54 protein-coding genes and 6 pseudogenes are annotated in these 57,671 nt (G+C 39.5%); 3 read left to right on the forward strand and 57 right to left on the reverse strand.

What is annotated here, in order from left to right; translation table 11 throughout:
- From JCM15074_RS24205 to rfaH, 13 genes are all read right to left on the reverse strand, one after another.
- The coding region (locus JCM15074_RS24205) for an acyltransferase family protein (protein ID WP_148300794.1) at positions 1-609 on the reverse strand (609 nt) is incomplete at its 3' end.
- Between the two features lie 14 nt (positions 610-623).
- Complete coding sequence (locus tag JCM15074_RS13145) at positions 624-1,811, reverse strand: hypothetical protein (RefSeq protein WP_025821611.1); 1,188 nt, start codon at positions 1,809-1,811, stop codon at positions 624-626.
- On the reverse strand, positions 1,796-2,680 hold the full coding sequence (locus JCM15074_RS22160; protein ID WP_025821612.1) for a glycosyltransferase: 885 nt from the start codon (positions 2,678-2,680) through the stop codon (positions 1,796-1,798). Before JCM15074_RS22160 ends, JCM15074_RS13145 begins: the two co-directional genes overlap by 16 nt.
- Positions 2,661-3,830 (reverse strand): glycosyltransferase, encoded by a 1,170-nt coding sequence (locus JCM15074_RS13155; protein WP_025821613.1) that lies wholly within the window; start codon positions 3,828-3,830, stop codon positions 2,661-2,663. The genes JCM15074_RS22160 and JCM15074_RS13155 overlap by 20 nt, the downstream gene beginning before the upstream one ends.
- On the reverse strand, positions 3,827-4,930 hold the full coding sequence (locus JCM15074_RS13160) for a DegT/DnrJ/EryC1/StrS family aminotransferase (RefSeq protein WP_025821614.1): 1,104 nt from the start codon (positions 4,928-4,930) through the stop codon (positions 3,827-3,829). The genes JCM15074_RS13155 and JCM15074_RS13160 overlap by 4 nt, the downstream gene beginning before the upstream one ends.
- A 3-nt stretch (positions 4,931-4,933) precedes the next feature.
- Positions 4,934-5,368: an acyltransferase gene (locus tag JCM15074_RS13165; RefSeq protein ID WP_234400230.1), complete on the reverse strand. Its 435-nt coding sequence runs from the start codon at positions 5,366-5,368 to the stop codon at positions 4,934-4,936.
- A gap of 20 nt (positions 5,369-5,388) precedes the next feature.
- Positions 5,389-5,793 (reverse strand): sugar 3,4-ketoisomerase, encoded by a 405-nt coding sequence (locus tag JCM15074_RS13170; protein WP_025821616.1) that lies wholly within the window; start codon positions 5,791-5,793, stop codon positions 5,389-5,391.
- A gap of 1 nt (position 5,794) precedes the next feature.
- Complete coding sequence (locus JCM15074_RS13175) at positions 5,795-6,721, reverse strand: glycosyltransferase family 2 protein (protein WP_084267008.1); 927 nt, start codon at positions 6,719-6,721, stop codon at positions 5,795-5,797.
- Positions 6,721-7,929 carry a polysaccharide pyruvyl transferase family protein gene (locus JCM15074_RS13180; protein WP_025821618.1) on the reverse strand — a complete coding sequence of 403 codons (1,209 nt, stop codon included), beginning with the start codon at positions 7,927-7,929 and terminating at the stop codon, positions 6,721-6,723. Before JCM15074_RS13180 ends, JCM15074_RS13175 begins: the two co-directional genes overlap by 1 nt.
- A gap of 14 nt (positions 7,930-7,943) precedes the next feature.
- Positions 7,944-8,906 carry a nitroreductase family protein gene (locus JCM15074_RS23675; RefSeq protein ID WP_148300795.1) on the reverse strand — a complete coding sequence of 321 codons (963 nt, stop codon included), beginning with the start codon at positions 8,904-8,906 and terminating at the stop codon, positions 7,944-7,946.
- Positions 8,903-9,868 (reverse strand): Wzz/FepE/Etk N-terminal domain-containing protein, encoded by a 966-nt coding sequence (locus JCM15074_RS13190; protein ID WP_025821620.1) that lies wholly within the window; start codon positions 9,866-9,868, stop codon positions 8,903-8,905. The genes JCM15074_RS23675 and JCM15074_RS13190 overlap by 4 nt, the downstream gene beginning before the upstream one ends.
- A 153-nt stretch (positions 9,869-10,021) precedes the next feature.
- The gene (locus tag JCM15074_RS13195; protein WP_025821621.1) at positions 10,022-12,847 is read right to left on the reverse strand and encodes an SLBB domain-containing protein; all 2,826 of its coding nucleotides are present in this window, start codon (positions 12,845-12,847) and stop codon (positions 10,022-10,024) included.
- A 680-nt stretch (positions 12,848-13,527) separates the two neighbouring features.
- A complete protein-coding gene (gene rfaH, locus JCM15074_RS13205; RefSeq protein WP_025821623.1) occupies positions 13,528-14,037 on the reverse strand; it encodes a transcription/translation regulatory transformer protein RfaH in 510 nt (169 codons plus the stop codon).
- Between the two features lie 383 nt (positions 14,038-14,420).
- On the opposite strand from rfaH, the gene JCM15074_RS13210 reads away from it, so the two are divergent.
- The gene (locus tag JCM15074_RS13210; RefSeq protein ID WP_025821624.1) at positions 14,421-15,935 is read left to right on the forward strand and encodes a peptide MFS transporter; all 1,515 of its coding nucleotides are present in this window, start codon (positions 14,421-14,423) and stop codon (positions 15,933-15,935) included.
- A 65-nt stretch (positions 15,936-16,000) separates the two neighbouring features.
- Here the strand turns inward: JCM15074_RS13210 and JCM15074_RS13215 are convergent, their stop codons facing one another.
- Both JCM15074_RS13215 and JCM15074_RS13220 read right to left on the reverse strand, forming a co-directional pair.
- A complete protein-coding gene (locus tag JCM15074_RS13215; protein ID WP_025821625.1) occupies positions 16,001-17,098 on the reverse strand; it encodes a response regulator in 1,098 nt (365 codons plus the stop codon).
- Positions 17,099-17,165: 67 nt separating this feature from the next.
- On the reverse strand, positions 17,166-17,939 hold the full coding sequence (locus JCM15074_RS13220) for an MlaA family lipoprotein (protein WP_025821626.1): 774 nt from the start codon (positions 17,937-17,939) through the stop codon (positions 17,166-17,168).
- A gap of 159 nt (positions 17,940-18,098) precedes the next feature.
- On the opposite strand from JCM15074_RS13220, the gene JCM15074_RS13225 reads away from it, so the two are divergent.
- Positions 18,099-19,655, forward strand: coding sequence for a flagellar hook-length control protein FliK (locus tag JCM15074_RS13225; RefSeq protein WP_025821627.1), 1,557 nt, complete (start codon positions 18,099-18,101; stop codon positions 19,653-19,655).
- Between the two features lies 1 nt (position 19,656).
- Positions 19,657-19,950: an EscU/YscU/HrcU family type III secretion system export apparatus switch protein gene (locus tag JCM15074_RS13230; RefSeq protein WP_234400231.1), complete on the forward strand. Its 294-nt coding sequence runs from the start codon at positions 19,657-19,659 to the stop codon at positions 19,948-19,950.
- Between the two features lie 56 nt (positions 19,951-20,006).
- On the opposite strand, the gene JCM15074_RS13235 is transcribed toward JCM15074_RS13230, so the two are convergent.
- From JCM15074_RS13235 to flgF, 42 genes and pseudogenes are all read right to left on the reverse strand, one after another.
- On the reverse strand, positions 20,007-20,426 hold the full coding sequence (locus tag JCM15074_RS13235) for a DUF2802 domain-containing protein (protein ID WP_025821629.1): 420 nt from the start codon (positions 20,424-20,426) through the stop codon (positions 20,007-20,009).
- 36 nt (positions 20,427-20,462) lie between these two features.
- Positions 20,463-20,891 (reverse strand): hypothetical protein, encoded by a 429-nt coding sequence (locus JCM15074_RS13240; RefSeq protein WP_025821630.1) that lies wholly within the window; start codon positions 20,889-20,891, stop codon positions 20,463-20,465.
- A gap of 29 nt (positions 20,892-20,920) precedes the next feature.
- Positions 20,921-21,291: pseudogene (locus JCM15074_RS22170) on the reverse strand (response regulator).
- A 17-nt stretch (positions 21,292-21,308) separates the two neighbouring features.
- Positions 21,309-22,031 (reverse strand): RNA polymerase sigma factor FliA, encoded by a 723-nt coding sequence (locus JCM15074_RS13250; protein ID WP_025821631.1) that lies wholly within the window; start codon positions 22,029-22,031, stop codon positions 21,309-21,311.
- Positions 22,024-22,905 (reverse strand): MinD/ParA family protein, encoded by an 882-nt coding sequence (locus JCM15074_RS13255; RefSeq protein ID WP_025821632.1) that lies wholly within the window; start codon positions 22,903-22,905, stop codon positions 22,024-22,026. The genes JCM15074_RS13250 and JCM15074_RS13255 overlap by 8 nt, the downstream gene beginning before the upstream one ends.
- Before the next feature lie 4 nt (positions 22,906-22,909).
- Positions 22,910-24,298 carry a flagellar biosynthesis GTPase FlhF gene (gene flhF, locus JCM15074_RS13260; protein ID WP_025821633.1) on the reverse strand — a complete coding sequence of 463 codons (1,389 nt, stop codon included), beginning with the start codon at positions 24,296-24,298 and terminating at the stop codon, positions 22,910-22,912.
- Positions 24,299-24,308: 10 nt separating this feature from the next.
- On the reverse strand, positions 24,309-26,408 hold the full coding sequence (gene flhA / locus JCM15074_RS13265; RefSeq protein ID WP_025821634.1) for a flagellar biosynthesis protein FlhA: 2,100 nt from the start codon (positions 26,406-26,408) through the stop codon (positions 24,309-24,311).
- Positions 26,409-26,491: 83 nt separating this feature from the next.
- Positions 26,492-27,625, reverse strand: a complete 1,134-nt coding sequence (gene flhB / locus JCM15074_RS13270) for a flagellar biosynthesis protein FlhB (protein WP_025821635.1) — start codon at positions 27,623-27,625, stop codon at positions 26,492-26,494.
- Positions 27,625-28,422, reverse strand: coding sequence for a flagellar biosynthetic protein FliR (gene fliR, locus JCM15074_RS13275; RefSeq protein WP_025821636.1), 798 nt, complete (start codon positions 28,420-28,422; stop codon positions 27,625-27,627). The genes flhB and fliR overlap by 1 nt, the downstream gene beginning before the upstream one ends.
- Before the next feature lie 4 nt (positions 28,423-28,426).
- The gene (gene fliQ / locus JCM15074_RS13280; protein ID WP_025821637.1) at positions 28,427-28,696 is read right to left on the reverse strand and encodes a flagellar biosynthesis protein FliQ; all 270 of its coding nucleotides are present in this window, start codon (positions 28,694-28,696) and stop codon (positions 28,427-28,429) included.
- A 2-nt stretch (positions 28,697-28,698) separates the two neighbouring features.
- The gene (gene fliP / locus JCM15074_RS13285; protein ID WP_025821638.1) at positions 28,699-29,457 is read right to left on the reverse strand and encodes a flagellar type III secretion system pore protein FliP; all 759 of its coding nucleotides are present in this window, start codon (positions 29,455-29,457) and stop codon (positions 28,699-28,701) included.
- Positions 29,454-29,798 carry a flagellar biosynthetic protein FliO gene (gene fliO / locus JCM15074_RS13290; RefSeq protein ID WP_025821639.1) on the reverse strand — a complete coding sequence of 115 codons (345 nt, stop codon included), beginning with the start codon at positions 29,796-29,798 and terminating at the stop codon, positions 29,454-29,456. The genes fliP and fliO overlap by 4 nt, the downstream gene beginning before the upstream one ends.
- A 23-nt stretch (positions 29,799-29,821) precedes the next feature.
- Positions 29,822-30,178 carry a flagellar motor switch protein FliN gene (fliN, locus tag JCM15074_RS22175; RefSeq protein WP_037469707.1) on the reverse strand — a complete coding sequence of 119 codons (357 nt, stop codon included), beginning with the start codon at positions 30,176-30,178 and terminating at the stop codon, positions 29,822-29,824.
- 9 nt (positions 30,179-30,187) lie between these two features.
- Positions 30,188-31,207 (reverse strand): flagellar motor switch protein FliM, encoded by a 1,020-nt coding sequence (gene fliM / locus JCM15074_RS22180; RefSeq protein WP_051536896.1) that lies wholly within the window; start codon positions 31,205-31,207, stop codon positions 30,188-30,190.
- Positions 31,208-31,242: 35 nt separating this feature from the next.
- Positions 31,243-31,761 carry a flagellar basal body-associated protein FliL gene (gene fliL / locus JCM15074_RS13305; RefSeq protein ID WP_025821640.1) on the reverse strand — a complete coding sequence of 173 codons (519 nt, stop codon included), beginning with the start codon at positions 31,759-31,761 and terminating at the stop codon, positions 31,243-31,245.
- A 40-nt stretch (positions 31,762-31,801) separates the two neighbouring features.
- The gene (locus JCM15074_RS13310) at positions 31,802-33,226 is read right to left on the reverse strand and encodes a flagellar hook-length control protein FliK (RefSeq protein ID WP_159105292.1); all 1,425 of its coding nucleotides are present in this window, start codon (positions 33,224-33,226) and stop codon (positions 31,802-31,804) included.
- Between the two features lie 201 nt (positions 33,227-33,427).
- Positions 33,428-33,871 carry a flagellar export protein FliJ gene (gene fliJ / locus JCM15074_RS13315; protein ID WP_025821642.1) on the reverse strand — a complete coding sequence of 148 codons (444 nt, stop codon included), beginning with the start codon at positions 33,869-33,871 and terminating at the stop codon, positions 33,428-33,430.
- A gap of 5 nt (positions 33,872-33,876) precedes the next feature.
- Positions 33,877-35,217 (reverse strand): flagellar protein export ATPase FliI, encoded by a 1,341-nt coding sequence (gene fliI / locus JCM15074_RS13320; RefSeq protein WP_025821643.1) that lies wholly within the window; start codon positions 35,215-35,217, stop codon positions 33,877-33,879.
- The gene (locus JCM15074_RS23680; protein WP_084267009.1) at positions 35,189-35,920 is read right to left on the reverse strand and encodes a flagellar assembly protein FliH; all 732 of its coding nucleotides are present in this window, start codon (positions 35,918-35,920) and stop codon (positions 35,189-35,191) included. The genes fliI and JCM15074_RS23680 overlap by 29 nt, the downstream gene beginning before the upstream one ends.
- Positions 35,899-36,102, reverse strand: a complete 204-nt coding sequence (locus tag JCM15074_RS23685; RefSeq protein ID WP_148300797.1) for a hypothetical protein — start codon at positions 36,100-36,102, stop codon at positions 35,899-35,901. Before JCM15074_RS23685 ends, JCM15074_RS23680 begins: the two co-directional genes overlap by 22 nt.
- Before the next feature lie 8 nt (positions 36,103-36,110).
- Positions 36,111-37,157: a flagellar motor switch protein FliG gene (gene fliG / locus JCM15074_RS13330; RefSeq protein WP_025821644.1), complete on the reverse strand. Its 1,047-nt coding sequence runs from the start codon at positions 37,155-37,157 to the stop codon at positions 36,111-36,113.
- Positions 37,144-38,813 (reverse strand): annotated as a pseudogene (fliF, locus tag JCM15074_RS22190) (flagellar basal-body MS-ring/collar protein FliF). Before fliF ends, fliG begins: the two are co-directional and overlap by 14 nt.
- A gap of 65 nt (positions 38,814-38,878) precedes the next feature.
- On the reverse strand, positions 38,879-39,196 hold the full coding sequence (gene fliE, locus JCM15074_RS13340; RefSeq protein ID WP_025821645.1) for a flagellar hook-basal body complex protein FliE: 318 nt from the start codon (positions 39,194-39,196) through the stop codon (positions 38,879-38,881).
- 100 nt (positions 39,197-39,296) lie between these two features.
- A pseudogene (locus JCM15074_RS22195) lies at positions 39,297-40,624 on the reverse strand (sigma-54-dependent transcriptional regulator).
- The gene (locus JCM15074_RS13350; RefSeq protein ID WP_051536899.1) at positions 40,617-41,678 is read right to left on the reverse strand and encodes a sensor histidine kinase; all 1,062 of its coding nucleotides are present in this window, start codon (positions 41,676-41,678) and stop codon (positions 40,617-40,619) included. The pseudogene JCM15074_RS22195 and the gene JCM15074_RS13350 overlap by 8 nt, the downstream one beginning before the upstream one ends.
- Before the next feature lie 105 nt (positions 41,679-41,783).
- Positions 41,784-43,217, reverse strand: coding sequence for a sigma-54 dependent transcriptional regulator (locus JCM15074_RS13355; protein ID WP_025821647.1), 1,434 nt, complete (start codon positions 43,215-43,217; stop codon positions 41,784-41,786).
- A gap of 320 nt (positions 43,218-43,537) precedes the next feature.
- A complete protein-coding gene (gene fliS / locus JCM15074_RS13360) occupies positions 43,538-43,942 on the reverse strand; it encodes a flagellar export chaperone FliS (protein WP_025821648.1) in 405 nt (134 codons plus the stop codon).
- Between the two features lie 4 nt (positions 43,943-43,946).
- Complete coding sequence (locus JCM15074_RS13365) at positions 43,947-44,279, reverse strand: hypothetical protein (RefSeq protein WP_025821649.1); 333 nt, start codon at positions 44,277-44,279, stop codon at positions 43,947-43,949.
- Positions 44,280-44,283: 4 nt separating this feature from the next.
- Positions 44,284-45,648 carry a flagellar filament capping protein FliD gene (gene fliD / locus JCM15074_RS13370; RefSeq protein ID WP_025821650.1) on the reverse strand — a complete coding sequence of 455 codons (1,365 nt, stop codon included), beginning with the start codon at positions 45,646-45,648 and terminating at the stop codon, positions 44,284-44,286.
- A gap of 26 nt (positions 45,649-45,674) precedes the next feature.
- Complete coding sequence (locus JCM15074_RS13375; protein WP_025821651.1) at positions 45,675-46,046, reverse strand: flagellar protein FlaG; 372 nt, start codon at positions 46,044-46,046, stop codon at positions 45,675-45,677.
- A gap of 86 nt (positions 46,047-46,132) precedes the next feature.
- Positions 46,133-46,954: a flagellin N-terminal helical domain-containing protein gene (locus JCM15074_RS13380; RefSeq protein WP_025821652.1), complete on the reverse strand. Its 822-nt coding sequence runs from the start codon at positions 46,952-46,954 to the stop codon at positions 46,133-46,135.
- A 172-nt stretch (positions 46,955-47,126) separates the two neighbouring features.
- On the reverse strand, positions 47,127-47,948 hold the full coding sequence (locus tag JCM15074_RS13385; RefSeq protein WP_025821653.1) for a flagellin N-terminal helical domain-containing protein: 822 nt from the start codon (positions 47,946-47,948) through the stop codon (positions 47,127-47,129).
- 163 nt (positions 47,949-48,111) lie between these two features.
- Positions 48,112-48,933 (reverse strand): flagellin N-terminal helical domain-containing protein, encoded by an 822-nt coding sequence (locus JCM15074_RS13395; protein ID WP_025821655.1) that lies wholly within the window; start codon positions 48,931-48,933, stop codon positions 48,112-48,114.
- Between the two features lie 218 nt (positions 48,934-49,151).
- Complete coding sequence (locus tag JCM15074_RS13405; RefSeq protein WP_025821656.1) at positions 49,152-49,973, reverse strand: flagellin N-terminal helical domain-containing protein; 822 nt, start codon at positions 49,971-49,973, stop codon at positions 49,152-49,154.
- A 205-nt stretch (positions 49,974-50,178) separates the two neighbouring features.
- On the reverse strand, positions 50,179-51,369 hold the full coding sequence (gene flgL / locus JCM15074_RS13410; protein WP_025821657.1) for a flagellar hook-associated protein FlgL: 1,191 nt from the start codon (positions 51,367-51,369) through the stop codon (positions 50,179-50,181).
- 11 nt (positions 51,370-51,380) lie between these two features.
- A pseudogene (gene flgK / locus JCM15074_RS22200) lies at positions 51,381-53,290 on the reverse strand (flagellar hook-associated protein FlgK).
- Between the two features lie 38 nt (positions 53,291-53,328).
- Positions 53,329-53,412: pseudogene (locus tag JCM15074_RS25780) on the reverse strand (hypothetical protein); the annotation flags it as partial.
- Positions 53,388-54,293 (reverse strand): flagellar assembly peptidoglycan hydrolase FlgJ, encoded by a 906-nt coding sequence (gene flgJ / locus JCM15074_RS22205; protein WP_506344839.1) that lies wholly within the window; start codon positions 54,291-54,293, stop codon positions 53,388-53,390. The gene flgJ and the pseudogene JCM15074_RS25780, both read right to left, overlap by 25 nt.
- A 12-nt stretch (positions 54,294-54,305) precedes the next feature.
- The gene (locus JCM15074_RS13425; RefSeq protein ID WP_234400234.1) at positions 54,306-55,355 is read right to left on the reverse strand and encodes a flagellar basal body P-ring protein FlgI; all 1,050 of its coding nucleotides are present in this window, start codon (positions 55,353-55,355) and stop codon (positions 54,306-54,308) included.
- A gap of 65 nt (positions 55,356-55,420) precedes the next feature.
- The gene (gene flgH / locus JCM15074_RS13430) at positions 55,421-56,095 is read right to left on the reverse strand and encodes a flagellar basal body L-ring protein FlgH (protein ID WP_025821659.1); all 675 of its coding nucleotides are present in this window, start codon (positions 56,093-56,095) and stop codon (positions 55,421-55,423) included.
- Between the two features lie 9 nt (positions 56,096-56,104).
- A complete protein-coding gene (gene flgG / locus JCM15074_RS13435; protein WP_025821660.1) occupies positions 56,105-56,893 on the reverse strand; it encodes a flagellar basal-body rod protein FlgG in 789 nt (262 codons plus the stop codon).
- An 11-nt stretch (positions 56,894-56,904) separates the two neighbouring features.
- Positions 56,905-57,647: pseudogene (flgF, locus tag JCM15074_RS22210) on the reverse strand (flagellar basal-body rod protein FlgF).
- Positions 57,648-57,671 lie beyond the last annotated feature (24 nt).

Below are 57,671 nucleotides of genomic sequence, written 5' to 3' on the forward strand. Positions count from 1 at the left end.
TATAATCAAACCAATGCAAAATTCTAATAAATAATGGTTAAAATAAGTATAAATAAATGGATTATTACTTATGGTATTATCATCAATAATGAAATAACCAAAAACAGAAATTAATACCATACTAAGAACAAGAGGCTTGAAGTAATTACTTCTAAATAGATAAATAGATATAATGATTAAAAAATAAAAATACATTTCATAATTTAATGTCCAACCCACTCCTAAAATAGGGTAAATACCAAAACTAAAAGAATCATAATAAGGAATGAAAAATAAACTTTTTAACAACTCAATAATTGATTTCTCTTTATCAAATATAAATATATATGATAAAAACATTACTATAGTAAAAAACCAATAAAGTGGAACAATCCTAATAATCCTATCTTTTAAAAACTTCAAAATCATATTGTTCGAAAAACTATCACCTTTGTTTATTATATAAACCATAATAAAACCGCTTAATATAAAAAATATATCAACGCCAAGGTGCAGCAATTCAAAATGACGGATGTTATAGTCTGAATAGAGCTTTGAGATATAGTATATATGATAAAATACAACTAATATCGCCGCAAAACCTCTCATAACCTGTATACTTATTAACATATATAATATTTCGCTTATTTAAAAAATTTGTTAATGGCAATAATTGGCAATGCGTAAAATATGAGAAGAAAGAATGTCAACCCAAGATTTAAGTAGAAACCTTCTCTAATTGATAACCTTAAAAATATTATCATATATGACACAATAATGAGACACGTATAAATATTTGAATTTTTAATATTTTTATACAACACAGCTGATGTTGCAGTTAAAAGAATTAAAGTTAAAACTAAGACTGAATATCCATAATATATCGAATCCATTAGAAAATTAGACCCAAGCCCATATCCCCTCGAAATATCAGTATAAGCATAGCCTCCAGATAAGGTAACTTGTTGTAATAATAGTTCTCTTAATGGCTGTAGTATACCAAAGAAAGAAGCTGAGAGTAATGATAACAATGTACCATCAGAAGTAAACTTATCATCTAAGATATACATAGGCAGAGTAATATAGGTCTCTCTAAACTCACCTATTGCATTTAAATACCAAGGTACATCTGATATTACATTTGAACTTCTAACTATTCCGACAACCAACATTAAAATAAAAATAGTCAGTATAGGGACAAGAAACATCCGACGTTTAACAATGGCTACACAGATGAATATTGGAATTAATGCAATTGCAGCGGTAGTACGACTTCCTTCAGCCATATCTAGAAATGCAATTAATAAATTAGGAGCAAAGTATATAATTTTCTTAGAGTTGCAATAACATATTGTAGAAATTGATATTAACAGATAAGCTAAATTTTTAATTTTATATGTATCAGTTGTACCAGTATAATCCATTACAAATAAATTATTGGTTAATATCTTATAGGCTAAAACAATTAATAGGTAACTGGTTATTATGCCCCAAAAAAATTTAATCCAACCAGAAATTTCAATTGCTTTTGTTGTATCAAACCTCGGAGCTTTAAAATAAAGTAAAATTGAAAATAATAATGCAGTACACGATACCAGAAAATTAGCATAAACAATACTTGTTGTGGAAATATTCCAACTATAGTAAAAATTTATGTCACTAGAAAAGAAAGCTGGCAAGTTAAAATATAGAAAAAACAATACACCAAGCCAAAAAAATGGATTTATATAGCTATAATATCTATCATTATAAAGTGATCTCAAAATCATAAAGACAAGTATAATTGAAGATATATATAAGGCTGTATTACTTAAATCTAGGACTGAAAGCATAAAATAAACCGTGCAGATAATTTACGAAAAGCCCTAACACAAAAAAGAATATAGAACCTTACGTAATTAAACTCTCCTTTTAATAAATATAAGTCTATCTTGTGACTTTTAAGAAATACATTTAAGATACCTTTAAATTTTTCGGCATGATTTATATTAGATATGGCAACTTGGTTTAATACATTTGCGATTGACTTTATAGATTTCCGACTTGTATTGTTCAAATGAATACGATACCCAGCCACCGATTTTTCGATAAAGCCGAGTTTATTGATCGCTAATAATCTTAAATAAAAATCTCTATCTTCAACCAATAATTTCTCATCGTATAAGCCAATTACATCATACAAGCACTTTTTGCACATAAATGTTGGCCCGACAACACTCCAATTTAGCACTTGTTCATACACAATATTGTGAACTAACCGATTATAATTAGCTCTATACAATTTCTGCATTGCACTCGAATCAACAATATTTGAATCAGAGTCAATTAAAAGTGCATCACCAATAACACCTAATAGGTCTTCGTTATTGACAAGGTAATCTAATCTTGCACTGATACTATCGGATACCAAGATATCATCACTAGCACATATAGTTATAAAATCACCTTTTGCGAGTGTTACCCCCCTATTTAGTGTTTTGCAGACTCCTTGATTTGATTGTGTATATAATTTAAAAATATTTAATTGCTTATCGCTAATATATTCATTTATAACTTTAACAGAATCATCATTAGAACCATCATCAATAATTATTACTTCTATATTTTTATACGATTGTTCGAAAATTGAATCTAAACATTCGACAATATATTGTTGATGGTTATAAACAGGAACGATAACACTAACTAGGGGATTTTTCATAATTTGATATACAAGCCAGAAGGTGAGAACGCATAGTTAATTCGTATTGTTCAATTGTAAAATTTTGATATGCATGGTGTTGGGCTTTTACACAATTTAATTCTAATTCTTCAATTGACTGATTATTTAATTTATTAAGTAATTTTATGATTGATGTATATTCTAGATTTTCCAATAAGAAGCCGAAATCGTGTACATCAATACCACATTCTTTAGAAACCAATGGGATCATTTTTCCACGCCCCATAGCAGTTAACACTGCTGTAGCAATACCTTCAGAACTTGATGAAAGTAAAACATAACCGACATTACTGGCTAATTCTTTGAATGTATCTGATTCTATGGATATAAAACCGTGTACAACAACATTAGGGGGTAAATCGAGAGAATTGATAAAATTATGTTCTTCTAATGTTTTCCCACATACGTGAAGTGTCCAATCAGGCATATGTCTAAAGGCTTCTATCGCAGTATCAAGTCCCTTGTGTAACAACCCATAACTACCAAACCATAAGACACTTCTCATAGCTCTATGAGTCTTATTAATTTGACTCATAGAAGCTTCGGCATGAAATGTTGGATTTATTAAATAAATATTATCAACACCATTATCTACAAATGTCTTTTTAGTCACCTCATTACCAATACATATTACTGAATTCGATAAACTTGCAGCTATTCCCCAACGATAATCCTGTAATCGTAAGGACTCTGATGCAAGGTAATTACTTGACTTATAATAATTTACTAATTTACTTAAAGAAGCAGAACTGCATTGCCAAGGATGTGACCCAGTTGCATAGTATATAATGTTTGCATCTAAATTTAGCGTTACAGCTTGGTATAAGGGAAGCCCCTCTCCAAAAACAATATCATAACTATATAAATCAAGGCGACAAACTTTATCATTGTCAACCACATCAACATTGTACCCTAGTTCATCAAATATTTTTGCAATAATATAAGATTCGCTATAATTAGAATGCCCCAAATAATTCTTATTTTTAAAATGATAAGTACTATAACTAAATAGTACTTTTTTATCATGATGAGCAGAAAAAATATTTATTTTTGGTCGATTAAATAATAGTTCATAGAGCGACTTTAAAATTTTATTTTTCTTTACCAAAATCTTGATTTTATTAATCACAGTTTAAAACCATTAATAACATTAATTATCAGACTAACATCGTTTTCACTCATCACAGGAGAAATAGGTAAAGATAAAACTTGCTCGTGAATTTCTTCAGTAATAGGTAAAGACAAATTATGATATTGTGAATAACAATCTTGTTTATGAGCAGGAATTGGATAATGAATTAAAGTCGAAATACCATTATTCGTTAAATACTGACTTAACTCTTCTCTATATTGAGTTTTTATAACAAAAAGGTGCCATACATGTTGTTCTTCATGTTCGATTTTTGGCAACTCTAATAAATTATTATTTATTTCTTTTAAGTATCTTTTTGCAATCGCACGACGATTATGAATTTCACCATCTAAATAATTTAGTTTTACAGCTAACATAGCTGCCTGAATTTCATCTAATCTAGAATTATAACCTACATATAAGTTTTTATATTTCTCGTGAGAACCATAGTTTCTTAAAGCAAGTAATGTTGAATAAAGTTCGCTGCAATCAGTAGTAATAGCTCCCGCGTCACCTAAAGCACCTAGATTCTTACCAGGATAAAAGCTGAAACCAGATGCGTTACCCCAGCTTCCCGCTTTTTTAGCGTTTAAACTTGCTCCGTGTGCTTGAGCTGAATCTTCTAATACTAATAAATCATTTTCTTTCGCAAATTCAGTAATAGAATCCATTGGACAAATTTGTCCATAAAGATGTACTGCAAGTATTACTTTCGTTTTGGATGATAAATAATCTTTTAAATTAAAGACATCAAGATTAAATGAATTCTTATTAGGTTCAACAAAAACTGGAATTAAATTATTTTGAGTTATCGCTAATATAGATGCAATATAAGTATTAGCAGGAACTAAAACTTCATCGCCATCCTTTAGTAATCCCATTAATTTCCATGCATTAAGAGTTAAAATTAATGCGTCTAAACCATTTGCAACACCAACACAATGTTTCACACCACAGTATTCTGCAAATGATTTCTCAAATATCTCTAATTCTTTTCCTGTAATGTACCACCCAGAATCAATAACACGAGCGCAGGCATTTTTTAGTTCTTCTTGATATTGAGCATTAATTTCTTTTAAATCTAAAAATGGAATCATCTCTTAATTCTCTAAATATTTAATTACTTTAGCAGGATTACCAACAACAACAGCGTATGCAGGAACATCATGAATAACTACTGCTCCAGCACCGACCATTGCATACTCACCTATTGTTATGCCTGGTAATATTGTTGCATTCGCACCAATAGACGCATTATTCATAATATTGGTTTTCAAAAAACAATCTGGATATACTTTTGATCGCGGTCTCATATCATTCGTGAATGTCGCATTGGGGCCAATAAAAACATCATTCCCAATATTAATTCCGCTCCAAATATATACACCTGATTTAACTGTAACCCTATTACCAATACACACATCACCTTCAATTAATGTATGCGCACAAATATTACAATCGTTACCAATTTTTGCGCCTGAAAGGATTACTGAAAATTGCCAAATATTAGTGTTTTCACCTATATCATCAGACATACAATCAGCTAATTTATGAATCATAGTGAACCTACGTATTTGATAAAGTCATCATAGTTTCTAATGTAATCATTCTCGTCATAATGTTCACTTGCTAAAACCATTATCACACAATCATCTGAGAAATCATGCATTTCACGCCAAAGAAAAGATTCAATTAATAAACCTTTACTTGGATCGTTTAAAACAATACTTTCTTGAGATAGTCCATCATCGACAATGAACTTACAACTACCTCTAACAACAACAACCAGTTGTTTTAATTCTTTATGAGCATGGAATCCTCTAGAAACGCTTGATTTAGTGTCAAATAAGTAATATACCCTTTTTATTTCAAAAGAAATATTTTTATATGATTCTATTGATACTAATGAACCACGTTCATCACCAAGCACTTGTAAATCAACAGTCTTAATTAAACTCATCTTATTTTGCTCGCATTGAAGAAGTTAAATATCTATAAAACTTGGGAGAAATAAAACAAATCAGAAATCTAATTGCATTTTTTACATTTAACAATAAATAAGTATATTCTCGCAATAATGTTAATGCTTTTCCTCTATTCCCTAATTTTAAATTTGCAATAACAGTTCGTTGCAAACTAAACTCCATAATTTTTTTTATTGATCTATATTCATCAGATTTAATATTTCTATTATCTTGTAAAAAATTACTTAAATAGACAACATAATCATTAATATCTAAATCAACATAACTGTTGGTAATTGAAGTTTGAATTTCATCTCTATAAGTTGCAATAATCTGGCTGTTGTAAATAAAATCAGTAATTTCATTTATCTTAAACCACAGAAGTTGATCTTCACCACTTCTAACATTTTCTTCAAAAAATAAATTATTAGAGAGTAAAAATTCTCTATTAATTATTATTGATGAACTGCAAAAGAAATTTCCTGTGGCCCAACGTTTATAAAAATTATTTACTCGAATTATAGATGATTTGGTTAGCTTAGTATTATTATGTTGCGAGGTTTTGTCATAACTAAAACAGTAAACATCTTCATTTGGTAATGATTTATAACTATCATTAAATATTAATAAAGCATTTGATTTAATTATATCATCCGCATCAAATAAAAAGATATAATCAGCTGATGATTTTAAAATTCCAAAGTTACGTGCTGACGATGGCCCACCATTGTTTTTCTTAAAATAATGAATTTTATCACTCTTAATGCTATTTACAAGTTCAGCACTTTTATCTGTAGAGCCATCATCAATAACGATTATATCTGTTTCAATCCCATCAACAGTATCCATACTCAATAAAGATGTTAAAGTCTGATGTATGTAATCCTCTTTATTGTAAAGAGGAATTATTATACTTATCTTCATTATATTAATGACTTTAATATTTTTGCAGCTGAATAAGATCTTTCCTTAATTTCAGATATTGTTGACGCTAGAATATCTTTTGCCTGTTTATCTGAACTATAAAGCATAGAAATTTTGTTAATTGCATATTCAGCATTCATATCTTGAGGTTCAATACAAAAATCGTTATAAAGTTTACCGAATATATCTTTATTTATACCTTTTGCTTTCATTGAATATGAAAATGAAATTGTTGGTATTTCACTAGATAAAGCTGCAATTGTCGCATGAGTACGAGAACCTGCAAATATTTTCAATTTAGATATGATATATTTTAACTCAGCAGCAGAATAGTTATCACCTAATAATGATAATTTATCAGAATTGATTTCATTATGAATTTTTCTTAAAAACTCATTATCACTTGAATGAGATGAAATTACATGAGGAATGAGTATAACGTCTGCTTTTGTTTTATCTAAAACACCTTTGACGATATTTACACATAATTCCTGCCATTTTTCCATATCCCCATTAGTAATATATTTAGCCATTAACGGACTAAAATTTAATCCTATTGATGATGATTTAACAATACTATCAATATCTTCAACTACTTTTGGTACCATACAAAAAGCAGGATCAGCGACATAATAAACATTATCTTTAACACCTATGGACTTCAGGTATTTTACTGATTCAGATTCACGACAGAATATCCCTGTGATTTTTTTAAGCTTTTCAGCGATCACTTTCTCATAATCTGGATTAGCTGAAAATGGACCAATTGAAGCTCCCCAAATAAATGTTGGTTTACCATGAGATAAAGAATACTCATCAAAATCTGTAAATAATTTTGGTATACCGTAATCTAATGAATAATTATCACCACCAATAGAGAGCACTGCATCAAACGAATCAATATTAGATGAAATTGGTTCATGAAAATATTTAGTTTTAGACAACTTAGATAGTAACTCTTTAAAGTTATAATATGCCCAAGTCAAATCACGAGATTTAAATCTATTTACTTTATAATGCTTTACTAGCTCCAAATCTTTATCTTTCTTCTTTTGTATATTAAAGTCTTCATCAGAGTTGAAATAGCTAATAACTGTATATTCTGGATTATGTAATTCTTTATCTAGGATCTCTTTAGTACCTCTAAAAATTGCCTCACAACCTCTATTTGTATACGAACCATTTCCTACTAGTAAAACTTTTTTCATATTAATCTCTTAAATCAATGAATATTGATAATTTCATTTAAGTCTTTACGGGTTGACAAAGCATAAGACGCATTATCATTTGGATAACCAAAAGCAATAAACATTACTACCGATTCATTTTCTTCAAAGTACGGTAACTTATGAAGTTTTAAGTCAGCGGTTACAGTTGCAGACCAATTAAGTGCACAGGACGCAACTCCTAATGAATGAAGACTATATATAAAAGACATAGAAAACATTCCACCATCAACATATTGCTGATATCTCTCTATTGGTGCATAAAAGCTATTTAAATTTGATGTCACAACGGCTAAATAAGGTACTTTATCACCAAATCCTGTATTTCCGTTTTGTAATGCTAATAACTCTTTAAGCTTATCACCTTCAAAAATATGAATTTTCCAATGTTGCCTATTACAAACAGATGGGGTCTTAATGCTTGTTCTCACAGCTTTTTCTATTAATTTACTAGAAACTTTTTTATCTAGATTATAATCTCTACAGCTAAAACGAGATTCACACATATCGATAAAGTTTACATTTTCATGATCTAACAAAGCAAATGATCTATTATCTACCTTATTTTCTAAATCAATGAAATCATTTTTATCAATAGTTGAAACCAATTCATTATAAAAATCAGGTAGACTTCCCCATTGCTCTAAATGATAAGATTTATAAAGTTCAAGCGCAGATAGTGCAAAATAGTAATATTTATCCTTACCTGCAATATTTTGATGAACATGAATATTTCCAATTAATCTTTCAAGAACAGCTCGACCAAAATTACGTCTTGGATTTGGTAAAGTTAAAGCCTTTTCTATTCGATGACAATCTTGTAACAACCAAGCTGATGATTGATCAGAATTCTTTAATTTACCTAACTTACCATAATGTTTTTTGAATCTAAGATAATCATAAAAGAAATTAATTTCCATTTCAAAATAATAGATTACCTTCCTAATTATATTCTTCACTTTTTAATTTTCCTAACAACATATCGAATAACACAGTATATAGTTGAAAAAACAAGCCCTAACATCGTAAATAAAATAACGACTAAACTTCTTTTAGGTGAAAATTTTTCTTCTGGAATGTATGCTTTATCAATAGTTTTAAATGCGTATTCTTGGCGAACATTAGCAAACATTATTGTTTTTGCTGCTTGTTCCATTAACTGATATAACACAGTTCTAATATCTGCTATGTTAGTTTTAGCTAATTGTTGCTCTAAAAACTGCGTACCTCTTGTAGCCTCAGCAACATCACGCTGTTTCATTGTCTGATTTATATCTTCAACTAACCAGGTTACCCATTGAGCTGCTAAATTAGGTGATATGTTCTCAATAGCAACCGTTACCATCCCATTATTTTTATTAGTACTCACTGTAAAATTCTTCATAAAAACTTTGTAAGCTTCTTGTTGTGAAGGCTCTGCTTTAAATGGGGCTTTAACTTTTCTTACCCATTTTTGTTCCTTAGCATTATACAATTCAGAATCATAACTAATGACATTTGAATCTTGATTCCAATTTTTAGCTGCCATTAATTCTGGGAGAATCTGATGTTTCTCGATAAAAGTCCCAATAAACTCTCGAGACTTCATTACTGCTATCGCTTCTTGAGTTTTATCATTGCTTCCCGCCCCCAAATTGATACCGGCCATTGAAGCTAAACCTCCAAACTGTCCAGCTAATGATGCTAATGCTCCATTTTGCTGCTGTGACTCTGCAGGTGCTAATAACGCATGCGACTTATAAATATTGGGTAGTGAGAGTGAATAAAAAACAGCCCCGACTGCAAATATAAAAGTAATAGCAAGAATTATCCACTTCCCTTGCCAAATTACGCTGAATAACTCACGCAAATCAATCGCATTTTCATGTTTTGGATACTCAAAATTTGAATCTTGATAATGTTGTGGAGTATTTGAATTCATTTAAGATATTTTTCTTTTAGTTAACGTCATATCGATGACAAACAATTCAGCTTACTTATTTCAAATAAAAACTATTCTTCTAACGTTATAAGTAAACACTCATAATTAAGCCCAACATGGGTTGGGCTTAATTTATCTAGACTAAAATCAAATCTATAAGTTATTAATCGTTGCCAATGCAACGGCACTGTTATAAATAATTTGTGTTACCTGAGTCCACCAAGTCATATTATCTTTATACTCAGTATTAAGCGGTACAATGATAGTATCACCAGGTGATAGCTGTTCTGCATTACTAAACCAGAATGAATGAGATGGCATTTCAACTGAGCCGTTAGCTTTAATAATATAAGTTCTATCATCATCAGCACGGATACGTGGACCACCTGACATAGTCAAGTATTGTTCAACCGTTAAACCCGTTTTAAAGCGATGGAATGCAGGATGTTGCACTTCACCCATTACAGCGATTGTTTGCTTGGTTGATGGCACATATAACACATCGTTATCTTCAAGCTGCAAATCAGCTTGTTTAACACCCATTGCCAGTGCGGGTAAATCAACAACTAAACGCCCCACGGCTTTCATATTACCTAAATCATTTAGCATTAACTGTGCATCGGCATAGTTAACCACTTGACCATCTTTTGAAATACCGCGGGTAGCAATATCACGGCGCATTTGGTCTGCTAGATTTTTAATTTCAATCTGTTCTTGTTCTTTAATTGACTCGCGCACAAATACCGCTGCCGGCAAATATGCATACTTTGTATAACCACCAGCGCGGGCAATAATGTCTTTTAACGTTTCACCGCGGCGAATGTTATAGATACCCGGGAACTTCACCTCACCACGAACTTCTACTGTTTTATTCTCTTGCCAATCAGGCGTAGTCATCACAGTTAAAATATCGCGACCATGCAAGCTCATATTATCACTTGCGCTATTCTGCATTGCTTGGGTTAAATCAACGTTGAAGTGTTTTGTATCTGAATTACCCTGTTTAACGATAGTACGGGTTAATTCTGCTCTTGCAGTATAAGCGCCCTCTTTTAATCCACCAGCCGCTTGAACTAAATCGCTAATTTTACCGCCTACAGCTAAAGGATAAATACCAGGGTGACGAACTTTACCTGTAACAGCAACAATACTAACGGCTTTGCCTGCACGGCCTTGGTTATTAAGTTTAACAATAATTGGGTACAGTAACTCATTGCGATTCATCACGCCTGAAACACGAATTAAATCATTATCATTGAATAGATTAACTAGCATTTTATTAACAACACCTTTAATTAAGGTTTGTTTTGCTGTGTTATTATCTTTGCCACCTGCAATTGCAATGCCGGCAAGGCTTGTTAATGGTTTTAATTGCTGCGTTTGTAGCTGACTAAAACCTGCCTCAAATAAGTCACTGCCTACTAGGCTGTCATCATTTGCAGTTTGCTTTGCTGCATTGCCTTGTTGCGTTTGAATTTGCTGACTTGGGTCGGCTAATGAAGCATTAAGCTCTTTATTAAGCTCAGTCACTTTTTCAACGCGATTTTTAACAATTTTGTTTAACTCATAGCGATTTTGTAATTCATCACTAAAGTTAAAAATAATCACCTTATCGTGCGGTTTAAGCACAATATCATTCACAAGATCTTTGTTCTTAATCGCTTTACCAGGTGCAAATTGTAGCACCTCAATATCACCAAACTCGTTAATTTCACGAACTACTAAGCCATAATCAAGGTCTGCAGACTGTGCTAAATCACCCCATAATGACGGCAATAAGTCACTGATCTTCTCACCATTAAACCACTGATATTTACCAGGACGAACAACGGCACCAACTAAGGTAATCGCATTTTCAAACTGATTAGATGATGATTTGATATGAACAAAATCACCAGCATGAGCTAATTGTTGCTTACCATTTTTAGCGGTAAGGTCTAAATTAATTACAGTTTTTAATCCTGAGCGATTAAAACGTTCAATTTGGCTAGACTTAGGATAAGCCCCCGCTTTTAATCCTGCTGCCATCGCGATAACATCAGCCATGTCATCGCCTTTTTTAAGTTCATAAATAGCGGGGCGACGTACTTCACCATCAACACTCACTTGTGCACCGACTGATGGAATGAATACCACATCACCTGACTGCAAGCGAATATCACCTTTAGCGTCACCGTGCATCAATAGGTCATATAAATCTAAACGACCCACTAATTTGCCGTTACGTTTTACTTGAATATTACGTAACGAACCAATGTCATTAATACCGCCAGCCACAAATAATGCTTGAGTGACAGTTGATAGGCTTGAAACGGTATATGATCCCGGCTTATATGCATCACCCGCAACAAAGATACGGATTGAACGTAACTCACCCAACGTGATATTCGATTGAACACCAATCATCTGCTGTGAAATTTGTGTAGACAAACTTTTGCGTAACTCAGCAAAACTTAATCCAGCCACACTAATAGGACCTAAGTTAGGAAATTGAATCGTGCCATCACGATTCACCATTAGGTTATATTCTTGGCTGTCTTTACCGTATAACTGCACTTTAATGTTATCGCCAGGGCCAATAATATATTCACTTGGCACGGGTACATCAGTAACGGGTGCGAAGGTACTTGGCTCACCGGCAAACAAATCATAACCATAGGGTTTTAATGCTTGCTTTGCACTATCTTCAGCAAAGTCCAAGTTCTTTTGTTGTTGAACTTGTAAGTTTTGCTCAAGCGTATTAGCACGAGGATTGACAATTTGAGGATTATTTAACTGTTGAGATTGGTTATTAGATTGCCCTGTAAATTGAGCAGGATCGATACCATATTGCTGTGCTAAACGCATCTGCTCAGACTTAGGTAAGTTTTTGAACTGCTCAATCATTTGCGGCGAAGGCGTAATTGCATACGCTTGAGCACTAATGAGTACCATTACACTCATAGCCGCAATAATTAGTTTTTGGACTTTATGTAACACCAGTTATCTCCACCGTAAATAAACATCTAAATAATATTAATTGAATGATTGCAGTTACCGTTTTTAACGACGCACTGAAATTTTATGTATAAAACTCAAAGTTGTGAGCTTTATTTTTGATTAGGTAAGTAATAAATTTTTTCGCAGAATAGAGCCGTTCAGTCCCAATCCAATATTAGCCTTTTTGGTTCACATGGTTCTGCGTGGCTGGGACCATCTTAATAAACCAAGGCCCTTCGGCTTCGCTAACGAAGTGAAACTTTTCACTCTGCAGCCTTTCAGGCACGCTACCGTCCGCGTGGCGGGGACCATCTTTACAAACCAAGGCCCCTTCGGCTTCGCTAGTGGAGTGAAACTTTTCACTCCACTGCCTTTCAGGCACGCTACCGCCCATGGATTATGGCTTCCAACGTGCCCCACTAACCGACTTTTAATTTGAATTACATTTTAAGAAGGAAATATTTAATCTGCTTTTTAAAATAAAACTCTCTTTAAATACTTGTTTTTAATTAACAGCAGCGCATTATACACCATTGCGTAGCAAATTAAGGCTCAAAAAAAACACAACTAACTCATTCACGATCACAATTTCAAAAAACGAATCAAACTGTATCAATTACTAATTTATCTGGATTAAAATTAGTGATTGAAAAATACGAACCTAACGTACTAAATTCAATTTAATGACTCTTATTAAGCACCGTTATTGGGACTTCTATAGATTGCTCTCTACCCATTAACGATAGTAAAATATGGCAGCGTTTCGTCCCTGATTTTTGTTGGTATATTCCTTCAAGCGCCGCAAACGGTCCCTCTTTAATTGAAACTTTATCACCAGTTGCAAAAGTATGCTGTTCATCTGCAGGCACTACGCTTTCGAGCATAGCTTGGCATGCACGTTGTTCCTGTACTTTAATGGTTTCAATCAATTTGGAAGATAGTGGTCGCATTCGCTCACAGCAACCCACAATAGATGCAACCCCGCGAGTACTGTGAATACTGCGGACACTGACTTGCTCAGGGTGAAAAAAGATAAACAGATAATTGGGGAATAAAGGCGCAGTAGAGTACGAGTCGCCTTTTTTTAACTTAATGCTAGGTAAATAAGTCTCTATTTGCTGCATCTCTAAATTCATTTTAGCCCGAAATTCACTCTTAGGCTTACAATGCACCAAATACCAACCTTTCATCGAACACTCTCTAGCAAACACATATCCATATTAGGACTACTATACCAAACCTAAACGCCCTTTTTAATCCTAATCAGCAAAAAAAGTTAGGTGCATATTTCAGTATAAATATGCACCAACACTGATTTGTTAATGTTATTTTATGCTAAAGATCCCCGCCTTTAGATTGACTTTTGTTTGCTTTCAAGGGTATATAGAATGAGCTTTATTTCTAAGATATCGCCAAATTAAAACAAAAACACAACATAGATAATAATAGCGGCATTTATACAGTAATGAATAAGCATCAACTTAATCACAATTTTGAACATGCTCGCTAACTATAACAATGAAATTTTCAGACCTAGGTCTGTTTGCAATCACAAGCTAAGGTGGACGATTTAATGAGCGCTGTAAAACCTCAAGGAACCTTCCTCGGACATCCGAAAGGGCTGTTCCTACTCTTCACAACTGAACTCTGGGAAAGATTCAGCTATTATGCAATGCGTGCCATTTTGGTACTGTATTTGGTTGACCAAGTACACAATCAAGGTGGCGGCGGTTTAGGTTGGACCCAAGCTGATGCGCTTTCACTTTATGGTACATTCACTGCATTAGTTTATTTAACACCACTTATTGGTGGCTGGTTAGCGGATAATCTTTTAGGCCAACGTAAATCCATTTACATTGGTGGCGCCATGATGGCGATTGGTCAGTTCTTACTTGCAGCACCGCATGAATGGGTACCAGGTTCTGCGACCCAAATGTTCTATTTAGGCTTAGGCGTACTTATTTTAGGTAACGGTCTATTCAAGCCAAACATCTCAACTATGGTGGGTGACTTATATGAAGAAGGTGATCACCGCCGTGATGGTGCATTTACTATTTTCTATATGGGTATCAACCTAGGTGCTGCGTTATCAGGCTTTATTGTAGCGTGGGCATATACTAACTTTGGATATACTGACGTTATTGGTGGCAAAGAAGTCTTTATTAACAACTGGCAAGCAGGCTTCTTCTGTGCTGGTGTTGGTATGGTTATTTCATTAATAATTCAATTCCTATTTGCCCAAAAACTGCTTGGTGATATTGGTACTGTTCCAGCGGCTAAACTTGAAAAACAAAAAGCAGAAGCATCTGGCCAAGTTCGTAAAGAGCCATTAACTAAGATTGAACGTGACCGTATTAAAGTGATTATGGTTATGGGTCTATTTACCATTATTTTCTGGGCAGGCTTCGAACAAGCAGGTGGTTTAATGAACCTGTTTACTAACGAGTTTACCGATCGTTATATTGGTTCATGGGAAGTACCAACAACTTATTTCCAATCACTAAACGCAATTTTCATCGTATTGTTTGCACCAGTTATTGCCTCAATCTGGATCCGTTTAGGTTCTAAAGAGCCAAACTCTCCAGTTAAATTTGCATTAGGTTTAATCCTACTTGGTATTGGTTTCCTATTTATGATTGGTGCCGTAATGCAAATGGGTGGTGATCCTAGTGCTAAATCAAGCATGTGGTGGTTGGTAGGTGCATACTTCTTCCATACCATGGGTGAATTATGTTTATCACCAATTGGTCTTTCAATGGTGACTAAACTTGCTCCGCTACGTATTGCGTCTCTTATGATGGGTGCTTGGTTCCTATTTATTGCAGCTGCAAACAAAGTAGCAGGTGTTGTGGGTTCATTTATCGGCCATGGTGGTGGTAAAGAAGAACAACTTGCAAATGCAATGTCAATCTTCGCCGGTATTGCAATTACAGCAGCGATTTCAGGTGTTATTTTGTACTTTATGGCAGACAAGCTTGTAGATTGGATGCATGGTGCAGAATCTAAAGCACATACTGAAGATGAAGTGTTAATGGAAGAGATTGCAGTAACGGCAGAACACGAAGCAATCAGCAAAAACTCTCACTAATTACTCAACCTAATAATAGAAAAAGCACCGCGAATTTGCGGTGCTTTTTATTATTCGTTAATCAATTAACTATTCAAAGATAACTGTAAATAACCACCATCAGGCAATGCCACTGTTCGCATCACTCCTTTAAAGTGACTATCGAGTAACAAAGTCTTATGCTCAGCTGCTAGAGTAGAGATACACAAACTTTCTAACGGTAGCATATCCCTAAATTGTCGAGTGCCAAATTGCCATTGCTTATGGCCTAAATACTCAGATTGTCCAACAAATAGCGGCAGTAACCCTTGGCTATTTCGTAAATAACAGCGTAAGCCTCGTCCAGCTTGTGCAATACAAGCACGTAATTGTGTTAACTCTACGACCATATAAACCAAGCCAACTTGACACTCCTCTCCTGAATCAACCAACCTTTCATTGACGATACTGAGCATCGCGTAAGGATCAATAATTGACTGGCTCTTGTGTTGTCGTGCACTTTTAAGTTGTTGATCAATTGTACTTTTTAATAGTGCTGATAAATAAGCATATTGATAAGTTTGTTCACCTAGATCTGCCATGTAGCAAATAACATGTTTTTTATCAACCATAGCAAAGTCAACAAAATAACGACTTAAATCCTGCTGCTTAAAAATCGTATAATTAATATAAGCACTACCTTTACTACGGTTATTAGAAGGGAATAAGCCTCCTTGTAACTCAGCTGCAGCACTTTCGTCATAACGTAATTTATCGAGATTTAAATTAAGCTCGTGATAATAATTATTTGCCTGATACTTGCGGCTTGTAGTGGGATCTAATGCTGCTAATATCGCATCGGATATCATATGTAGATTAGATAATGGCTTAATCAAATAATCACTAGCGCCAATGCGCAGCGCCTCAACCACATCAGTCATCACGTAATTTGCCGAGATAACCACAGAAATCAACTCTGGCTTTAAGTTATTCATCTGCTTCAACATGGTTAAACCATTGAGGTGAGGCATCGAGAGATCAGCAATCACAATATCAAAGTCTTTTTCAAGAAATAAGACTAATCCTTGCTGACCATCTTCTGCATCTTCTACCGTTGCACCGAGAGAGCGTAAAAAAGAGGTGATCAGTTGCCTAAAAACGCTATCGTCTTCAACAACTAAAATATGTAAGTTAGAAAGTGCCATTATTACTCCAGATCGGATAACAGCACTACTTAAAAAATAAAACGCAAAACAACAGGCTGACGACCGATTAATCTAACTCTTGCATATATTCATCAATAAGTTCATCGTCATCCTGGTGTAAAGGAACTTGGCCATCATAAACTTTATAGTCCATGTGTTGGAAGTAAGCGTCTTTAACAAAGGTATAAGGATCGAGTGCGTTATCTACTAATCTTTCTTGATCGATTGCTGCAGAACGTGCATTTAGGCTCTTAAAGCCCCATTTTATTGCCGACTGCAGCATAGTAAGTTCAGATAATGGGAAGTATAGACCATCTACCCAATCGCTGGCGATCTCTCTTGTCACATATGGCCCTAAAAAAGGTGCCATAAAATAAGGGCCATCTGGTACGCCGTAATATCCTAATACTTCACTAAAGTCATCTTGCTTACGAGGCATCCCCATCATAGAGGCAACATCAATAATACCCAATAAACCTACGGTCGAATTGATGGTAAAACGGCCACCGGCATTGGCAGCCCATTTCCATTTTCCTTGCAATGTATTATTGACCAAGCTACTTGGTTCATCTAAATTGCGGATAAAATTTTCAATTCCAGTTCGTACACTATTTGGCGTGTAATCGTTATAACCATGAGCGACTGGACGATAAATATACTTATCTAAGTAATTATAATTAAAGTCCCACATGCTACGGTTAAAGCCTTCCCACGGATCTCGTGGGTCATTGTAATGAATAGTGACATCAGCACTTGCTACACTCTCATTGGCTGATTGCGCTACAGCCGCATTAGTCAGCGGCAGTAGAATCAAAGGTAATGTCAGCCATTTCAAGGTTATTTGCCATCTCATCAGAATCACTCAATCCAACATCTAAAGTTTTTAGTTATCACAACCGATATCTATACAGATAGGTTGCAGTTATCAAGTATATATATACTACCTAAAGTAGCTTAAATACAAAGTAAAGGTAACATGCTTAATTGATTTGAGGTTTACATGCCATTGTCATTAATAAATATGCTCGACCATAATATGCCGACAAAAAATCAGTTAACGTCACAACTACGTTTACTCAATTATGTTAATAAAGTCATATTATTAGATATATTACAAACTAACGTTAATACAGACCCAAAGCAAATAACAAGTTTAATGCAACAACTCGCTCAGGCTAAGAATATTGCTCATATCGATAACCAACTAGGCTTACAAAATCAGCTAACCAAGCAAACACTTTATGCAACTGATCGCGCTAAACCACAATTAATTGATCGTCAATCATTACAGTTACTACAAACTATCACCCAACAGCAACTAATAAAGCACACAAAGAATCAAAGCATCAACCTACTGGTCAATATCAGCGATAACCAGCTTAAAATAGCAGGAACTGTGATACCCATTACTGCAAAAGACGGCCAGTATATCCTAACTCTGCCGCTAACGGCTAATAGCATTAAAGCGACGCTTGCAAAAGTGATTAACAACATCTCAATACCCACCTCGCTATCGCCACTTTTAAATCAATCAATCGCTAAATTAAACCAGCCCCAAGCCAATATCTCACAAATAAACAATCAAAGTTCAACAAATAATATAGGAACTTCGCCAGTATCATCAAAAGCTAATAACTTAAGTCAGCAAATCAATCTTTTGTGGCAACAGGTAAAGCTCAATACCTCTCCTGCCACCGCTAATTTAACCAGCAAAATGGTAATAGATACGCCTCTACCACAAGCAATCGTATCTCTACAGCCAATTAGTGAAGCAACGCAAGCCAAGCATGCTAATCAAATGGCACACCTAACGAGCTTAAACACACCTATAGCCCCAATAAACAGCACCGTATCCTCTTCGGCAAATATATTACAGTTGATATTGCCAACATTAATCAGTCTGACTAAAACAGATAATCTAAGCCAACAATTAAAACCAAGTGCAACAACCGCAATGCCACAAATCAATAATCCATCAAACAGTTTTCAGCCATTTAACTTACTATTTCAACTGTTGTTGTTTAAATTGCCGCAGGCACAAAATTTGCCATTATCAGCAACAACCCAACAATATATTGCTGACTTACAGCGCCAGTACCAACAGCTCAATAGATCAATTAACTCAACAACCAATCAATCATTGACGACACTCGTTAAAATCGATGAATTACAACAGAATCAATTGCAGCAACAAGAGCGTGGTCTGCAATGGCAATTTAGCTTGCCGTTTCAATTCGAGTCACAATTACGCCTCTTGATTGGCGAATTTCAAGTTTTTAAACAAGATCCACAACAAAACTTATGGCAGCTTAAACTCGACTTAGATCTGAATGCAGGCCCATTAAAATTAATCGCTAATATGAAAACCAATGGCCTCAGTCTTAACTTTATTGCTCAGTCTGTTTCAATGACAAACAAAGTAAGTCAACACTTACCTCTGCTCAACCAACAGCTCAGCGCTTGGGGATTTAGTCTTTTAAGCTGCCAATGCATAACCGATCCCAAACGCTTTACATGTGAGCATCAAGCCCATACTCAATTTAATTATGAGGTCTAATATGAAACCGACCAAGCATGCTGCTGCATTAACTTATAATGGTACTGGAGCCCCCTATTTGAGTGCTAAAGGGCAAGCTCAGGTAGCAGAGGATATAATTGCGATAGCACAAGCTGCAGGAATACAAATTCATCATGACCCACACCTCAGTCAATTTTTACAATTTCTTGAATTAGGTGAAGAAATTCCCCCAGAGCTTTATAAGTTAATTGCTGAGTTATTGTCATTTATCTACATATTAGAAGGTAAAACGCCTAAGAATTGGCAAAATCCGAATACTGACGTAACGATTTAAAATTTGGGGATATAAAAACCCCGCAATCACGCGGGGAAGAAAATTAAAATAATCTATTAAGCAGGCTTTCGATGTAGCCGTATCAATAACTCGGCTTCAGCTCTTGGAAGTTCACACTCCGCAACAAGCTCTTCAATTCCAGCCCCAAGTTCAACCATCTTCATGGCACGGCTATATAAGCGTGATTGTGGATCTTGCTGGCCCGTGCCCACCTCATCTAAACGAGCATCTTGTGATTGCAGCTTCTTATCAAACTCCATCACTCGACGCCCTACTCCTATAATACCACTACGTAACTCTTGAACTTCACGAGCTAAGGCCTCGCGGTGCTTGTCACCTTCCTTAACTAATACCGTTAATGCCTCAACTTTTCCCCTTAATGTGCCAAACACTCGCATAAGATAAAAAACTAAGCCAATACAACTGCAAGCAATCACACATGCCAATGCCACAATCAAAAACTCAGTGCCAAACATAGTCATCCTTAACTCCTAACAATTCAATCTTGTATTCTATTCATTTACATCACGAGTGGTTATAATGACACCACCGCTTTCAAGTGGAACAACATTCACCGATGGATCCATTGGAATCGCATCATATTTAGGGATCATATCCCGCTGTTGTTGTAACGCATTAATTTGATCAATTTTTTGCTGCTCTGGAGTAATAGCCACATCCACTTCAGCTCCCGGCTCTGCAAAATTTAATAACGACTGCATTGCCGATGGTGTGCTGTCTAACCAGCGTCCTATTAATTGCGCTTGATCATCATCAGCCACCAATATTATTTGTTGTTCCGTTAACGTTATAACCTGCTTTTCTAATTTACTATTCGTCAATCTTAAATCTAAATATAAACAAGCTAGAATAAAAATAATCATACATAACAGAAAAATCCCTACCACTAACCAAATTGGTTTTTCAGCCTTCTGTGTCATTTAATGACTAGCTCCATTTCTATTAACAATTAAAATATTCGTTGTAAGTTTTTCTTTAAAATTGCAGCAGTAAAAGGTTTAACAATATAGCCATTAACACCTGCTTGCTGGGCACTAATAATAGATTGTCGCTCAACTTCAGCCGTAACAATAATAACTGGTAATGATTTTAATTCATTATCACTCCGAATAGATTTTAATAAATCTATTCCAGCAACATTAGGCAAATCCCATTCAGTTATCACTAATTCAAAATCACCTTTATTAAGCATATTAAGTGCCATCGCACCATCTTGTGCTTCATGCTATTATTAAAACCTAAATCAGCTAATAAGTTTTTAGTAATTCGCCGCATCGTTGGCAATTCATCTGCGATTAAAATTTTAAGATTTTTATTCACACGCTACCGCCAATCAATTAGCTAACATGAGTCCAATGCTTAAGTTTAGATTTTAATCTCAACATCGCTTGACTAAGAATTTGGCTCACTCTTGACTCACTGACTTCTAATACTGCCCCAATCTCTTTTAAATTTAAGGCTTCGTCATAATAGAGAGATAATACTAGCGCATCACGTTCCGGCAGTAATTGAATCGCATCCACTAATGCTTGTTGAAATTCTGTTTCAGCAAGCGCATCAAAACTGTCATCGCCAGTATCATGTCCAAAACCAATCACATCGTGAGAGACGCCTAAGTCCTCAATACCCACGATTTTACCCATGCTGACATCATTCAAGATACCATGGTAATCATCAAGCGAAACTTCCATTCGAGTAGCGATTTCAACATTACTGGCATCACGCCCTAACTCTTGCTCAAGCTCATCCATGACCTGAGCTACGCGACGTTGATTACGGTGCACAGACCGAGGTACCCAATCACCGCGACGGATCTCATCTAACATTGAGCCGCGAATGCGGATCCCTGCAAACGTTTCAAATTTTGCCCCTTTACCGCCATCAAATTTAGCAGCGGCCTCCAGTAACCCGATCATACCCGCTTGTAATAAATCATCTAATTGAACCGATGCAGGTAATCGTGCTAATAAATGGTGCGCAATTTTTTTGACTAAAGGTGCATATTGCTCAATAACAGCACTGCGATCATCTTGCTGACAATAGGCGGCGGCTTTATTCACTGGTTTCCTCCTCCGCGTAATGATTATGCTGGATAAGGCGTTCCACAAAGAATTCTAAGTGCCCACCAGGTTGCCTTGGTATAGGCCAAGTCACTATTTTATTAGCAAGCCCATAGTAGGCCATTGACGCTGGTGATTTAGGGAACGCCTCAACCACTAACTTTTGTTTACGAACAGATTTACGTAAATTCTCATCGAATGGAATAGTGGCGACCAATTCAAGTGCAACATCTAAAAAGCGATCTGTCACCTTGCTTAATTTAGCAAATAACTCCATACCTTCGCGTAAGTTACGTACCATATTGGCGACAATTTTAAAACGGAATACCCCATGTTCACGGCTTAAAATTTTAATTAAAGCATAAGCATCGGTAATTGAAGTTGGTTCGTCACATACCACCACGACCACATCTTGAGAAGCACGCGAAAAACTCAGCACCATATCGGAAATACCGGCCGCAGTATCGACAATGAGTACATCAAATTGAGTTCGCATCTCGCTAAAAGCTCGAATCAAGCCCGCATGATGCGCATGTGATAACTCAACCATGCCTTTAGAGCCAGAACTAGCTGGAATAATCCCGATCCCCTTAGGGCCTTTTACAATAATGTCATCGAGTTCTGCATCGCCATATAACACATGTGAAAGATTTCGATTCGAACGAATACCGAGCATCACATCGACATTAGCAAGGCCAAGATCGGCATCGAGTATCAATACTCGCTTACCCTTTTCTGCAAGGGCCACAGCAGTATTGATCGACACACTGGTTTTACCCACGCCGCCCTTGCCACCAGTCACAGCAATCACTTTGACTTTTTCATTACTCGGCTGATTCATCATACGTAATCCGCTTGCTTGATCCAGGGTCATAACTTTACTCAAATGCATAGGCCACTTTAGACCTGTAGGTATCTTGCGATTTTGACTGCTCATCCATGGCCGCCAATGCTTTTCGTGCTAACTCAATCGTGTCGGCTAAACGCATATCTTCAGGTACACGTTGACCATCAGTCACATAATTAAGTGGCAATTTATTATCAATTAGCACACTCAATGCGCCAGCAAGTGAGATTGACTCATCAAGCTTGCTTAATACTGCACCTGTGAGAGGAATTCGTTGGAAGTGACTAATGGCATCTTCTAATACGCGACGTTGTGACGTTGATGACAACACCAAATAACTGCGAATAGGGATCCGATTGTCTGCCGCCAAATTATCTAACTGCTGATATAGCCGTAGATCTCTTTGTCCCATACCCGCAGTATCAATCAAGATCAATTGACGACTACGCAATTGATATAAGACTTGTTCAAGTTCATTTAAATCATGAGCTTGCTTAACAGGACAACCCATAATTTTGCCATAGGTCGCCAACTGCTCATATGCACCTATTCGGTAATGGTCTGTGGTCACTAAAGCAATTTTGTCGACACCATGGCGCGCAGCATATCGTGCTGCCAATTTAGCTAAGGTTGTTGTTTTCCCCACTCCAGTCGGACCGACTAAAGCCACAATTCCACCTTGGCGAACAATATCATCACCATGATTATCTAACATATTGGCTAGATATTGCGGTAATACCCGAGTCAATTCCCCCGGCTGATAACGTTGCGATAACTCAGCTAATTTAGTCGCGACAGGTAATGAGAAATCTGCTTCCAACAACTTGCTTTTAAGCATGGCGCCAACAGGATCGTTACGCTGCTGTTTATCGTTCATTAAGCTGGATAATTGATGCGTCAGTAAGTTACGCATGGTCGCTAACTCTTGACGGACTGCATCAATTTCACTGGCACTCACTTTTGAATTTAATTTAGGTTCAGCCACCGTATTTCTAGCGGGCTGAACAGGTGACACTTTAGGCTCGGCAGCGGCTTGTTTATGTTGTTGTAATGCCCGAGACCATTCCGGCAACTCATTCTCATCGGCTTCTGTTTGTTTTTGTTGTGCCAATTTTCCTTGCTGTCTTTCTAATAGTGCTTGTAAAGAATCTGGCGCGGCTTGATGTTGATTTGTAGGTGTTGCCACTCGACTAAAATCATCTCCTAACGATACCTTGTCATCACCCAAACTTAACATGGCTGTATTGGGCAATTGCGGCATCGCTCTTGGCGATGGATCATCAAAATCGACAGCTGCAACTATCTCGATACCACCAGCAACTTTCTTATTTGACATGATGACAGCATCGTCACCCAAGGTTTCTTTCACTTGAGCCAAGGCAGCGCGCATATCCTTTGCTAAAAAACGTTTAATCTTCACTTACCCACCCCTATTGGCCCACTGCATAGACAATTCGAATCTGTTTTTCATCAGGGATTTCTTGATATGAAATCACCCGTAAATTTGGAATAGTATGTTTAACAAAACGAGACAAGGTTGAACGCAACATACCTGATGTTAATAAAATGGCAGGTTGGCCAATAATCTCTTGTTTCTGAGCAGCTTCTGCTAAAGATTGCTGCATACGTTCTGCAAGCCCAGGTTCAATATTCGGTCCCTCGCCCCCTGTCGCTTGCATTGACTGATGCAACATCTGTTCCAATTCTGGTGCCAAAGTAATGACAGGGATCTCCATCTCAGGCCCTGCAATCTCTTGCACAATCATCCGCTTAAGGGCTATACGAACCGCAGCGGTCAATACTTCTGAATCATTACTCTTAGGTCCATATTCAACCAAAGTTTGTACAATCGTACGTAAGTCTCGTACAGAAACACCTTCATTCAATAGGTTTTGCATCACCTTCACGACATTGCCCATGGTCATAATTTCAGGAATAAAACCATCAACCAATTTAGGTGTTTGCTTAGCCAACATTTCCAGTAACTGTTGCACTTCTTCATAGCCCAACAGTTTGGCAGCATTGTTAGTTAATAATTGGCTTAAGTGAGTGGCTACTACCGTTGCTGAATCAACCACGGTATAACCTAATGTTTGCGCGTGTTCACGTTGCTCTGGGGTAATCCACACCGCATCTAAACCAAATGCAGGATCGATGGTTTTAATGCCATTCAATTCGCCATAAACTTGACCCGGATTAATCGCTAATTCGCAATCGTGACGAATTTCAGCCTCACCACAGGCAACGCCCATTAAAGAAATACGATACGCATTTGGGGGTAAATCAAGATTGTCGCGGATATGTACAGCAGGCACTAAGAAGCCAAGTTCCTGTGATAACTTTTTACGCACACCTTTAATACGTTGCAGTAACTCACCACCTTGGCCTTTATCAACCAGAGGAATTAAACGGTAACCCACTTCAAGGCCAATGGTGTCAACATGATGCACATCTTCCCAGCTCAACTCTTTCGGCTCATGGGATAATGGTTCTAATGTTGATGTTGTCGCTTCAGTCAGTGCATTGACCTTAGCAAGTTGGTTACGGCGGCCAACCCACCAGCCACCAAGACCTGTCAATAACGCAAACGTTAAAAAAGCAAAATGTGGCATGCCCGGCACAATACCCATGATGAATAACACGCCTGCAGCAATATATAATGCTTTAGGACTGTCAAACATCTGACTCATCATCAACTGACCCATATCGCCAGATTCATTTTGACGAGTCACCATTAATGCTGCCGCAATCGACAACAATAGCCCGGGGATCTGAGCCACTAAACCATCACCAATGGTTAATAAGGTATAAATTTCAGCTGCATCACTAAAGCTCAAGCCATGTTGCACCATACCGATAATAAAACCACCACAAATGTTAATCACCAGAATCAAAATACCAGCGATAGCATCACCTTTTACAAACTTTGAAGCACCATCCATCGCGCCGTAAAAATCCGCCTCTTTGGTCACTTCCTCACGACGGCTACGTGCTTGATCTTGATTGATCAACCCCGCATTTAAGTCGGCATCAATCGCCATCTGCTTACCCGGCATAGCATCTAAGGTAAAGCGGGCACTTACTTCAGAAATACGGCCTGCACCTTTAGTCACTACCGCAAAGTTAATAATGATCAAAATAAGGAATACAATTAAACCAACAGCATAGTTACCACCAATTACCACAGATCCGAAAGCTTCAATCACTTTACCTGCAGCATCACCGCCATTGTGGCCTTCAAGCAATACCACTCGAGTGGAAGCAACATTCAAAGCCAATCTTAATAATGTCGCGACTAATAAAACGGTAGGAAATGCCGCAAAATCAAGCGGTCTATCGGTGTAAATAGCAACAAGGAGCACGACCAGTGCCAAAGAAATATTAAATGAGAATAAGATATCAAGCAGTAATGCGGGTATGGGCAAAATGATCATTGCCAATGAGGCCAACACTAATAAAGGTGTACCTATACCTTTAAAATTGGCTGGTTTTATTTGCCTGATTTGTCCTAAGGTCGCCTTCACATCCATTTGATAACAGCCTAAACTTTGACATATTTATTAATATAATCAACAAAAAGCAATTAACATGCCAAAAACAATCTATTTACATATTAATGACGTAGTTCTTCAGGAATAGGTTGTGATAAAGGCAGTGGTTTAGGCTTTTTGCCTTTACCTCGTTGGAATTGACGTAACTGAAACACATAAGCTAACACTTGCGCTACCGCAGTAAATAATCCATCAGGGATCTCTTGCTCAATACGAGTACTGTAAAAAATAGCACGCGCAAGTGGCGGTGCTGAAACAATGGCAACGTCATGCTCACGAGCAATTTCTCTAATTTTAAATGCAACCTCATCAACCCCTTTCGCCACCACATAGGGGGCAGATGCTTTACTGGCATCATACTTCACCGCTACCGCATAATGTTCAGGGTTCACCACAATCACATCAGCATTCGGCACTTCAGCCATCATACGTCGATGCGACATTTCATATTGTAATTGGCGGATACGACTTTTAACTTCAGGTTTTCCTTCCGTATCTTTATATTCGTCTTTGACTTCCTGCTTGGTCATCTTTAACTGTTTATTGTGATTCCAAATCTGGTATGGCACATCAATCAAGGTAATTAATACAATCGAAAAACATATCAAAAAGAAAATCCAACTAATGATCTCTAAACCATGATAAACATTATTGGGTAACTGCTCATTAGAGAGTTGAATAATCCGCCCAAAATATAATTTAAGCAGTAAAAAAGCACTGATTGCAACGACTGAAAACTTAGCAATACTCTTCGCTAATTCAACTGCAGCTTGTACGCCAAACATCCGCTTAAAACCAGACATGGGATTCATTTTACTGCCTTTAGGCATAAAGGCTTTAGTCGAAAAAGAGAGACCGCCTAAAGCTACATTGCCCATAAAGGCTAAAAACACCAGTAATGAAATAAACCCTAATAATGGCCAACCTAATTCCTGACCTATCGGTCCCCATACACGCAACATACTATATTCATCAAAAATATTAGCGCGTGAGGGACTAAACAGCTGCGTCATAATCGTTGCAAGGCTGTCGCCCAACATAGGGCCAATAGTCATAAAACCAATGGCTGACGCGACTAATACCGCAAATGTGCCTAACTCTTTTGACCGTGCAACCTGCCCTTTTTCTCGCGCTTGTTGCAAGCGTTTGGGGGTGGCTTCTTCAGTCCGTTCTTGGCTGCTATCGTTATCTGCCATTAGCCGCCTCCCAATTGTGTACACTGCAGCCGCACCAAGTCACAAATCACTTGCTGGGCACTTAGCCAAATACGGTCAAAATGACTCATTACGGTTTCTAATGTCAGCCATAAAATCACTAACCCCGAAATCATAGTAATAGGGAAACCGATTGCAAAAATATTGAGCTGCGGTGCTGCGCGGGTCATCACCCCGAATGATAAGTTAATCACTAACAAAGCAACGATAGCAGACATAGACATGGTTAATGCAGCGGCAAAAATATAACTGCCCCACAATACCAACTTATGATAAGCCCCAATGGCAATGCCTTCTGTACTAACTGGCAGTGTTTCAAAGCTAACAATCAACATTCTCACCATCAATAGATGACCATCAACCGCTAAAAACACCATGGTGGCTAACAATAGAAAAAAGTTACCCACAACGGGCGTTTGTTGACCAGAACCTGGGTCAACCATAGACGCAAAACCTAAACTGGTTTGCATACCAATAATTTGACCAGCAAGCACAAAACACTGCATCAGCAACAAGCTAACAAAGCCCATAGCAATGCCAATGAGAATTTGCTGTAACGTAATCAGAAAGCTAGTAATCGAAAATAATTCAGTATATGCCACCGGCGGCAGCATAGGCACAACCGCAACGGTCACGGCGACAGAAAGTAATAAACGGATCTGTTTAGGGGTGTTATTAGAACCTATAACCGTCATCACCATAAACATGCTAGAGATGCGAAAAAATGGCCAGATATAATTAGCCAAAGACTGCATGACGGTCTCAAGCAACAACTCCATCGGATTATCCTATGACCATTGGAATACGCTCGACCATACTAAAGAAGAAATCCATTAGCGTGCGTACCAACCAATGCCCACCCACCATTAATGCCATCAGAGTGACAATTAAACGGGGTAAGAAACTTAGAGTTTGTTCGTTAATAGAGGTAGCAGCTTGGAATACAGCAACTACTAAGCCAACAATCAAGCCCGGCACAACGACAGCAGATACAATGATAACTACGATAGATAAAGCATGGCGAAATACATCAACAAAATCTTCTGGAGACATTGTCAGCCTCCAAAACTATTGGCTAAGGTACCCATCACTAAGCTCCAACCATCAACCAACACAAATAGCATAATCTTAAACGGCAGTGACACAATCATGGGGGATAACATCATCATACCCATAGCCATCAAGATACTCGCCACCACAAGGTCAATAACCAAAAATGGGATAAATAACATAAATCCAATTTGGAACGCGGTTTTCAATTCGCTAGTGATAAATGCAGGAATGATAATCTGCATCGGCGCATCATTAACTGAGTTAATATTCTGATAACCCGAGATCTCAATAAATGTATTGAGATCGGTCACACGGGTTTGACTTAGCATAAATTGCTTTAATGGCTGATGCCCAATTTCATAAGCTTGTTCAATATTTATTTTGGCGTCCATATAAGGTTGCACTGCTTGCTCATACACTTGCGTGAACACTGGCGACATAATAAAGAAACTTAAAAATAAGCTAATACCAATTAAAATTTGATTGGATGGGGTTTGTTGTAAACCAATGGCTTGTCTTAAAATAGACAACACCACAATAATTCGAGTAAAAGAGGTCAGCATAATGACCATGGCGGGTAAAAAGCTGAGCGCCGTCATTAAGATAAGAATTTGCATCGTTACCGAATAACGACTTGAGCCATCCTCACCAGTGGTCACGGTTACGGCGGGTAAAATGCCTTCTTGCGCCTGTGCCCAAGGGGCAATAAACAGTAAAATTAACGGTAGCGCAGTTACAATCCTTTGTAATAATAAACTCATACTTGCTCAGTCTTAGCTTGTCTTAATCGCTGTGAAAATGCCGACTCAGGAACAGTGACAGGCACAGCTAACTTATCAATTAAATTAATCTGCTGTGCGGTTACCCCAAGTAAATATTGCTGCCCCTCTAATTCAATTAATACCACCCGCTCTTTTTGGCCAACAACATTAGTGGCTAGAGTTTTAATGACACTATTTTGGGCTGGCATCAAATTGAGTCTTTTCAATAAAAAAACCAGAGCAAATATGACCGCCAATACCACCATTAAGCCCACTAACATACTGGCTAAACTGGTTAAGCTCGACATACTGTCAGCTTGGCTTATTACTTGACCCGACATACTTGCTCCTAGAGGTAGACCAATTACTTTAACTTTTTAATGCGTTCGGTTTGGCTAATCACATCGGTTAAGCGAATACCAAATTTGTCATTTACCACGACCACTTCACCATGAGCAATCAAGGTGCCATTAACCATGACATCTAATGCTTCTCCCGCTGCGCGATCCAACTCGACCACTGAGCCTTGGTTTAATTGCAGCAAATCACGAATACTAATATTGCTGCGGCCGACTTCCATTGAGATAGTGACCGGAATATCTAAAATGGTTTCTAATTTAGTTTCATCATCGTCAATCACTTGCGCAGTTTTATTGCTCAATTCATCTAATGCGACCGCTTCTGCTTCTTGCTCAGTGGCTTCTACTTGTTCTTCGCTCATAGGGCTACCTTATTCACTTCCAATTGAATTAACACTGCCTGGCAATTGCGGCAGGTTAGATTTTACAGTTTGCGGGCGTTGCATTTTTTCGCATACTTGCAACGCCAAGTTATCCTTAACCTTGCCCATTTTGCAGCGGAAAGTGGGCAAATCTTCCACCTTCATTAATACGTGTTCAGGTAAGTCGACCGGGATAACATCACCCGCCTTTAACGCCATCACTTCGCGTAATGACATAGAGTGCTCAATAATGCTGGCATTAAAGCCGACATCCACATCTAATAACTCTTCTACAATCGCTTGAGAAAAACGCTTATCAGCACCTTGATTATCATTTTTCACACCTGAATCAAGCATCTCTCGGATAGGCTCAACCATTGAGTAAGGAATTGTGACGTGGAAATCACCGCCACCACCATCAACTTCAATATGGAATGAGTTAACTAACACCAAATCCGTTGGGCTCACAATATTAGCCATCGCCGGATTGACCTCTGATTCGATAAACTCAAAATCAACGTCCATCACGGGTGCCCATGCTTCTTTGTAATCTTCAAAAATAATCTTTAATAGCAGCTGTACAATACGTCGTTCAGTTGGGGTAAATTCACGCCCCTCAATTTTGGCGTGAAAGCGACCATCTCCACCAAAAAAATTATCCACCAAAATAAAGACCAAACGTGCTTCCATAGTAATCAGCGCAGTGCCTTTTAATGGACTAAAACGCACCATATTCAAACTCGTTGGCACAAATAACGAATGGACATATTCGCCAAATTTCAACATTTGTACGCCGTTAAATGACACTTCACTACCACGGCGCATCATGTTGAACATGCTAACCCGCATATGACGTACAAAACGCTCGTTTATCATCTCTAGCGTAGGCATTCGGCCACTGACAACCCGATCTTGTGACGCAAAGTCAAAAGGCTGCGCTGTAGCACTATCTACGCTATCGCTACCGTCTTCTTCATCAACACCATGTAACAGTGCATCAATTTCGTCTTGGCTAAGTAAATCACTCACGCTATCTACCCTTATTCATCAATATCACGACTCAATTACTGCATAATAAAGCCAGTAAATAGCACTTGCTCAACCACGGAGCGCCCAGCAACTGACTGCAACACTTGCTGTACATTTTCAAGTGCAATCCGACGTTGCTCGTTTTTACCTTCAGGTGTTTTGAGTTGTTCCACATCAGCCGCACTCAGTACCGTCAGTAATTTATCTTCAATTAATGGAATATGCTTACGAACCAACACATCATCAGCAATACCTCGAACCATCAGTTCTACTTTTATCTCGACCATACGTTCGCGGTCTTTACCTTTTAAATTCAATAAAAAAGGCTTACCCATTGGTACATATAACGCTTGTGGTCCTTCAGCTTCACCATCAGCGCCACCTTCACCTTCTGCGGCAACCGTTTGCTCAGTTGCAGGCGCATCATCCCCCCCCATCATAAAAAATGCTGCAGCACCGCCACCACCGAGTAATACCAGCACCACTGCAATTATAATGATCAGCTTGCCTTTGCCTTTTTTGGTTTCTTCAACCTCTAATGCTTCTTCAGCCATTTCATATCCTTATGATTTACCAATTTAATCCGTTAATAAATTAAGCGTAATAATCAATTACACTGTCATCTAGCTGCTCAGTTATTTGACTTGATTGAGTTTGATGATTGGCTTGTTCATCTCGGCCATGATGATTTGCTGCAATCTGCTCATCTTGATTTGTTTGTTCATTTTGCTGCTGGCCATCATTAACGCCGCTATCGGTTAAATTCATGCCCTGCTCGGCCAACATCTCACGTAATCGAGGCATCGCTTGTTCAAGTAAGTCTCGGGTTTGTGGCTGCAATGCACTAAATTGAACTTGGGTTTGATCACCTTGAACTTGCACCCTAATCATCATCTGCCCAAGCTCGGCTGGGTCGAGGCGAATTTCCATCTTATTAATGCCGTTATTCACCATATGCATTGCTTGCTGCTGCATTACCGGTGCAAAACGAGCCATCATTGCCTTCATATTGTTATCACCAACATCGCTACGTAATGTCACAAGCGTATTGACGCTATCAGTACGATTAGCACTGACTTGTTGTAACTGTGTGGCTGATGCGGAAGTGCTGCTTAGTTGACTATCACCTAAACTAGTATTAGTCGGAGTTGAGGTTATTAATTGGCTTAACTGTTGGCTCACCACATCCGATGTTTTAAGTTGATTGACCAGCTTGCCTTCAATACTCAAACTCACTTTCTCTGCCAACTTATCCATATTTTGCAATTCACCATCAGCCGCGACTTTTAAAATGCTGTTAAGTTGCGATTTTTGCTCTGTGGTTAAGGGATTCTCACCCCCTAAAATAGGCATTTGCAATTGTGCGGTATTGTTTGGCATTGTTGCAGCAAGTTGCTGGCTTAATTGCTGTAGTTGTGGTTGCAGTTGTTCAACGACTAGCGACATTTGTGCCGGTGTCATTTGTGATAATTCTTGGCTAGATAATCCACTGACTTGGGCTAATTGCGGCAAGCTCAACCCAGTTTGATTAAGTAATTGTTGTAATTCAGGCGGCAAGTTTTGGCCGCTAGTATTGATATTTGCCGCTGCTAGAGATAATTGACTCACATCAGTTGCAACATTCGAACGACCAAATTGCTGACCAAAATTAATTTGTGATAACACTAAGCTCACCTCATCAGGCAAGCTTGTTACTGTCGTTGTCGAAGTTAAATTTTGTATTGCATTTTTGACATCAATTAAAGAGGCCTGCTGGGCTGCTGAAAACTCAATATCATCAGTAACCCCATCAGTTTCATCAACTGTTGGCTCAGCCATTTGACTTTGATCTGATTGAGATTTTATCTCATTTTTAGGCATTAACGACTCAACTTGTTGCTGTTGAGCTTTAGCAAAGTCATCACCAAACAGCGCGGCATTATCTGGCGATGATTCCGTCTGTGATGAACCTTGCTGACCACGAGATAATGGTGCAGACCCCGCTCCAGAACCCAGTAATAAATTTGATATTTGCTGCACTGAACTCACCATTCCTTTTGCTTGTTCAAAGCTTTGACGCTAAAGCGTCAAAGTTTCTACTTTTCAGTGAAACGTTACTTCCATTCCTACGCTTCACTTAAACAAAAGCAATTTATATGCCAGTTAGAAAGTACTGAATTAGATTAATGCATTTTATTATGGCAGGACAGACGAGTTGAGAGAGATGATGACTTTTAATATTTAACGGGCTTGGCGCAAAAATTGATTAATCGCAAATTCATCAATCATTTTTTGTTCGCGCTTATTTTCTAACATAATCTGACGTTGTTTTTTCTTTTCTAATAGTGACTCAATACCTTTACGTTTTTGCTGTTTCTCAAGCCAATGCTGCTGACGGTGCTCTTTGATAGTATTAGTTTGATTAACATGATTATTTTGTTGTTCAATAGCCCCATCAATCTGTTTAATAAAACGGTAAAACTGCTGATAAAAACTGGCACTTATTTGTTGACCAATTTTATCATCTAACTGTTTCATATAATCTAACCGATACTGATTTAACGCACCTAATTGATCACAGGCTTTTTGCCAGTCCAATTGAGCTGAACGCATCTGCAAACTGGCTTGCTGTTCTGCATCTTGTGCCAAATCTAATACGATCAATAGGGGATCTTTTCTCATCATCAATATTACCCCTTACACTGAGCAGCAATTTGATTAAGCATCACCCGACTATCATCAAAACTAACGGCATCACTCATGGTTTGTCTTAAAAATGCATTCATCGCCGGTTGCAGACGTATCGCATTATCAATCCGAGGATCGCTGCCTTGTGAATAGGCGCCGATTGAGATCAAATCTCGGTTTTGTTGATATAGCGAGTAACACTGCTTCACTTTTCGCATTGATTCCAGATGCTCAGTATCAATCACCATCGGGGCAACACGACTAATTGATGCTTCCACATCAATCGCTGGATAGTGTCCGCTATCAGCTAATTGGCGTGACAACACAATATGACCATCTAAAATTGCTCTTGACGCATCGGCAATCGGATCTTGCTGATCATCACCTTCGGTTAATACCGTATAAAATGCGGTAATAGAACCTTGCGAACCACCACCGTTACCCGCACGTTCAACCAGCTTAGGTAATTTAGCAAATACCGACGGTGGATAACCCTTGGTTGCTGGCGGCTCACCAACGGCAAGCGCAATTTCACGCTGCGCCTGTGCATAGCGAGTTAAACTATCCATTAATAGCAGCACGTTATAGCCTAAATCTCTAAAATACTCAGCTATTCGTGTTGACGTTTCACAAGCCCGTAAACGCATTAGTGGTGAAGTATCAGCTGGAGCAGCCACTACCACAGAACGAGCTCGGCCTTGCTCCCCTAAAATCTCTTCAATAAACTCTTTGACTTCACGACCACGCTCACCCACTAAGCCCACCACAATAATGTCGGCATTAGTGCCACGGGTCATCATGCCTAACAGCACACTTTTACCCACACCTGAACCTGCAAATAATCCCATTCGTTGGCCTATGCCGACAGTTAGCATGGCATTAATCGCACGCACGCCTACATCTAAAGGTTGACTAATCGCACGTCGACTCAGTGGATTAATCGCTTGGCTATAACGACCCGTTTGAGTTTCAGCACGCAATGGTCCTTTATCATCAAGTGGCACCGCATTGCCATCAAGCACTCGCCCTAACAAAGATAAACCAACAGGTAATCCAGTTTGCTCACCTAATGGCGTAACTTTGGCACCGGGTAATACGCCGCGTAATTCTTCAATCGGCATTAAATAAAGTAATTGGTCATCAAAACCAATCACTTCAGCCACCAGCTCACCCGCCATAGTTTCAATGGCGCATAAACTACCAACAGGCGCTCGGCAGCCACTGGCCTCAAGTGTTAACCCCACAACCCTCACTAATTGCCCTTGGGCAACTGGCCGAAAAGGGATAACTTTACTGGTCGTATGACTAAGCTGTTTAATCAATCTCGTTGTTAATGCTTGCATCAGGCTTTATCTCATCAGAATCACTCGCAGTTTGCTTATGAGCTATTGGGCTTATTGAGGCAGAAACAGGTGTACTTGATTGATTTGTATCTTGCTGAACCGCGATCTGTTGCTGCAGGTTTTGCTCTTGCTGTTCAATCGTGGCTAATACCGCTTTTATACGAGTTTCCAATAGCATATCAACCATTGAGCGTTCGCTCTCAATAATACAGTCACCGTCATTTAAGCTAGGATCAACATCGATTTGCCACTGGTGTTGTGCCAGTGCTTTATCGCCATACATCTCGCTAATTAAGTCAGCACTGTGTTTGTTCACTCGTACTGACACGGCTTGTTTCTTTATCGGCAATGCATCAATACCTTGTCGCATTGCCGCTAAAATATGTTCCGGATGAGTATGAATTTCTTGCCCTATCACAGCCCGAGTTAACGCTATGGTGAGTTGCAATATCTGTTGTTCAACTTCGGCATTTAACACGGCTAATGGTTGTTCAAATTGTTGCAGTAACTGCTCAAACTGATCGGTTAGTGGCTTAATTAAATCTCGACCCGCTTGTTCACCGGTCTCTTTTCCCTGAGCATAACCCTCACTTTGTCCTTTGGCGATGCCCTCAATTTTACCTTGCTCAAAGCCCGCGAGATGCCCCTCTTCACGCCCCTGCTCAAAACCCTCTTGCTGTGCTAATGCTCGAATATCTTCAATTTCAGATAGAGTTGGTGGTAAAAACTTATTGTTTTACCACTGCCGTCATCATCATCTCGCTGCACTTTATGGCCGAACATGTCACTGTTCATTTTAGGTAAGTCGGCACTGACATCAGGCAGTTCCCAATGACTAAAGTCATCGAACTGATCTTTACTTAGTGTCGCTGTTGATTTAGGCATATTGTCCATTATACGAACTCATCTCCACCGCCACTACTCAACATAATTTCACCACTTTCACTTAAGCGACGAGTCACAGCAAGGATCTCTTTCTGTGCCACTTCTACTTCACTTAGGCGAATTGGTCCCATTGCTTCTAAGTCATCGTTAAGCAATTCTGCTGCACGTTTTGACATATTGCCCAAGAACTTCTCTTTAAGCAGTTCATCGGCGCCTTTCAGTGCCTTCATTAAGATCTCTTGTTGCACTTCACGCAATAATGCCTGAATGCCTCGGTCATCAAGATCAATAAGGTTATCAAATACAAACATCAAATCTTGGATATGCTGAGCAACCTCTTCGTCAGACTCACGAATGGTATCCATCAATGGGGCTTCAATACTTGAATCAAGTAAGTTCATGATATCTGCTGCGGTCTTTAAGCCACCTAACTTAGCTGGCTGCGAGCTACCTTGCCCCGCAAATTGTTTCTCCATAATCTCATTTAATTCTTTTAATGCGGCTGGCTGCACTTCTTCTAAATTAGCAATTCGCATCATTAAATCTAAACGAGTATTTTCTGGGAATTGAGCAAAAATTTGCGCCGCTTGCTCAGGATCTAGGTATGACAATACAATTGTTTGAATCTGTGGATGCTCATGTTGGATAAGCTGAGCTACCTGTCTTGCATCCATCCATTTTAATGAATCAAGTCCTTTCGCCCCAGAGCCTGCAATAATCTGCTCCAGTAAGTTAGTGGCTTTTTCTTCCCCTAATGCTGCGGTTAATGCTTTACGTACAAACTCTTCACTATTAAAACCAATAGAGGAGTATTTTTGAATGTCATCCAAAAACAGACGATGCACGGCAATCACTTTTTCTTGACCAAAATCTTCAATAGATGCCATTGCCATGCCGACTTGCTGCACCTGCTTAGGTTCTAAATGCTTTAAAATCGCCGCCGCGTCACCTTCACTTAAACTCAGTAATAAAATCGCTGCCTTATCAATACCTGTGATACTGTCGAGATCAAATGCGGGTCCGTTTACTTCGCTTACTGCACTACTTTTTGTCATCGCTCACTAACCAATTTTGCACCACTTGGGTGGATAATTCAGGCTCATTTGCCACTAAAGATCGAATCGATTTCACCATGTCATCGTCTTTGTGCAAATCAGGGATAATAATTGAACCATCTTCAGCGTAACTATACTCAGTGGCAGGGCCATTAAGTAGCATGCCATTTTGGGCATATTGCTCTTCTAGTGAAGCCAAATCACTATTAGTATCAGGTTCACTGCTGGTTAACTTTTTAAGGACTGGCCGTACTACCGCTAAAATCAGCACCAAAATAACAATTGCAGCTATCAGTAACTTCATTGCCCGCCAAAACCATGGCTGATCCCACATTGCAGGCTCTGGCGTTGCTTCAAAGGTTTCATCTAAAAACGGCACACTGACCACTTCAATCACATCACCACGCGCCGCATTAAAGCCAACGGCACCTTCAAGTAAACGACGAATATTATTCAGCTCTTGCTCAGTACGCGTCACTTTAGCAACCGCGCCCCCCTCTGCTGAAGCCTCACCCGGCTTGTAATCAACCGCAACTGAAACGCTTATCCGCTGGATCATGCCAACTTGTTGACGGGTATGGCTAATGGTAGTGTCGAGTTCAAAATTACGAGTTGCTTCTTTATGGCTAGAACCACTTTTTTCAGTTTGCGCAACGCCAACTTGCCCAGCTTCTTCAGGGATATTTGCTGGCATTGGCGGTTGATTGGTTAATGCTCCAGGAATCCCCCCATTGGCACCAGCAACATTGCTATTTTCAATCACCATCTCACTACGTAACGCTGGTAAGTCTGGATTGTAACGCTTAGTCGTTTGCTCTACCGCTGTGAAGTCCATCGCCACATTAACTTGTGAACTAAAATTCTCCGGTCCTAAAATTGGAATTAAGATTGAATCAATCTTATTGCGATATTCAGTTTCTTTTTGTTGAACTAACTCAGCATCACGACGAGCTTGTACAGACGAGCCATCTTGAGTACCGGAGTTTAACAAACGACCATTACTGTCAGTCACGGTCACCCGTGTAGGCTCTAATTTATGCACCGCACTGGCAACGATATCAACAATTGAATCAATCTCTTCTTGGCTTAATCCTGAACGCGTCGTATTGACACAACGGTAGCACTTGGCTTAGATTGATGACGGGCAAATACACTCTCTTTTGGCAGCGCTAAAATCACTTTGGCTCGATTAACACTTTTAAGCTCTTCAATCACACGCGCAAGATTCTGCTCTTGACTGTACTTTAATCGTGCTTGCTCCATCCGCTGGCTCACGCCAAAGCCACTGTCTTTGCTTAGAAAGTCATTGGTTAATTCACCACTATCCAAACCAGCGCGCGCCAATATCATTTTAACTTGTTGGTATTTATCTTCAGGCACACTAAGTTGATCAATATCGATTTGGTAATCTATTTTGTTTTTATCAAGAATATCGAGCACTTGCACCATTTGCTGGGTTTCCATTTTTCCGACAGGCCGGAAATCTGGCGTTTGTGCCCACATCATAATAAATACCGTCAACGCTAAACAAATTGCTAGCGCTAATACCATGGAAATTTGGCGTAATACATTCGGGCCGGAAAAACCGCCTTTACCTGCACCACTTCTATCAGCTGCAGGTGGGACGGCGCTATTAAGCTGGGCCGGGGCTGCCATATTAGGCTTACCGCCAATCGCTAATTCTGTGCTCACATTCGCTTCCTATTAGTCGATACCATTACTTAAACTGGCATTCTCATAATTTGGGTATACGCATCAACAATTTTATTTCGTACTTGTAAGGTAGCTTCAAAAGCAACACTGGCTTTTTCACGCGCGATGACGGTATCGGAAAGAGTGACACTGCTATCACCCATCTCTAATCGAGTCGCTAAGTTAGCCGATTGCCCCTGTAATTGATTAACGTTACCAATGGCATGTGCAAGCAGTTGCCCGAAGTCGGAACTACTTTTATTCATTTGTGGAGTAATAACTGAGGGAGTCACTTCGCCTTTAATTGTTTGCATTTCTTGCAATAAGCTATTTGATCCAATTTCCATATTTAGCTTCCCTTCTAATCCGTCTAAAATTTGACGTTAGCTTAATTAATTTAGACAAATGCAATTTTCTTGCCAAAAGAACCATTTAAACAACATTTTATTAACAGGGTAATTCTATGCCTAATTCGCGCATCTTAGCGATTTTATAGCGCAAGGTTCTATCACTGATCCCCAATGTTGCTGCAACTTGTTTACGATGCCCCTGATGTTGAGCTAAGGCGTCAATAATTAAACTATGCTCTTTCGATTTCAGTTCTTGGCCTAAGCATCTTGATTATTTGTTAACAAATGGCCGTTGTTGCTCACACCATCAATAATCAAATCATCTGCCTCAATCCATTGCCCTTGTTGTAAAATAAGAGCACGCTGCATCACATTATCTAACTCTCGTACATTTCCCGGCCACTCATGAGCGAGTAATTTAGCTTCCGCTGCGGCACTAAATTGCGGTAACGGAACCAATTGCTGACGGGTAACATGACGAACTAACAAATGTTGCGCTAATGGCAAAATGTCATCTTTGCGCTGTTTGAGCGGCAACCATTCAATTGGAAAAACATTAATTCTATAGAAGAGATCTTCTCTAAATAGTCCTTCTTTTACCATTTGGGTTAAATCACGGTTAGAGGTCGCAAGAATACGAACATCTAATTTAATTGGCTTACGCCCCCCTAAACGCTCAACTTCTTGTTCTTGTAACACCCGCAATAACTTGGCCTGCAATCCCAAATCCATCTCCGAGATTTCATCAAGTAACAGCGTACCGCCATTAGCTTGTTCAAATTTACCGGGACAGGCCTGATAAGCACCAGTAAAGGCACCTTTCTCATAACCAAATAGGGTTGCTTCCAACATATTTTCTGGAATCGCAGCACAGTTTATAGCGACAAAATCTTGTTCACTGCGCTGACTATGCTGATGAATATAACGCGCCATCACCTCTTTACCTGAGCCACTAGGCCCCATAATCATCACACTGGCATCACTATGCGCTACTTTGCAGGCCAGATTAAACAAGGCCTTTGTTTGTGCATCTTCGGCAACAGCTTGTTCAAGGTTTATTTTGGGTTTGATATAACGTGCAACTTGATCAAGTAACAGTTGTGATGAAAAGGGTTTACTTAAATAATCGACCGCCCCCAGTTTCATCGCCGCGACGGCTTTATCAATACTGGCAAATGCGGTCATCAGTAATAATGGAATATGTGAATATTCTTGTTGCATATATTGCAATAAGCCCATCCCACCAAGCCCTTGCATTTGCACATCGCTGATCACTAAATCAATATCTTGCTGCTTTAAAATCACAATGGCATCTTCAGCACTTGCCACATCAATAATTTGGTATTTTGCTAATAATAATGTATCAACCAATGCCTCTCTAAGAGACAAATCGTCTTCAACTAATAATAAAGTAAGCTCATTCATTGGCTTGTACCTTGTGGTCATCCATAACCGGTAAACGTATTATAAAATGTGAGCCGTTATCAGGCTTACTGGTAAAACTTAATTTGCCTTGGTGCTGCTGTATCACACCTTGCACTACACCAAGTCCTAATCCAGTCCCCTGAGCCTTGGTCGTAAAAAATGGTTCAGTTAATTTACTCTGTAAATTTGGATTAAAACCACGGCCATTATCTTTAATTTCAATCACTATCTCGTGATTAATCCTAGATGCAATTAATGTTATCTGGCTTGCATCCGCTTCAACCGCATTCATCAGCATATTATTTAACGCTGACACCAATTGATGTTGATTGCCCCAAATATACAACTCTTCAGTTAACTGACAATCAATAGTGATAGCTTGCTTTGCCGCAATAGGCCCACAATTATGCTGTGCCTGCTCAAATAAGTGACTGACATCAACAACATTAAAATCATGGTTAGTGCGACCTTGAGCCATTAACAGCATATTATTAACTTGATATTCAAGCTCATTTAAACGCTCCATTAACTTACTTTGGAAACGCTGCTGGGTCTGCAGTGGTAAATCGCTTATCGCTAGATTTTGTGCATATAACATAGCAGCACTTAGAGGCGTTCTGATTTGATGCGCCAAATTTGCCACCATAGTACCGAGTGCGGATAAACGTTGTAACTGAGCTAAATTATTCTGCAACTGCCGTGTTTCGGTTAAATCCGTTAACACAATTAATTGACCAGCATCTGGAGTGAGTGGCGTTATCGCCATATGTACGCGGCGACCACTGCTTAATGACACCTCATGACCATCGTCATTTCTTGGTGCAAAAGCTTGCCCAATAATATGACGCCATAACTGATTAATAAGAGGCACAACAAGCAATTGCTGGGCAACAGGGTTAGCCTCTATTACACGGCCACTGGCATCAAGAATAATGATCCCTGATGGCATCGCTTGTAAAATATGATTAAGCTGATTTGGAAGATGATGATGGTGAGTGCTAACCGTGATGCTATCCGCATCATTAGCATATGAATCTTGCTGTTTGGCCATCATTACCCCGTCAAAATACTGAACTTATTCAGGGTAATGCATCGTTTATGCCAAACAGCATTTTATGATATAGATTAGTCGCTCAGGTAGTGCTTAGACCCTATATAATTAGTCTTTTCCCATGCCATATTTACGCATTTTTTCAACTAGAGTGGTACGGCGAATACCCAGCATTTCAGCGGCTCGAGCAACCACATTATCTTGCTGTTCAAGTGCTTGACGGATCATATCAATTTCCATTTCAGCCAATAAATCCTTTAAATTAACCCCCTCTGGCGGTAATTCATTAGGGAAACGCTGATCTGGAATATCAATCACTTCTTCATCGACAAATAATGCAGCTAAAGCATCACGCTCTAACTGTTCTTCATCAACAACAGGCATATAATCTGGCGCATCAATATGGCGATATTTTTCGGGTAAATCATTAACATCGACCAATCCACCAGGGAATAATATCGTTAACCGCTCAACTAAATTAGAGAGTTCGCGCACATTACCGTACCAGCTATGCTCTTTTAACGAATCAATCGCACGTTGCGTAAAGCGAACCTTACCTCGACCTTCGTTAAAGACACGGCTCACTAACTCTTGTAGTAATAGTGGAATATCTTCTTTCCGTTCAGATAGCGCTGGCATTTCAATAGGAAATACATTTAACCGATAAAATAGATCTTCTCTAAATTGGTTATCAGCAATCATCTGCTCTAAATTACGGTGGGTTGCGGCAACCACTCGCACATCGCAATTAATGGTTTTAGTCCCACCAACACGTTCAAAAATACGTTCTTGCAGTACCCGTAACAATTTAACTTGCATCTGCAATGGCATATCGCCAATTTCATCTAAAAATAGCGTGCCACCTTGAGCCAGTTCAAAGCGACCTTTACGTGAGCTAATTGCACCAGTAAAGGCGCCTTTCTCATGTCCAAAGAGTTCACTTTCTAATAGCTCGGCAGGAATTGCACCACAGTTAACTGGAATAAAAGGGCCACTTGAACGGTTGGAGAGATAATGGATATTGCGAGCCACTACCTCTTTACCGGTTCCTGATTGACCTAAAATCATCACAGTAGCATCAGACTCTGCTACTTGATTGATTAAATGACGGACATTAACAATCCCTTCACTACGGCCAACTAAACTTCTAAAAAGCTTAGTTTGTTGAGTGGTAATCGGGGTATCAAACTGTTTAGTTTGGCCAAAAATTTGGCAGAAGTGTAATAACTCTGTTAGCTGTGGATAAGCAAACGGCTCAGCAATGTTGCCAAGATGATTACTACCTGAATTAAGCTCTAACTCACCTAACACTAAAAACGGTTGCCAGTGTAACTGACGGATCAAGGCTTGTAAGGTAGGGGCGGTCTGATAAGCATTATCTAAAATAACAGTGCGGTAACTAGTATCACGAGTTAACACGATCAGCTCATCGGCTGACACAATATCAACTCTTTCCCCTAAAAACTCCAGAATGCAGGACAATCGATTAAGACGCTCTGACGGGAGCCCGACAAGTAAAATTCTTTTTTCTATTTGCATCATGCAGTCGGCCATAAACTCAATTGTAAAATCGCATTAATTATCTATGTTTAGTTACTTACAACACTATCAACTGATTAATAATTGACACATTAGGTTAAAATTTAACTCATTTTGTGTAACATATTAATCAGTACAGTACAGAATATTGTATTATCACAACCAGATAAGCAAGCTCAATAAGACTATTATGCCAAACTCACATGCAATTGTTGCCTGTTAATTTGATTTTTAGCGAAAAATGTCAAAAAAACAATCAAATGTCATATAAATGACTAGTAAAAAAGCGTGGTAAACCACGCTTTTTTGACGATAAGTAGACACTAATCGACAATTGCACTCATATGATGCTGTTCTTTCGGAATAAGATCCCAAGCTTCTTTAATTTCTTTTAACAAGAAAGAGATATCATCTAGTGCTTTAACATCTTTATGTAGGTTAGCTTCTGCCATTTTTTGTAACATAAAATCATAAAGCTGATGTAAGTTAGTGGCAATCTCATCGCCTTGTTCCATATCAAGGCAATGATTTAAGCTGCTAACAATCGCCATCGCTTTACCGATATACTCTCCTTGATGACGGTAATCGTTAGTTTCAATTGCATGTCTAGCCTGTGCTAAACGCTCTAACGCGGTCGCTAGCATCATTTGGATAACCCGATGCGGTGAAGCAACGGATAAATCACTTTCAACTGAAACCTTCCTGTATGACTGTAGAGATCCTCTCATTTTACTACCTATTCGCTTCTATCGATTGATACACACCGACCCGGCGTTGATTGCTCTTTCGGGCATATAACAGCTGTTGGCGGTGATCTTTTAGTTTTATTAATTGCTGACTGTAATCTTCTGTCAGTGAAATTTGACTCGTTAACCATGCGGCATCTTCAACAAGTGGATCCGTAATTACATTTGTTACGGCTTGTTGACGGTCATTAATTAATGATTGCAAATTTAATACCAAATCATCTGATTGAAGATCTTCTGCGGTAATGCTATTTAACTCCGCTAAAACCTGCTCAATCATGGCGTTACACTGCGCTAATCGTTGCTGCGAATGTGTCATAAAATTAACCTAATACGCCAGGTAATGAATTTAATTTGTCGGCTAAACCAGCGCTTTGCGCATTAAGCTGACCCACTAATAGATCCATCGCATTAAATTGTTTCATTAAGCGACTTTCAAGCATCGTCATTTTACGAGCGAAGACTTCACGCTGATCATCAAGCCTTTGCTTATCACTATCAAGAGAAGTGTCTTTAGAATCAATTAAGCCACCCGTTTTAACATAACCTTCCGCTAGATTATCGAGTCGATTAGCAAGACCGGTATCAGGCGTTGCAAACAATGCCTCTAGGCCTTCCATATTGTTGGCGATATTTGCATCAAGCTTAGTATCGTCAATCTCCATCTTACCGTTTCGATCAACCTTGATCCCAATATCATATAGGGCGATGCTACCACCGTCGGCGGTTTCAATACGTGAACTGACCATGCTGCGTAGTTGTGACTCTAATGAACGTACCATTGAGTCACCTTGTAATGCCGCCGCCTCTTCTTTTTCCATATCATAAGCAGAAAGCTTATCAATCGATGACGTTAGCGCGTTATAGGCATCAACAAAGCCTTTAACATTATCTTTTACCGCATCTTTGTCAGAGGTAATCGATAACGTCGTGGTTTCATTCACATCTGCAGCCGTCAGATTTAATGTCACCCCTTGAATCGCATCTTTAATCTCATTGGTCTGTGACGTGACTTTCTGGCCATCAATAGTAAGTACTGCATTTTGAGCCACTTGCAGCGTTTCTAGATTTGCGCCACCAAACATGTCATTCAGCCCTGTACCTGTGGTATCAGTAGCCGTCACCGCAACTTGACTATCACTGCCAGACTCATTTGAGCTAAATACTAAACGACTACCAGAATCACTGGTAATAATGGTTGCCGTCACGCCTGAATTATCAGCATGGTCATTGACTTTGCGTGCAATAGCATACAAATCATCATCAGCGGCAATATCAACGCTAAACGCTTTACCATTCACTTCTAGATCCAGTGAACCTTCGCCTACCGTTTGTTTGGGATCGGTCACATGAGTACCAGCGACTTTATGTGCTTTTGCCAACTGCTCAACTGTGATGGCATAGTTACCTGTCGTCGCAAACTTATCAGCAGTTGCAGTTAAGAACTTACTTTCACCTGTTGAGACAGAGCGAGCATTAAGCGAATCAGGATCTTGCAGTTTAGCTAGTGCATCCTGAAACTTGGCAATATCACTTTTTAATGTGCCTAATGCTGAAATTTTGCTTTCTATGTCCTTTTCAGTACGATTGAAAAGTGCTTCTTTAGGCAGTTTTTCGGCATCAACTAATACTTTAACAATATTATTAATATCGAGACCTGAACCTAGACCCGTTGCTGTTAATGCCATATCCCTACCTCACACAACTAATAAAGTTACACTTCAGTTTTCATTAAAAGGCCAGCGACATCCGCTAGCTTTTCAGCCATTTTTAATGCTTCTTCACTTGGAATTTGTCTTAGTACTTCGCCAGAATCTTGATCAAGCACACTGACGACATTACGACCTGAATCCTCATCAACTCGAAACTCAATACCAGTTCGAGTCAATGCGAAATGATCAGAAAGTTCTGCCACTAAGCCTTTTAGCGCCTCATCTTTATCTTGGTCATCTTGTTTAGCCTGCTCACTCGCGGTCCCAGCATTAACTCGCTGTTGCGCTTGCTGGCTTTGCACCGCAACTTGCTGCGTCGGCGAATTAACATCAACCGAGGGTGTAAAAGGCGAGTTTAGTTGATTAATTTCCATATTGAGTCTCCTTTAGCACCAACTTATCGAGTTGTAGGCAAACACCTGAACCAATAACAGCGCTATCTTTGCTTATTTAAATGTCATCATTTCAGCAATGACAAGACTAACTGAGGTAATTGGTTTGCCTGAGCTAGCATTGTCGTTGCAATTTGCTGCATCACTTGGTACTTAAGTAAATTCGCCGATTCTTTGGCAAAATCTACGTCCATAATTCTGCTTCGAGCCGCGGCAACATTAAGCTGAGTCTGTGCCGAATTAGCAATGTTATACTCAAGCCTATTTTGCACTGCACCTAAATCAGCTCGCTGCGAATCTATGGTCTTAATGGCAGTATCAATACGCATTAAACTGATTGAACGCCCACCAGCCGACTCAAGTACCAATCCGGATACACCTAATACATCGGCAGTTAAAGACTGAATATCTAACTGAATATTCTGCCCAGCCTGGTGACCCACTTGAAAGTTTCTGCCACCACTGAACTGACCATTAAGCAATTTAATATCACCAAACGCAGTCTGTTCACCAATTGCATTAATCTCATCTGATAATGCGTTAAGCTCTTTGGTTAACGACGATATATCAGCACTCGATAAACTGCCATTTTCCGCTTGAATGGTGAGATCCCGCATTCGTTGCAACATATTGGTTTGTTCAGCCATTGCCCCTTCAGCGATTTGCGCCACGGACATAGCATCATTAGCATTTCGCATGCCAACATCTAAGCCATTTATTTGACTTGTTAATCGATTGGCAATCGCTAATCCAGCCGCATCATCTTTAGCACTATTTATCCGTAAACCACTTGATAAACGCACTAAACTTTGCGCTAAACCACTATTAGCATTATCCAAGTAATGAGCAATCTGCATCGATGTCACCATAGTATTAATGGTTATGGCCATCTTTGACTCCTCAGTTTCTCGACACAACCAAGTTGCATAAATCAGTATCCTTGTTCAATTAACGGCATCAAGCCCCAAACCTTTAGTGCTTTAACGTACAAACTGCCAATTCAACCGATTGATGGATAAAAAAAAGAGCCTTGCGGCTCTTTCAAATCATCAAACGGTTTAATTAGCGAATTAACGATAATGCTAACTGTGGTAGCTGGTTTGCTTGTGACAGCATTGCACTACCGGTTTGCTGTAATACCTGATTCTTGGTCATTGCCGCAGTTTCTTTGGCAAAGTCCACATCCACAATACGACTACGTGCATCCGCAACGTTCGCTTGCGTATTAGAAGAATTAGCAATGTTGTGGTCTAACCGATTTTGTACCGCACCTAAATCTGCACGCTGTGAATCAATGGTCTTAATCGCTGCATCAATTGCTGCTAATGATGTCGAGCGAGCCGCTGATGTTGAAACTGAAAGCCCTGATACAGTTAAAGATGATGCATTTAATGCTGCAATGGTAACTTTAATATCCTCACCTTCTTGGTGACCCACTTGGAAGTTCTTGCCCGAAGCATAACCACCACTGAGTAACTTAATGTCACCAAATGCGGTAGTATCACCAATCGCGGTAATCTCTTTTGAAAGTGCATCAATTTCTTTGGTAATAGACTCTAAATCGGCAGTACTGTTAGCACCGTTTTCAGATTGAATCGTTAAGTCACGCATACGCTGCAGCATGTTAGTTTGCTCTGCCATCGCACCTTCTGCGATTTGCGCAACCGAGATTGCATCATTGGCATTACGCATGCCCACTTCTAAACCATTCACTTGACTATTTAAGCGGTTAGAAATTGCCAAACCTGCTGAGTCATCTTTAGCGCTGTTAATACGCAGACCACTAGATAAACGCTCCATTGAAGTTGCTAGGTTGCTGTTTGATTGATTTAAGTTGTGTTGCGCCTTCATTGAGGTCACATTGGTATTTACAGTAATGGCCATTAGATTTCTCTCCATGATTAGCCTAAGTCTGCCAACCAAACCATGGGTGGCGCTTATACAATTTATCGGTACTCAATCAATAAACTTTAATCTTTTTTCTATTTTTAATCAGTTCAAACAAAAAAAGAGCCATAAGGCTCTTTTTAATAGGTTATCGCTGCGTTTAACGAATTAATGATAACGCTAATTGCGGTAGCTGGTTTGCTTGAGATAGCATCGCACTACCCGTTTGTTGCAATACCTGATTCTTGGTCATTGCCGCAGTTTCTTTGGCAAAATCCACATCCACAATACGACTACGCGCATCAGCAACGTTCGCTTGCGTATTAGAAGAGTTAGCAATGTTATGATCTAAACGATTTTGCACCGCACCTAAATCTGCGCGTTGTGAATCAATGGTCTTAATCGCAGCATCAATCGCTGCTAATGATGTAGAGCGAGCCGCTGAAGTACCAACAGCTAGTGCCGCAACACTTAATGTGGTCGCATCGAGCTTGGTAATATCAACTTTAATATCCTCACCTTCTTGATGGCCAACTTGGAAAGTCTTACCACCAGAATAGTTACCATCTAACAGTTTAATATCACCAAATGCTGTGGTAGTACCAATCGCGGTAATTTCCGTTGATAGTGCAGTAATCTCTTTGGTAATTGACGCTAGGTCAGCACTACTGTTCGCACCGTTTTCAGACTGAATCGTCAAGTCACGCATACGCTGCAGCATGTTAGTTTGCTCAGCCATTGCACCTTCTGCAATCTGCGCCACCGAAATCGCGTCATTGGCGTTACGCATACCGACTTCTAAACCATTGACTTGACTATTTAAGCGGTTAGAAATTGCCAAACCTGCAGAGTCATCTTTAGCGCTGTTAATACGCAAACCACTCGATAGTCGCTCCATCGAAGTTGCTAGGTTACTGTTTGATTGATTTAAGTTATGTTGCGCCTTCATTGAAGTCACATTGGTATTTACGGTAATCGCCATTTTAATTCCTCTCTATCAGGCTCAACTCTTGTCTTAGTGAAGACACCTTGTTAATTACACAATTTATAGCGGCTAATTTTTACAACACTTTAGTCAGTCGTTAGTGGTAAATATGGCTAAATTAGCACATTAACAACCGACTCTAATTCAACTAAAAATGGCAATGACAAAGCATCACTTGATGCTAAGTCATTCCACATTCTTAGCACTAACCTAAGTTAACGGATCAATGACAATGCCAATTGTGGTAACTGGTTAGCTTGTGACAACATGGCACTACCCGTTTGCTGTAGCACTTGGTTCTTGGTCATTTCTGCCGTTTCTTTAGCAAAATCCACATCCACAATACGACTACGTGCATCTGCAACGTTTGCCTGAGTATTCGATGAGTTGGCAATATTGTGATCAAGACGGTTCTGTACCGCACCTAAATCTGCACGTTGCGAATCAATGCTCTTAATCGCCGCATCAATTTTCCCCAATGCACTAGTGCGCTCTGCTGATGTCATCACTTTTAGTGCTGATACCGACAAAGTCGTCGCATTCAAGGTCTTAATGTCGACCTTAATATCTTCACCTTCTTGGTGACCTACCTGGAATGTCTTTCCTCCAGAATAGCCACCACTGAGCAATTTAATATCACCAAAAGCAGTGGTATCACCAATAGACTGAATTTCAGTTGATAGCGCGGTGATCTCTTTATTGATTGCTTCTAAATCGGCTGTACTGTTCGAGCCGTTTTCAGATTGAATCGTTAAATCACGCATACGCTGCAACATATTGGTCTGTTCAGCCATTGCACCTTCTGCAATTTGAGCAACCGAAATAGCATCATTTGCGTTACGCATACCCACTTCTAAACCGCCCACTTGGCTCGCTAAACGGTTAGAAATGGCTAAACCTGCAGAGTCATCTTTCGCACTATTAATGCGTAGACCACTCGACAATCGCTCCATTGAGGTTGCTAAGTTATTGTTCGATGTGTTCAGGTGATGCTGAGCCTTCATCGACGTAACATTAGTATTCACTGTAATAGCCATATAGGTTCCTCTTTCTATGACTAACGAACTTAAGATCCATTTAACGCAATAGATCTTCCCTGTTTACTACAATTAATTAACGGCTTACTTAGGCAAAGCTTTAATAAAAGACCTACGCATCAGGCAAAAGTACGAATAAAAATCTGCTAGACAAAAAAAAGCCTTCGATAACGAAGGCTTTAACGATCAATGTATACTCAATCAACTAAAGATAATCGAACAGTGATGTTGCGTTAAGTTTACTAAAAGTGGTTGATAACGCATTCATGGCCAATTCCTGTTGTGTAAAATCAGAAATTGCACTGGAGTAATCTAAATTCTCTAATTGGCCTTGAGCGGTATTATTAATGAGTGCTTGTTCAGCATGGGTATTAGCCAAGCTTTCAAGATGATTTAATTTATTACCCGTTTCTGCACGGCTATAGTTTAGCTGTATTGAACCTTGTCGAGCTTCACCTAACAATTGCGTTAACTCAGATTGACCCGCCGCAGAGTTGAGCTTGTCTTGATCTTCAAAAATGGCAATCGCTTTGGATAAGGTTTCAAAGGTACTCACTGTTGACTGTGGCTTCAGTGATACGGTATCGCCATCGGCAGGCAATCCATCTAAGGTCACTTCCATACCATTAAACTCAACCGGCTTTGATGGATCAAAGTCAGCAACCGTTTTAATCACATTGCCATCTTTATCTTTGACCTCTAAATCAGCTCCATTCATGGTCATACTAAAATCACCAGCAACATGATTATCTGGATCGGTAATTTTGGCACTACTGACATTAAAATCACCGCTTTGGCCAGCGTGATAACTGGCGGTATAGTCACCTAATGGGTTCTTACCTTGCATAAATGCTTGCTCACCACTGACATTAGTGGCCACCACCACGCCTGAGCCAACCATCATATTATGCACGCCATCATCGCCTTGATAAGTGACATTGCCTTCGTTATCCATCACAAAAGGTGGTTTATCAACTTTGTTGCCACCAAAAATATAATTACCTGATTCATCTTTGGTATTCGCAACCGACATTAACTCATCTAATGTTGCCTTCATCTCTGCCACAATCGCATTATGCTCAGACTCTGATAGAGTACCATTCATACCACGTAATATTTGCTCGCGCATGTTGGTCACAAGTGAGTCAGCGCTGCCTAAATTAGATTCGGCTACCGATAGTCGATGATTACCGCGGTCGATATTCTTCATGTATTGACCAATCAGCGCGGAATCTTGCTTTAAGTTATCAATCATTGCCGATGCAATCGGATCATCAGCACCAGTATTAACGCGCTTACCCGATGACATCTGCGCCAATAAATTATTAGCGTTATTTTGGCCGCGGAGCAAACTGCTCATATTATTGTTAAACATCTGTCCGGTAGAAATACGCATCCGTTAGTCTCCTATCGACCCGCACTAAGTAAAGTATCAAACAGCTCAGATGCTGTTGTCATAATTCTGGCAGAAGCTTGATAAGCTTGTTGGAAACGAATCAAATTGCCCGCTTCCTCATCAAGGTTAACCCCAGACACTCCAGCAACACGATCTGATGCTTGCTTATAAAGAGCAGTGGCAGATTCTTCTCGTATTTGTGCCGCCTTAGCATCACTGGCCACATCTTGTTTGGTTTGCTCAAAAATATCGTTAATGGTGGCTTTACCATTTTCCATTAGCTTTTTATCGCTAATTTCAGTCATGGCTTGCACATTGCTGTTATCACCACTGGCAATCGATAAATCAAAGGTAAAACTGTCAGTAGCAGGGGCTTTTGAATCCACCGCAAAGGTAAAACCAAACGCACTAATTTCAGGTGGTGTAAAGCTACTACTGCCCAGTGACTTACCTTCTTTATCAAAGGCTTCATAGGTATTAGCGGCGGTATCGATCTTAAAGGTCACTTCGCCATCTTTAACGGGGAAGTTAGCCGCATTTCTATCATCAATACTGACAATACTCACAGAGGTATTACCCGAATTGGCATCATCAGCACTAATTTTTGGCGATGCAGCTGCAATCCCATTCGGATCGGTTATGGCAACATTAATATTGCCCGCAGCACTGGTCGTAGGTCTAATTTCAAATGTATCACCATCTGCATGGCGCCTTGCATCTCAATACTAAAACCTTTAGGTCCTTCAAGGGTGGTGCCATTAACCTTCATTGGTGTTTCAACACCGGTTTTCGTATCTTTTAAGGTATAGCTATCAGGCGCAGTAAATTGCAGTTGATAATTATTGCCACTCAATGCGCCTACATCAGTAATATTGACACTGAGTTCGGCACTGCCTTTGTTACTGCCATGTGCACCAACACGGCCAGTCATTAACGATGGGTCATTAATATCAGTAAATAGGTTTTGTCCAACATTACCATTAGCATCTAAACCTTGGCTTTGTTGCTTATTAAATGCATCCGCAATACCTAGCGCCATTTGCCCAAGTTCACTAATGGCAGGCAACACGCTTTCGTCTCTAAACTGAATCAAAGCCCCTAACTGACCACCAACACTGCTGGCATCAAACGCCACCTGCTTATCGCCAAATTTAGCGGTAATTTGCATCTGTTCAGGGAATGGGTTGCCTTCAGTAGTGCCTAGCTCCATGCCTATATTGCCAGACACCAGCATCACTGAACCGCCGAGCATAATGCTACTACCGCCTTGTTCTAGCGGAATTACATTCACTTCAGCATAAGTACTTAACTCTTGAATTAAGCGCTCTTGTTGATCAAGTAGATGCATTGGATTCTCAGGCGACTTCATCATTTCATCATTAATGGCCGCAATTTCTTTGCTGATCTCATTAATGCGATCGGTCACCCCTGAAATTTGAGTATTAGTTTGAGTCACTTGACCATTGAGATTAGATTGCATCTGTTTAATGCTATCCATCAACTGAGCCGCACTACTCAGCACGCCTTCACGCATACCAGCATCATTAGGTAAGTCAGTTAAATTATTTAAACTTTCAAAGAAACCTTTAAGACTCTCGGGGACTTGTTTACCCACTTGTGAAAATAGATTATCTAGCTCGCTCATTTTAGCCAGATCAGTTTGTGCGGCGCTTAAGCTTGAGCCACCAATGCGTAACTCACGCGCGGCATAATCATTATAGATGCGTTTTACATCGGTGACATAGGCGCCTGTACCGTAGAAATTACCACCTTCATATACTGCACCTAAAGTTGACTGATTAGCCACCTGTCGATGGTAACCCGCAGTATTCACGTTAGTAATATTATTACCCGTTACTGCAATTTGCTGTTGTGAAGCCAATACTCCAGAACGCGCAATACTTAGTAAATCAACGGCCATACACTGCCCCCATGGCTATATAAAATCGGTAAAGTTGATTAGTTTCCACGTGTTAATAAGTTGCCAAATTCACGATTAATGGTGCTCATGACACTTATCACTTTTTGTGCATATTTAGGGTCGGTTGCATAGCCCGCTTGTTGAAGCCCGTTGATAAAGCTTCAGGTTTAGCCGCCATTTGCAACGCCTCCTGATAACGACCGTTTTGCTTTAGGAAGCCAACAAAATCATTAAAACTTTGCTCAAAACTGTCGTAAACACGGAAATCTGCTCTCTGTTTTACCGCAATCCCTTGTTCAAATTCTAAGGTGTTAACCGCCGCTTTATGTCCTTGCCAACGGTTATCCGCTTTAATATTAAATAAATTGAAACTTTGCTCGCCATTGTATTGGCGCACCATTTTTTGTCCCCAGCCCGTTTCTAACGCTGCCTGTGCTAATAACACTTCTGGAGTGGTACCTAATTTATCTGCTGCCGCTTTTGCCATTGGATAAAGACGCGTAACAAAATCTTCTCTATTAACAAATTCAGCCTGCTTAATCTCTTGTATTGCTGCTTGTTGTGGCTTAACTTTACCGCTGATGATTTGCTCCACCACGGATTCAACTTGCTGCGCTTGATGATTTAAACTGCTGCTATCAATTTGACCTTGCTGCATTCTCATCACCGATGCGGGCGTCATATCACTGGTTTCTGGCGATAATTGTTGCACCATTAAATCGGCCAACCCCAGCATTCCTTTAGAAGATAAATCCAATGACATCTGCTGATCGTGCATTTGCTCATAAAATTTGGTGTATTCGGTATTCATTGGGCTATCAGACTCAAATACGGCGTTAGCATCACGCATACTTTTCATCAGCATTTGCACAAAAATACCTTCAAATTGCTGCGCCACCTCTTTTAATGCCGCTTTGTCATCCTGTTGAGCATTAGCACGCAATTTATCTAAGCTATTTAAATCAAAAAATTGAGATGTATTCACTTGGCTCAGCTTATCCATGCTTTACCACCTTTAAATGATGATCAGTTCGCCGTGCAGCGCACCGGCAACTTTTAGGGCTTCTAAAATAGCCAATACGTCTGAGGGACCCGCTCCCACTAGATTCACCGCTCGAACTAGCTCATCAAGAGTCGTACCTGGGTTAAACAGAAACATGCGATTATCTTCTTGCTCAACATCAATGGTGCTATTAGAGGTCACCACAGTTTCACCATCAGAAAATGGATTCGGTTGTGAAACTTGTGTTGCCTCAGCAATAGTGACCGTTAAACCACCATGAGTCACTGCCGCAGGCATCAACTTGACTCCTTGCCCGACGACAATCGTGCCAGTACGTGAATTGACGATAATTTTTGCGGCTTGCTCCGCAGGGGTGAGTTCGATATTTTCAAGAGTGGCTAAATAAGCGACTCGTTGTGATGCTTCTCTTGGCGCAATAACCTGCACAGATGTACCATCAAGTGCACGGGCAATATTAGGGCCTAATAAATCATTGATAGCATCCGCCATTCTTTTCGCAGTCGAAAAATCAGAACGTCGTAAATTGAGGGTTAAGTGATCACCATTAGAAAAAGGACTCGCCACACTGCGCTCGACAATGGCGCCATTAGGGATACGGCCGACGGTTGGGGTATTTTGAATCACCTTGGAGCCATCTAAGCCTTCAGCACTAAAACCACTGACCACAAGACTGCCTTGGGCAATCGCATAAATTTCGCCATCCACCCCTTTTAGGAAAGTTTGCAATAACATGCCACCGCGTAGGCTTTTAGCTTCACCTAAACTGGACACACTCACATCTAAGGTTTGGCCCGGCTTGATAAAAGCAGGCATAGTGGCATTAACCGCGACCACTGCAACGTTTTTGATTTTAGGCTTCACATTAGCAGGCAGATTAATACCAAAGTTTTTGAGCATAGTTTTAAAGGTTTGCTCAGTATAACTGGCTTTTTCACCCGTTCCCGGCAAACCGACGACCAAACCATAACCCATTAATTGGTTATCTCGTACCCCTTGCACATTGGCAATATCTTTAATGCGCTGGGTAAGATCTTGTGCCATTACGCCACTGCTACACAGGGCAACTAACAGCACTGCGATGTGTTTATATATTTTCATAGGCTCTCCTAGAAAGGCCACCAATCGCTAAAGAAAAATTGATTGAGCCAACCGACTTTTTGCGAATCAGCAAAAGAGCCTGTACCGCTATATTGAATACGAGCGTTAGCAACTCGTTGCGATTCTATGGTGTTATCAGGACCAATATCTTGCGAACGTACCAGTCCAGTAATACGAACAAACTCTTCGCCATTATTGAGTGTGATCCACTTTTCACCACGGATCACCAAATTACCATTACTGAGCACTTGCATTACGTTGGCAGAAATACTGCCTGATAAACTATTGCTTTGATCGGCGCCAGCTTCACGCTTAGTGTTAATACTATCTTTGTAGCGCAGATCAATGGGGTTACCACCAATGGTAATATTGCCGCCACCCGCATAAATAGGATCTAAAGACATATCAGATCCTTTCTTAATTTCATTATTGGCGCTTTTACTGGCAGATGTGGATTCTCTTAAGACCACCGTGATAATGTCACCAACTTTATGCGCACGCATATCTGAATATAGCGATGACACTTGGTTATCCATATAAATGGACCCCGTTGGCGCAATCTTAGTCGGTGGCGTATCAGGATAAACAGGCGCATAAAACGGATCATCCGCTATCGGCTTATGCTGCACAGTACTGCAACCCGCTAATAAAACACTGCCTAATAAAAGCCACCACTTAGCCATAACCATCACCTATAATTGCTGATTAACGTAAGACAACATTTGGTCAACCGCAGAAATCACTTTTGAGTTCATTTCATAAATACGCTGACTTTCAATTAAGTTAACCAACTCTTCGGTTACGTTCACATTTGAAGTTTCAAGTGCGCCTTGTCTGACGGCTCCCATGCCATCTAACGAAGCGGTACCTTGAATTGGGGTACCACTGGCACCGGTTTCAATATATAAGTTCTGACCTTTAGGCTGTAATCCAGACGGATTAATAAAATCAGACATGGTCAATTGTCCTACCACCTGACTTTCAGCAGTGCCGGGGCTCTTAACTGAAACCTCACCTTCAGCAGATACTGTAATACTGGTCGCATCATCAGGAATCGTGATCCCCGGCATCACCAAGTAACCTGAACCCGAGGTAACCATTTGCCCTGAATCATCAAGCGTGAATTGGCCATTACGGGTGTAAGCTGCAGTACCATCAGGCATTTGAATTTCAAAGAACCCAGGTCCTTCAATCATCATATCTAACGAATTATCAGTGGTGAGCATATTGCCTTGAGTAAACAACTTCTGTGTTGCAACGACCTTGGTACCCGCGCCAATATCTAAACCATTAGGTAATTTGGTATTAGCAGCACTGACACCACCGGCTTGATTGACACTTTGATAAAGTAAATCTTCAAAAACAGCACGACTCTTTTTAAAACCAACAGTACTGGCATTGGCTACGTTATTTGAAATAACTGAAATATCTGTTTGTTGGGCATCTAAACCTGTCTTGCTTATCCATAATGCAGGTTGCATATCATCTACTCCTAACTAATGCGCATAAGAGCATCGGATGCTCTATCTGTTTCTTCTGCGGTTTTCATCATCTTGACTTGCATTTCAAACTGACGCTGTAAGTCGATTAAGCCGACCATCTCACCTACGGCACTGACATTACTGCCTTCAAGCGCACCGCTTTGTACTTGTACAAAGGGATCTATTGCCGCTTTTTCGCCAGTCATCAATCGAAATAGACCATCTTGGCCTTTCATCATCTGATTATCACCGGGATTCACTAACTTGATTTGTGCCACTTCTTCAACGATATCGGCTGTCGCGCCCTGAGGACGCACGCTAATAATGCCATCTTGCGAAATTTGCACTTTATCAATCGGCAATGGCAATACAATCGGACCACCATCGCCCATAATCGGATTACCTTTGTCATTTAATAGCAAACCGGTTTGGTCAAAATGCATCGCGCCAGAACGACTATAGGCCTCTTGCCCATCAGCGCCCTGTACGGCAATCCAGCTTTATCTTTGATGGCAATATCAAGATCACGACCGGTGGTTTGAATAGCACCAGATTGAAAATTTGCGGTAGGATTCTCGGCCATTGAAAATACCCGAGTCGGCAAGCCATCACCAAAAGCTTGCATTGAACGCGCCTGTGCTAAATCGGCTTTAAAGCCTGTAGTATTAGCATTGGCTATGTTGTTGGCCTTTATCGCCAAAGCATTCATGCTCTGCTTGGCACCCGTCATGGACACATAAAGTAATTTATCCACCATTTGCTCCATCAAATTGGCTGA

This window comes from Shewanella marina JCM 15074, from assembly GCF_000614975.1.
Taxonomy (GTDB): domain Bacteria; phylum Pseudomonadota; class Gammaproteobacteria; order Enterobacterales; family Shewanellaceae; genus Shewanella; species Shewanella marina.

Bases quoted from the DNA above. Each gene is read 5' to 3' on its own strand.
- flgJ (WP_506344839.1), bottom strand. From the start codon at position 54,293: ATGGATAAGCTGAGCCAAGTGAATACATCTCAATTTTTTGATTTAAAT.
- fliO (WP_025821639.1), bottom strand. From the start codon at position 29,798: ATGTCGGGTCAAGTAATAAGCCAAGCTGACAGTATGTCGAGCTTAACC.
- fliP (WP_025821638.1), bottom strand. From the start codon at position 29,457: ATGAGTTTATTATTACAAAGGATTGTAACTGCGCTACCGTTAATTTTA.
- JCM15074_RS13255 (WP_025821632.1), bottom strand. From the start codon at position 22,905: ATGACCCTGGATCAAGCAAGCGGATTACGTATGATGAATCAGCCGAGT.
- JCM15074_RS23685 (WP_148300797.1), bottom strand. From the start codon at position 36,102: ATGCCTAAATCAACAGCGACACTAAGTAAAGATCAGTTCGATGACTTT.
- JCM15074_RS13425 (WP_234400234.1), bottom strand. From the start codon at position 55,355: ATGGCACAAGATCTTACCCAGCGCATTAAAGATATTGCCAATGTGCAA.
- JCM15074_RS13235 (WP_025821629.1), bottom strand. From the start codon at position 20,426: ATGTTTGGCACTGAGTTTTTGATTGTGGCATTGGCATGTGTGATTGCT.
- JCM15074_RS22160 (WP_025821612.1), bottom strand. From the start codon at position 2,680: ATGAAAAATCCCCTAGTTAGTGTTATCGTTCCTGTTTATAACCATCAA.
- fliQ (WP_025821637.1), bottom strand. From the start codon at position 28,696: ATGTCTCCAGAAGATTTTGTTGATGTATTTCGCCATGCTTTATCTATC.
- JCM15074_RS13215 (WP_025821625.1), bottom strand. From the start codon at position 17,098: ATGGCACTTTCTAACTTACATATTTTAGTTGTTGAAGACGATAGCGTT.
- JCM15074_RS13405 (WP_025821656.1), bottom strand. From the start codon at position 49,973: ATGGCTATTACAGTGAATACTAATGTTACGTCGATGAAGGCTCAGCAT.
- JCM15074_RS13230 (WP_234400231.1), top strand. From the start codon at position 19,657: ATGAAACCGACCAAGCATGCTGCTGCATTAACTTATAATGGTACTGGA.
- JCM15074_RS13365 (WP_025821649.1), bottom strand. From the start codon at position 44,279: ATGACACATTCGCAGCAACGATTAGCGCAGTGTAACGCCATGATTGAG.
- JCM15074_RS13240 (WP_025821630.1), bottom strand. From the start codon at position 20,891: ATGACACAGAAGGCTGAAAAACCAATTTGGTTAGTGGTAGGGATTTTT.
- JCM15074_RS13170 (WP_025821616.1), bottom strand. From the start codon at position 5,793: ATGAGTTTAATTAAGACTGTTGATTTACAAGTGCTTGGTGATGAACGT.
- JCM15074_RS13210 (WP_025821624.1), top strand. From the start codon at position 14,421: ATGAGCGCTGTAAAACCTCAAGGAACCTTCCTCGGACATCCGAAAGGG.
- flgL (WP_025821657.1), bottom strand. From the start codon at position 51,369: ATGCGTATTTCTACCGGACAGATGTTTAACAATAATATGAGCAGTTTG.
- fliG (WP_025821644.1), bottom strand. From the start codon at position 37,157: ATGACAAAAAGTAGTGCAGTAAGCGAAGTAAACGGACCCGCATTTGAT.
- JCM15074_RS13380 (WP_025821652.1), bottom strand. From the start codon at position 46,954: ATGGCCATAACCATTAATACTATGGTGACATCGATGCAGATTGCTCAT.
- JCM15074_RS13225 (WP_025821627.1), top strand. From the start codon at position 18,099: ATGCCATTGTCATTAATAAATATGCTCGACCATAATATGCCGACAAAA.
- fliN (WP_037469707.1), bottom strand. From the start codon at position 30,178: ATGAGCGAAGAACAAGTAGAAGCCACTGAGCAAGAAGCAGAAGCGGTC.
- fliR (WP_025821636.1), bottom strand. From the start codon at position 28,422: ATGGAGTTGTTGCTTGAGACCGTCATGCAGTCTTTGGCTAATTATATC.
- fliJ (WP_025821642.1), bottom strand. From the start codon at position 33,871: ATGATGAGAAAAGATCCCCTATTGATCGTATTAGATTTGGCACAAGAT.
- flhB (WP_025821635.1), bottom strand. From the start codon at position 27,625: ATGGCAGATAACGATAGCAGCCAAGAACGGACTGAAGAAGCCACCCCC.
- flgG (WP_025821660.1), bottom strand. From the start codon at position 56,893: ATGCAACCTGCATTATGGATAAGCAAGACAGGTTTAGATGCCCAACAA.
- fliI (WP_025821643.1), bottom strand. From the start codon at position 35,217: ATGCAAGCATTAACAACGAGATTGATTAAACAGCTTAGTCATACGACC.
- flgH (WP_025821659.1), bottom strand. From the start codon at position 56,095: ATGGCTAAGTGGTGGCTTTTATTAGGCAGTGTTTTATTAGCGGGTTGC.
- JCM15074_RS13180 (WP_025821618.1), bottom strand. From the start codon at position 7,929: ATGAAAAAAGTTTTACTAGTAGGAAATGGTTCGTATACAAATAGAGGT.
- JCM15074_RS13145 (WP_025821611.1), bottom strand. From the start codon at position 1,811: ATGCTTTCAGTCCTAGATTTAAGTAATACAGCCTTATATATATCTTCA.
- JCM15074_RS13160 (WP_025821614.1), bottom strand. From the start codon at position 4,930: ATGATTCCATTTTTAGATTTAAAAGAAATTAATGCTCAATATCAAGAA.
- fliD (WP_025821650.1), bottom strand. From the start codon at position 45,648: ATGGCATTAACAGCAACGGGTCTAGGTTCAGGTCTCGATATTAATAAT.
- fliE (WP_025821645.1), bottom strand. From the start codon at position 39,196: ATGGAAATTGGATCAAATAGCTTATTGCAAGAAATGCAAACAATTAAA.
- flhA (WP_025821634.1), bottom strand. From the start codon at position 26,408: ATGGATGTGAAGGCGACCTTAGGACAAATCAGGCAAATAAAACCAGCC.
- JCM15074_RS13355 (WP_025821647.1), bottom strand. From the start codon at position 43,217: ATGATGCAAATAGAAAAAAGAATTTTACTTGTCGGGCTCCCGTCAGAG.
- rfaH (WP_025821623.1), bottom strand. From the start codon at position 14,037: ATGAAAGGTTGGTATTTGGTGCATTGTAAGCCTAAGAGTGAATTTCGG.
- JCM15074_RS13175 (WP_084267008.1), bottom strand. From the start codon at position 6,721: ATGAAGATAAGTATAATAATTCCTCTTTACAATAAAGAGGATTACATA.
- JCM15074_RS13190 (WP_025821620.1), bottom strand. From the start codon at position 9,868: ATGAATTCAAATACTCCACAACATTATCAAGATTCAAATTTTGAGTAT.
- JCM15074_RS13375 (WP_025821651.1), bottom strand. From the start codon at position 46,046: ATGGAAATTAATCAACTAAACTCGCCTTTTACACCCTCGGTTGATGTT.
- JCM15074_RS13395 (WP_025821655.1), bottom strand. From the start codon at position 48,933: ATGGCGATTACCGTAAATACCAATGTGACTTCAATGAAGGCGCAACAT.
- JCM15074_RS13350 (WP_051536899.1), bottom strand. From the start codon at position 41,678: ATGATGGCCAAACAGCAAGATTCATATGCTAATGATGCGGATAGCATC.
- JCM15074_RS13385 (WP_025821653.1), bottom strand. From the start codon at position 47,948: ATGGCCATTACTGTAAATACCAATGTGACCTCAATGAAGGCGCAACAC.
- JCM15074_RS13165 (WP_234400230.1), bottom strand. From the start codon at position 5,368: ATGTCTGATGATATAGGTGAAAACACTAATATTTGGCAATTTTCAGTA.
- fliL (WP_025821640.1), bottom strand. From the start codon at position 31,761: ATGGCTGAAGAAGCATTAGAGGTTGAAGAAACCAAAAAAGGCAAAGGC.
- fliS (WP_025821648.1), bottom strand. From the start codon at position 43,942: ATGAGAGGATCTCTACAGTCATACAGGAAGGTTTCAGTTGAAAGTGAT.